The organism is Ruegeria sp. BC5 (assembly GCF_056539205.1).
In genome coordinates this window covers 1-55,976 of record NZ_JBQFUN010000005.1, presented here as the reverse complement: position 1 = coordinate 55,976, position 55,976 = coordinate 1, and the positions used below count along the sequence as shown (strand labels likewise).

Below are 55,976 nucleotides of genomic sequence, written 5' to 3'. Positions count from 1 at the left end.
CCGCGCGCAGGCGGATACGCCGGTCAACGTCTTGCCCATGGCCGCCCTGACCAAAGGACGCGACGGGCGTGAGATGACCGAGATCGGTTTTCTGCAAGATGCGGGCGCGGTGGCGTTCACCGATTGCGATCACGTTGTCACCAACACCAAGGTATTCTCGCGCGCTCTGACCTATGCGCGGTCTTGCGACGCGCTGGTTATCGCGCACCCACAGGAACCTGTCCTGAGCGCCGGGGCCGCCGCGACCAGCGGCAAGTTTGCAACCTTGCGCGGATTGCCCGCCGTCACGCCCATGGCCGAACGCATGGGGCTGGACCGTGATATTGCCCTGCTGGAAATGACTGGCGCTGCCTATCACGCCGATCAGATCACCACCGCCCGCGCTCTGCCCGCGCTAGAGCGCGCCAAGCGCAACGGGCTGGACATCACCGCGGGCACTTCGATCCACCATCTGACGCTGAACGAGCTGGACGTGGCCGACTATCGGACTTTCTTCAAGGTCAAGCCGCCGCTGCGGTCCGAAGATGACCGTCAGGCGGTTATCGAGGCCGTGCGCAGCGGCTTGATCGACATCATCAGCTCGATGCACACACCGCAGGACGAGGAAAGCAAACGCCTGCCGTTTGAAGAGGCCGCCTCGGGCGCCGTTGCGTTGGAAACGCTGCTGCCCGCAGCCCTGCGCCTGTATCATTCGGAACAGTTGGACCTGCCGACGCTGTTCCGGGCCATGGCGCTGAACCCGGCAAAACGGCTGGGGCTGGACAGCGGTCGCCTGTCCGAGGGCGCGTCCGCCGATCTGGTGCTGTTTGACCCGGATGTGCCCTTTGTGCTGGACCGGTTCTCGCTGAAATCAAAATCGCAAAACACACCGTTTGACGACCAGCGGATGCAAGGTAAGGTCACCGCAACCTACGTGGCTGGACAAGAAGTTTACCGGAGACCCTGATGCCGCCATTTGACAGTTCGATGACCCAGCTGATCCTCTGGGCTGTGCTTGGTTATCTGATGGGGTCTGTTCCTTTTGGCATGATCGTCGCCAAGGTCATGGGGCTGGGCAACCTGCGCAATATCGGGTCAGGCAATATCGGGGCAACCAATGTGCTGCGCACCGGCAACAAGGCAGCCGCGGCGCTGACGCTGATCTTTGACGCCGCCAAGGGCGCGGTGGCCGTTCTGTTGGCGCGGGCACTGGCTGGGGAAGACGCCGCCCAGATCGCGGCGCTGGCCGCCTTTTTGGGCCACTGCTTTCCTGTCTGGCTGGGCTTTAACGGCGGCAAGGGCGTGGCCACCTTTCTGGGCCTGTGGCTGGCGCTGGATTGGCGCGTAGGTGTGGCCTGCTGCCTGACATGGCTGGTGGCTGCAGCGATCTGGCGGATTTCATCACTGGGCGCGCTGGTGGCTGCGGCCATGTCGGTTGTCTGGGTGATTGTGCTGACGGACAGTTCAGCCTTTGCGCTGAGCATCATCCTAACCCTGCTGGTCTACTGGCGCCACAGCGCCAATCTGGCGCGGATCAAGGCGGGAACCGAGCCGAAAATCGGCAAATCGTGATTGCGCCAACCGGTTTTCTGAACGCCTTTTTCGCGTTGCCCGAGGGTACGTTTACCGGTTATGCCAATGGGCGGCGCTATGTGGTCAGCCGTTCGGTTTTTGGCGCTGGAAGGTCTCTCAAACTGGTGGCCCATCAGCTTGGCGGCCCGGACTATATCAGCATGAACTTGTATTTGACGCGACAAAGTGGTGCCCTGCTGCGCCCCTGTGAAATGCCTGCCGATAAGGTCGTTTCATTCGTCACCGCTCTGATCCCGGATACGTAATCTGCATCACCAAAACTTGTGTTACCGGACCTTCACAATTGATTGTCTTGAACGTGATCAGGGCGCTGCCCAATTGAGGTTCTGTGACGGCCAATTACCGGCGTCGCAAAAACAAAATCCGGTTTGCCCGGGCAAAATTCAGGTGCTCTAGAGCGAGCCTATTCACGAAAGGTGAAACCATGAACAAGTTCAAATCCATTCTGGGCGGCGTTGCGCTGTCCGTTGCAATCGCAAGCTCGGCGCTGGCCGCTGGTGTTGAGATCAACGCAAGCTCGACCGGTCTGGCAATGCAGGGCTATGACCCGGTTGCATATTTCACCGTAGGCGAGCCGACCAAAGGCGATTACCGCATCTCGACCCTGCACAACGACGCGCTGTACCGTTTTGCTTCGGAAGAAAACAAAGCTGCCTTTGAAGAAAACCCAGAAGCGTACCTGCCCGCATATGGCGGTTACTGCGCATTCGGCACCGCGATGGGCTTCAAGTTCGACGGCGACCCGAACTACTGGAAAATCGTTGACAACAAACTGTACCTGAACCTGTCGAAAGACATTCAGGAGCGCTGGGAAGGCGACGTTCCGGGCTTTATCGAAAAAGCCGGTGTGAACTGGGAAAACATTGCTGACAAAGATCCGGCTGAGCTGCAGCAATAATTTGCTGACATCTGACAGTCTTTCGGCGGCGAGGTCACTCGCCGCCGTTTTTGTTTGTTCCCGCTGGCGACAGGCCCTGTGACATTTGCCCAGGACTTGATGAGTTTTACAATTCCAGCACCGTGCTGCCAGTGGTCTGTCGTGCCTCAAGCGCACGATGCGCATCGTCCACCTGATCCAACGGAAAGCGCTGGTCGATATGGATCTTGACCTCACCGCCCTCAACCTTGCCGAACAGACGTCGGGCCATCGCCTGACAGACCGCGTGATCGGCAATATGGGTAAACAAAGTCGGGCGGGTGATCTTGAGCGAGCCCTTCTTCGCCAGCATCCCAATATCTATCAGCGGCACAGACCCTGACGCATTGCCGAAGGAAATCATCATCCCCAACGGCTTGAGACAGTCCAGCGATCCGGTGAACGTATCCGCCCCGATGGAATCCATCACCACATCCACCCCCTTGCCACCGGTGATTTCGGCTACGCGCTCGACAAAGTTTTCGGTGCGGTAATTGATGCAATGCGCAGCGCCGTTGAATTGGGCAAGGCTGCATTTTTCGTCGGTCCCGGCGGTTCCGATCAGAGTAATCCCCTCGGATTTGGCCCATTGGCATGCGATCAGCCCTACGCCACCAGCGGCCGCGTGAAACAAAACAGTATCGCCACGTTTCAACGGCGTCGTTCGGTGAAACAAATATTCGACCGTCAATCCCTTTAGCATCATCGCCGCCGCCGCATCATACGGAATCCCGTCAGGTAGTGGACAAACCTGCGCTGCGGGCATCACCCGGGCTTCGGAATAGGCGCCTGCCGGTGCCGCCGCATAAGCTGCACGTTGGCCAGGCTCAAGATGGGTCACACCTTCGCCTACGGCTTCGATCACGCCTGCGGCCTCCATACCCAAGGCGTGCGGCAGGTCCATCGGGTACAGCCCGATCCGCTGGTAGATGTCGATAAAATTCAATCCGCAGGCATGATGGCGGATGCGCACCTCCCCAGGGCCCGGGTCCCCGACGGGGCAGTCTTCGATCCTCAGAACTTCGGGGCCGCCGTGTTCGTGAATGACGACGGTTCTTGCCGTTTGCTGCATGCTGACCTCCTGTTGCCTGCGACCAAGCTAACACGCCTGAAAATCAGGGCAATCGGCACATTTCCGCGTCACGCAACCGTAACGTGAAAAAATGTGCTATACTGCTATCTGGGCGTTGCCGGCTGGTCCGGCCTCAGGCAATCGATGCCGGATCCACCCTGCTGCGCGATACGCAAAGGGAGGGGAAATCAATGGCTAAAACGATTGGAAATCCGATTAGCTGGGCCGCCCAGAATATCGGTGCGACCGGTGATCACATAGCTGAAAGCGTCAACCATATCGGCAGCGCGGATACGCGGCATCTGCCGGTGGTGCAAAATTTAACAATGCAAGACCTGCGGGCTTGTCTACAGGCTGGGTACAATGACTTTCTGGAAACCAGAGCAGATGCCATATTCATCGTGCTGATCTACCCGATCGCAGGATTGTTGATGTTCGGGTTCGGGCTGAACCGCAACATGGTGCCGCTGCTGGCGCCGCTGATCATGGGGTTTGCTCTGATCGGCCCAATAGCCGCAGTGGGTCTGTACGAGATCAGCCGCAAACGCGAACAAGGGGGAGAAGTGCATTGGCTGGATGCGTTCGGTGTGTTCCGATCGCCATCTTTCGGTGCCATTTTGATGTTGGGTTTCTATCTTGTCATGCTGTTGCTTGTCTGGCTGATGGTAGCGCAGAGCATCTACGTCCACACGCTGGGCCCTGATCTGCCCACATCCTTAGGCGCCTTTGTCACGCAGGTGTTCACCACCGGTGCGGGCTGGACAATGATCATCTTTGGCAACGCGGTAGGATTCCTGTTTGCTCTGGTCGCACTAGCCATCAGCGTGGTCAGCTTTCCGTTATTGCTGGACCGCAAAGTGGGTCTACCAGTGGCGGTTGTGACCTCGGTCCGGGTGCTGCGGCAAAACCCCGGAGTGATCCTGACATGGGGCTTCATTGTCGCCGCCTTGCTGGTGATTGGCGCAATCCCGATGCTGCTGGGGTTGATTGTGGTGATGCCCGTGCTGGGCCACGCCACATGGCACCTGTACCGCCGGGCCGTCGCCTAAAGCGCGCGGCCTGAACCGCGCGCTGGTCAGCAGCTTATCCGGCGACGTTCAAAACGATCTTGCCGATGTGATTTGAACTTTCCATACGCGCATGTGCAGCGGCGGCATCGGCCAGCGCGAACTCGCTGTCCATCACGGGCGCCACCCTTCCGGCGTCCAGCAATGGCCAGACCGCCTCGCGCAGATCCTGCGCAATCTTTGCCTTGGCCAGATCACTTTGTGGGCGTAGGGTGCTGCCGGTCAGGGTCAACCGTTTGACCATCATCAGGGCGAAGTTCAGTTCGACCTTCGGGCCCTGCAAAAAGGCGATCTGCACCAAGCGCCCGTCTTCAGCCAGGGTCTTGACGTTGCGCGGGATATAATCGCCCCCAACCATGTCGAGGATCAGGTTCGCCCCACCTTCGGCGCGCAGGACACCCACGAAATCCTCATCGCGGTAATTGATCGCCTTTTCGGCCCCCAGTTTGACGCAAGCCTCGCATTTATCGGCCGACCCGGCGGTTGCAAAGACCCGTGCGCCAAGCGCATTGGCCAGTTGGATGGCCGTCGTGCCAATACCGCTGGAGCCGCCATGGACCAAAAAACGCTCACCCGCTTTCAACCCACCGCGCATGAAGACGTTGGACCAGACGGTAAAGAAGGTCTCGGGCAGGCAGGCGGCCTCTTTCATTTCCATACCTGTGGGAACCGGTAGGCAATGTGCAGCGGGCGTGGCGACATATTCGGCATAGCCACCGCCGGGCAACAACGCACAGACCTTGTCACCAACCGACAGGCCATCGACACCCGCACCGATCGCCACGACCTCGCCCGACGCCTCCAGGCCTGGCAAATCGCTGGCACCCGGCGGGGGATCATAAGCCCCAGCGCGCTGCAACGCGTCCGGGCGGTTTACCCCGGCATATGCCACTTTGAGGATCACCTGACCGGCTTGGGGTTCCGGTACGGGACGGTCGGTCAGTTGCAAAACCTCCGGTCCGCCGGGTTTGGTGATCTCAACGGCGCGCATTGTCTCGGTCATGGGCAAATCTCCTTTGCCCAATGCCTAGCAGGCAATTTCTAGAAGGCCCAGATGCTTACTTGCGCGGATTCAGCATCCCGGGCAGGTCGACCCGCATTTTCACGGGCGGTTTCACCTGACTGGCAAACCAGTTCGGCACCGCCAGAAACGGTTTGAACAGCGGATTACCATTCACCTGCGCCTTGAGCTTTTCGAATTGCATGACATTGTCGATGCGACGGTCCAGAAACTCCCACGTTTTCTGGTGGTCCGGCGAATCATCCCCCAACCAGAACAACAGGGTCGAAGAATAGACCCCAGACAAGGTCGCGCGCTTGGTGTACCAGTTCACGTCGTCCGAGGTATCGCCCAGCGTGTCCCAGATCAGATCGCAGGTCTGCCACAGCGCCTTGGCCCCATCCGCCGCATGGGTCGGCAGCGAAAACAGCGTCATGCCCCGGCGCACCAATTCCTTGTCAGGCACAGCCTCAAGCCGGAACCGAACGGCAGCGGCCACGCGCTCGCGGAATTTCAGCTCGCTCAGGTCGGTGGATTTCAGACGCTCTACCATGACCGCATCCCCGCGCGCATGAAAAGCCAGCGCCAGATCAACCGCGCCTCGGGGGCAGATCGCGCGCGCCAAACCGTCATCCAGATCGCAATCAATGATCGCGGCGCGAAAGCTAGTTTCAGACCAACCGTCAAAGGGCACGTGGGTCAGCATCGCATCCAAAAGCTGTTGTTTTGCATCTTCATAGGTAACGGTCATGGCGGTTCTCCGGTTCTCGGGGCCAGTACTAGACAAGATAGACCGGCTTTGCTATACGGCCAACTCCTGCAATTTCCTTGCAACTCTATCTAGAAAGGTGGTGACAACCACATGCAGGTTAGTGTTCGCGACAATAACGTCGATCAGGCGCTTCGTGCCCTGAAGAAAAAGCTGCAGCGCGAAGGCGTGTTCCGTGAAATGAAGCTGAAGCAACATTTCGAGAAACCGTCCGAGAAAAAAGCGCGCGAGAAGGCTGAAGCGATCCGTCGTGCCCGTAAACTGGCACGTAAGAAAGCACAGCGCGAAGGTTTGCTCTAAGCACCTCGCTCGTCCAGCTTTGGATGACACTATTTGACGACCCCCGAGGCATCGCCCGGGGGTTTGTCGTTTCTATCACCGGTTGCATTCCGCCGAGTCCGCCTCAGCCTTAGGCGACAAGCTGCTAAATCGGGCCAAGCAACATTTTGCCCGGCATTTTGCAGCGCAGCGAATCCCGTATCGGTAGCACGCCCCTGCTGAAATTCGCCTGAAATCTAAACCGCTCTGTCCGTCCGTTCGACGCCCCCTGTAACTGGCCTCGTCTACTCAGACGACCATTCAAAACGGAGGCTACTATGTCGACTGCAAGTACATTCGAGCAAGAAATGCTGGCGTTAATCAATGATGAGCGCACATCCCGCGGGCTATCCCCGCTGCAACTGGAAACCCGCCTGAACGCATCGGCTGAAGATCACAGCACCTGGATGCTGAACGCCGATATATTCAGCCACACCGGTTCGGGCGGTTCTAGCGCGACCGAGCGCATGGAAGATGCCGGGTTCGACTTTACCGGCAGCTGGCGGTCAGGTGAAAACATCGCCTGGCAATCGGAACGCGGTGCCGCAGGCATCAGCGACGATGTCGAGCAACTGCACCAGAGCCTGATGAACAGCCCCGGCCACCGCGCCAACATCCTGAACCCTGACTACGAATTTATCGGAATTGGGATTGAAGAAGGCGACTACAATGGGTGGGATGCCGTCATGGTGACCCAGAACTTTGCCACTACCGACGCTGCAGTGGTGCTGGACAACGGTGCGGCACCAACGCCGCCCACGGACGACGTGGCAATGCCGGACGACCCTGTCACAGAAGACCCGGTCGAAGAAACGCCTGACACCGACGTCACCGAAACCGAGGACCCGGTCGAAGAAACACCGGACACCGATGTCACCGAGACCGACGACCCGGTTGAGGAAACGCCTGACACCGACGTCACCGAGACCGACGACCCAGTCGAAGAAACGCCTGACACCGACGTCACCGAGACCGACGACCCAGTCGAAGAAACGCCTGACACCGATGTCACCGAGACCGAAGACCCGGTTGAGGAAACGCCTGACACCGATGTCACCGAGACCGAGGACCCAGTCGAAGAAACGCCTGACACCGACGTCACCGAGACCGACGACCCGGTTGAGGAAACGCCAGACACCGATGTCACCGAGACCGACGAACCGGGCGAAGAAACACCGGACACTGACGTCACCGAGACCGAAGACCCGGAAACACCTGAACCGGATGTCACCGATACGACTGCAGGCGTTTGCTTCGACGTGGAAGAATTCCTGGCGGCAATCGAGGATTTCGTGAACGACCTGTTGGCGCTGGTCGACGATTTCAGAATGAATGACGACCCGATGGTGACCGATGCGGACACCACCGAGGACGATTTCATGCTGACCCTGGATATGTGCGACGACACTCCGGCGGCGAATGACGATGCCCCGGTCATGGAGACGGACGCATCGGATGACTTCTTTATCCTGATACCGGCCGACAGTGGATGCATGATGGACTTTGTCTAAGGTCCGATGCAGCGTGTGATGCACTGAAACGGTGCCTCACACCGCTTTCACAGCGCACTTGCGCAGTTTTTCGCACAAACAACGCGAATCAGGCGGTGGCAAATCGCCGAACGGGTCGGGGTGTCCAGATTGTGTCTGTATCCCGTCAAATTCTCGCCATTAATGTCTCGCCAAAATAACTCAATTCAATTGGAGGCAGAATCATGTCAACGGCCAGCAATCTAGAACGGCAGATGCTTGCATTGATCAATGACGAACGCACAAGTCGGGGGCTGCAACCCCTCAAGCTTGAGCTTCAGCTGAACGACTCGGCCGAAGATCACAGCGAATGGATGCTGCAGACAGATATCTTCAGCCACACCGGTCAGGGCGGCTCGAGCGCGACCCAGCGGATGAGAGATGCCGGTTTCGATTTCACCGGCAGTTGGAGATCGGGTGAAAACATCGCCTGGCAATCCGAACGCGGGCCCAATGGTGCCAGCGATGATGTGGTACAGCTTCACCAAAGCCTGATGAACAGCCCCGGTCACCGGGCCAACATACTGAACCCCGATTTCGAATATATCGGGATCGGGATTGAAGAAGGCAATTTCAACGGTTGGGATGCCGTGATCGTGACCCAGAACTTCGCCACGACCTCGGCACCGGTGCAGTTGGACACCGGCGGGTCGGGTGGCGGCTCTGGCGGCGGCACACCTACCCTACCCGGCCAACAGGCCGTGGACGCAGGCACTGTGGGCGACGCCTCAGACAATTGGTTCATTCTGAAAGCCGGTCAGGCCGGCGCGCTGAACGGCGGCGAAGGAGATGACATTCTTGACGGCGGCTTCGGCCGCGATACGCTGACCGGCGGCACCGGCGATGACACGCTGAGCGGTCATGGCGGCAATGACGTCCTTCTGGGTGGCCAAGGCGTCGATTTGTTGATGGGTGCGACCGGCAATGACTGGCTGCAATCGGGCATGGGTGCCGACAGGTTGCAGGGCGGCTCTGGCAACGACGTGCTTAGGGGTGGCCGTGGCCGCGACACCCTGATCGGAGGCGACGACGACGATACTCTGATCGGTGCCCGCGGCATTGACACAATGACCGGCGGCAACGGGGCGGACACATTCGTATTCACCATCGGGCCGGACACCGTCACGGATTTCACCTCTGAAGACTTCATCGACCTCAGCCTGAATAGTGCGATCACCGGGTATAACGACCTGATGAACAACCACATTTCGCAATCCGGCAATGATGTGATCATCGACGACAACGCTGGGAATACTCTGACTCTGCAAAATACTCAGATCGCAGACCTGGCAAACGAACATTTCGTGTTCTGAGACCCCAGGTTTTCCAAATTAATGACGCCCCCGGTTTTGGGGGCGTTTTCTTTTGATCAATAGATTTTGGGAACGTGCAGCTCATCCGGCAGGACGCGCCGTTCATATTCCGGGTTGTATCTTCGATCCGGTAATTCGACCTTTTCCTGTGGAACATCCGTATAGGGAATCTTGGTCAGAAGATGCTCGATACAGTTCAGGCGCTCGCGTTTCTTGTCATTGCCTTCGACGATATACCAGGGCGCCTCGGGAATGTTGGTGCGGAACAACATGTCTTCTTTGGCCTTGGTATAGGCCTCCCAGCGGATGCGGGATTCCAGATCCATCGGCGACAGTTTCCACTGTTTCATCGGGTCGTGAATGCGCATGAGGAACCGCAACTGCTGTTCTTCATCAGTGATTGAGAACCAGTATTTCAGCAAAATGATCCCCGACCGCACCAGCATCCGTTCGAATTCGGGAACGTCCTGAAAGAACTGTTCGACCTGATCCTCGGACGCAAACCCCATCACCCGTTCCACCCCAGCGCGGTTGTACCAGGATCGGTCGAACAACACGATTTCGCCGGCCGCGGGCAGATGCGGTACATAGCGCTGGAAATACCATTGGCTTTGCTCCCGGCGGCTGGGCGCTGGCAAGGCGACCACGCGGGCGACCCGCGGGTTCAGCCGCTGGGTGATCCGCTTGATCACGCCGCCCTTGCCGGCGCTGTCACGCCCTTCGAACAGGATGCACACTTTGGCTCCGGTATGCTGTACCCAGTCCTGAACCTTAATCAATTCGGCCTGCAAGCGCAGCAGATTGCGGAAATAGACTTTGCGATCCAGCATGTCGGGATGCTGGTCCTTATAGATCTTGCGGACTTCCATCGAGAGCATGGGTTCGCTGAACTCGATCTCGAAATCTTCGTCCAGCGTGTCTTCCAACTCGGCTTCCAGCCAATCTTTTGGGGCATCGTTATGTTCGTAAGCCAAGGTCTTATCCTTATCGTCTATCGGGTCCGGACCATACAACGCGCGTGTAACCGCCTGATGTCATCAGAATAATTGATAAAGCCCTTCCCCAAGCGAAACCGCTTATGGCAGCAAGGTCAAGGCGATGCGAAAAGAGGTTTGGTCCTTTTCTAAATCTGAACCTACACGCCCAGGGATACAAGCGGCAGATTTGCCGCATTACCAACAGGTTGGCATAAATCCGCCCCAAACCTACTTGCCAGAGGGTTCATTCCGTCGGCACAAGTGCCCTTCAACCCCCCTGAGGTGAATGTGGCGCATTTCATTTCCCTACTGCCTGCGATCTGGCCCTGGTTCATATTGATTGCCGCACAAATAGGCATGGTATCAGGTCGACAAGGGCTGGGTCTGGCCCTGTTGGCAGCGTTCCTAGGTTCAGCAACAGTGCTTGGCCTGCTAACCCCGCTGGCCTTGGCAATCACGGCAGCGGGCTTGCTGGGTGCTGTAGGGTTGCGCCGTCTGACCGGTGTGCCCGCCGTTTTCGGGCATCTGGTGTTGATCCTGTGGTGTCTGGCTCTGGGGGCGCATCTGATCCCCGGGTTTCACAATCTATTGGTTCTGAATCAGGTACAGGCAGGCCCGGGCAGCGCTGCGTTCACAATGTATCTCAATCTGGACAAACCAATGGTCTTGTTTGCCGTTCTGCTGGCTTGGCCAGGCATGATCCATGGCGCGCGGCTGGTCAGAACCGGGCCTTTGTTGATCGGGTTGGCGGCACTGCCCGCCCTGTTTGCGTTGGGTCTTTCCCTGGGTGCGGTGCGGCCCGAGATAGTCCTGCCCGCATGGTGGCTGATTTTTGCGTTTTCAAACCTATTCCTGACCTGCCTGACTGAAGAGGCTTTTTTCCGTGGCTATCTGCAATCGGTCCTGACGTCGAAAATCGGCGTGGCGCTCGGGATCGCAGCTGCCAGCCTGCTGTTCGGTCTGGCCCATGCGGGCGGTGGCCCGGCACTGGTCGTCTTCGCCTCGATCCTCGGGGCCGCCTGCGGATTGGGGTATTACGCAACCGGGCGGCTTTGGGTGCCGGTTCTGATGCATTTTGGCTTTAACGCCTTGCACCTGGCCCTGTTCACCTATCCCGGCCCGGGCTGAACGTCACACCGGCAGAGCAGTGGTCTTGAACACCGTGCGCAGCGCGAAGGAACTTTGCATCTGCGCCACCCCCGGCAGCCGTGACAAATACTGGCGGTGAATACGGGCAAAATCCTCGGTGTTCTCGGCGACAACCTTCAAAATATAGTCCGCCGTGCCGGCCATGAGATGGCATTCAAGCACATCAGGAATGCGCGCCACGGATTTTTCGAACGCATTCAGAAGCTCTTCGGCTTGCCCTTGCAGCGTGATCTCGACAAACACCGTCGTGGGCACATTCATCTTGCGTGCATCCAGCAGCGCCACGTATTTGCGGATATAGCCTTCAGCCTCTAGCCGGTGACAGGCCGAAGGCGACAGATTCACCTGCTCGGACAGTTCCGCATTTGACATACGGCCATCCCGCTGAAGGGCTGCCAGAATCTTTTTATCCGTCGCATCCAAGCTCATTTGCGCAAATCCTTTGCGAGTTTCCGACTATATAACGAAGATTCTCCTGAAAAAAAGCAATTTTGCAGGCAGAGTTTCACAGAAATTGCGCTCTGGATCGCCCATTATTTAGGCAGTTTATGAATGGAGGAGCGAAAAATGAAGATCGGTTGCCCCAAGGAAATCAAACCACAGGAATTCCGCGTCGGAATGACGCCCAACGCGGCACAAGAAGCCGTCGCGCGCGGCCACGAAGTTGTAATCGAAACCGGTGCCGGGATCGGTTCGGGCTTTGACAACGAGTCCTACATCGCTGCGGGCGCCCAGATCCTGGACACCGCAGAAGAGGTGTTCGCCACTGCCGACATGATCGTCAAGGTCAAGGAACCTCAGGCGGTCGAGCGCAAGATGCTGCGTGAAGGTCAGTTGCTGTTCACTTACCTGCACCTGGCACCCGATCCAGATCAGACCCACGACCTGCTGGCATCGGGCTGCACCGCGATTGCATACGAAACCGTCACCGCACCTGGCGGTGGTTTGCCGCTGCTGGCCCCGATGTCCGAAGTTGCCGGTCGTCTGGCGCCGCAGGTTGGCTCGTGGACCCTGCAAAAGGCAAATGGCGGTCGTGGCGTTCTGATGGGCGGCGTTCCCGGCGTTGGACCGGCCAAGGTCGTTGTGATCGGTGGCGGCGTTGTTGGCACGCATGCCGCGAAGATTGCGGCTGGCATGGGCGCAGATGTTACCATCCTGGACCGCTCGCTTCCGCGTCTGCGTTACCTCGATGACGTGTATGGCGGAACCTTCAAGAACCAGTACTCGACCGCTGGTGCCACCGCCGAACTGATCCAGGATGCCGACATGGTTATCGGTGCCGTTCTGATCCCCGGCGCGGCTGCTCCTAAACTGGTGACACGCGAACAGCTTTCGACCATGAAGCCCGGCGCGGTTCTGGTTGACGTTGCGATCGACCAGGGTGGCTGCTTTGAAACCTCCAAAGCAACAACCCATGCTGACCCGATCTACGAAGTCGACGGCATCATGCACTATTGCGTTGCCAACATGCCGGGTGCCGTTGCGCGCACCTCGACCATCGCATTGGGCAACGCGACCATGCCGTTCATGCTGTCGCTGGCCGACAAAGGCTGGAAAAAGGCTTGCCAGGATGACCCGCACCTGTTGGCTGGTCTGAACGTGCATGCCGGAAAACTGACCTATGACGCGGTTGGTGTTGCACTGGGTCTGGACGTTGTATCGCCCAAGGACATCGTCAACGCCTAAGGCTGATATACAGAAATCGAAAGGCGCCCTCGGATGAGGGCGCCTTTTTTTGCTGCCGCGCTAAGGACAACGACCCGCGCGCGGTACAAAAAACGCCGCGCGATCAGCGCGGCGCCGGGCCCAACCGGAGGAGGGCATTTCAAGGCCCGATCACCGGACGGGAGCGTTCACCCCTCTTTGTGAATCTCAACCGAATGCGGATACGGGATCGACACGCCTTTTGCGTCGAACGCCTCTTTCACCGCTTTGGTGATTTCGAACTTCACGTCCCAATAATCCGCCGCTGCGCACCACAGGCGGGCCGTCAGATCGACCGAGCTGTCGCCCAGGTTTGTCACGCGCACCCAAGGTTCGGGATCGCTGTGAATACGCTCGTCCGCTTTGGCGACATCCAGAATGATCTTCATCGCTTCGTCCGCGTTGTCGCCATAGTCGATACCAAACACCAGATCGACACGCCTTGTGTCATGCGCCGAATAGTTGGTGATGATCGACCCCCAGGATTGCCCGTTGGGGACAATGATCTGCACATTGTCCGGCGTCACCAGTTCGGTGGTGAACAGGTTCAGGTCTTTCACTGTCCCGGCCGTGCCGCCAATATCCACATATTGACCCAGCTTGTAGGGGCGGAACACCACCAGCATGACGCCGGCCGCCAGATCGCTGAGCGTCCCTTGTAGCGCCAGACCAATGGCCAGCGACGCGGCACCCAGAATGGCAACGATACTTGTGGCTTCGATCCCGAAGATCCCCAGAACGGCCACCAGAACCATCGCGAGGATGACCCATTTCACCAGGCTGGCTGAGAAGTTGCCCAACGTCGGATCAATCTGCGGAGTCGAGTTGATCCGGCGGCGCACCAGGCCGCCCACGGCCCCAGCCACGATCCAGCCAAGGATCAGAACGATCAGCGCCTTGACCGCGTTCATGATCAGCGGCGCAAACGCGCCCACCTGTGTTACGACCTCATCCACGGCCATCTCCTTTCAACAACAAGAAACCCGCGGCTTTCGCGCGGGAATTGCCAAAGTCTGAGGCAAAAACACACTTTGGTCTAGGTGCTAGTTCCACCGGATTTCCCCGTTGTTCGCCAGCAAACACGCGCTGACCGGTCGCGCACAGCTTCGGGGGCTTACAAGATGGCCCCTCGCGCCCTACGTTCTGGGGGTATCCACTCAGGAGCCCCCCAATGCTGGACACCAAACCACACCCGATCATGAATCGCTGGCCCGCACAGTTCCCGGACCGGATTCAGCTGTATTCCTTCCCTACGCCCAATGGAGTCAAAGCCTCGATCATGCTGGAAGAAACCGGCCTGCCGTATGAGGCACACAAGGTCACCCTGTCGGACGCGGATGTCAAAAGCCCCGAGTTCCTGTCGCTGAACCCCAACAACAAGATCCCCGCAATCATCGACCCGGACGGCCCGGACGGAAAGCCCATTGGTTTGTTCGAAAGCGGTGCCATCCTGCTGTATCTGGCCGAAAAATCGGGCAAGTTTATTGGTCAGACCCAGGCAGACAAGCACCAGATCACTCAATGGCTGATGTTCCAGATGGGCGGCATTGGTCCAATGTTCGGCCAGCTTGGCTTTTTCCACAAATTCGCTGGCAGCGAGATCGAAGACCCCCGCCCTCGCGAGCGATATGTGAACGAGGCCAAACGGCTGCTGAACGTGTTGAACCAGCAGCTTGAAGGGCAGGACTGGGTCGCCGGAGATTATTCGATTGCCGACATAGCCATCGCGCCCTGGCTGCGCGGACTAGATTTCTATGGTGCCAGAGAACTGGTCGGATGGGACGACCACACAAATGTAACAGCTTATTTGGACCGTTTTCTGGAACGCCCTGCCGTTCAGAAAGGTCTTGTAACGCCACCGCGGGACTGACCTCACAGTCCCTCGGACGTGATCGGGCTTGCGGCCACATTAAGCCGCAAGCCCAATTTTAATGGGTCAATTCAGCCCGGCAGCGTGCCAGTCAGCACATAGCGCAGAACCTCAACCACTTGCGAGGGTTGTTCGGCCACGGCTAGGGCTGCGGCGTCCACCTCTTTCAGCGCATGCTGATGATCGGGGCCGTGTAGGACGATCAGCGACTTGCCCAGCGCTGCCGCATAACCTGCATCAAAGGCAGCGTTCCACTGTTTGTATTTCTCACCAAACCGGACGACCACCACATCTGCATCCGCGATCCCTTTGCGCGTCCGGATCGCGTTGACCATCGCGCCCTTGTGGTCGTGCCAGTATTTGTTCGGCTCTTCACCCAAAATAGCCACACCGCAATCGTCGCTGGCATCATGGTCGGTCACGGGGCTGATGAATGTGATGTCCAGCCCCTGTGCGCCGTCGATAATTTGCTCACGCCAATCGGTGTGAATTTCCCCTGATAGGTATACGTTCAAGCCCATGTCGACCTCCGGTATTGATTTGGAACCTACTTAAGGCGCATTTGCGGGAAGCCCAATCAAGAAAAACCAGAAACACTTATCCCAAACACGCCCTAATTCCCGTAGGTGAAACGAAAAACGCGCCCGGAAGCGCGTTTTTTTTGAAGTCTTATGGCAAGGCCCCTATCCGCGCAACACACCGCCTGTGGCCTTGGTGACCTTGGCGATGATCTTCTCGGCCACCGCTTCGATGTCTTTTTCCTTCAGCGTCGCGTCGGTTGGTTGCAGGCGCACGGTGATGGCCAGCGATTTTTTACCCTCGCCCAGACTGCCACCGATGAATTCATCAAAGACACGCACATCCTCGATCAGCGCCTTGTCAGCACCGGCTGCGGCGTTGACCAGCGTCAGCGCCTCGACCCCCTCGTCAACGACAAAGGCAAAGTCGCGTTCAACCGCTTGCAGGTCACGCAGTTCCAGCGCAGCACGGGTGGCGCCGGATTTACGGGGCAGAGGCACCTCGTCCGGCCAGATCGTAAAGGCCATCGCCGGGCCTTTGATATCCAGCGCTTGCAACACACGAGGGTGCAACTCGCCAAAGACGCCCAGCACCTTTTTCGGGCCCAGACAGATTTTGCCGTGACGCCCCGGATGCCACCAGGCATCGCCGTCACGCAGGATCTGCACCTTGGCGGGTGCGCCAATGGCGGCCAGCACCGCCTCGGCATCCGCTTTGGCATCGAATACGTCGACCGGGCGCGAGGCCCCATGGACGTCCTTGGGACCATTACGACCAACCAGCAGACCGGTGATCTGCGTTTTTTGATCTCCCGGTTCGCCATCATGGAACACCGGACCGACCTCGAACAACGCCACATCCGCGTAGCCACGCGCCTGATTGCGGGCGGCGGCCTGCAGCAGACCGGGCAGCAGATCGGGGCGCATGTGGCTCATCTCGGTCGAGATCGGGTTTTCCAACTGCGTCGCTTCGTCCCCACCACCAAACAAGGCCGCCGAGGCCTGATCGATGAAAGTGTAGGAAACACACTCATTGTACCCCAGCGCTGCACAGGTGCGGCGCGCCATCGATTGACGGCGTTGTGTCGGGGTCATCACCGGTTTCGGGATGCCATCGGTGATACGCGGCAGCGGTTTGCCCTGCAGCTTGGTCAGGGATGCAATCCGCGCGACCTCTTCCACCAGATCGGCCTCACCCATGATATCTGGGCGCCAGCTGGGGACATGCGCCATCTCGCCCTCAAGGCGGAAACCCAGACGAGTCAGGGTCTGGCGTTGTTCGCTTTCGGGGATTTCCATTCCGACCAGAGACTGCACCCGCTCGGCATCCAGTTTAAAGGCGCGCGAATGATCCGGCGCTTTGCCCGCTTCCACGACCTTGGACACTTCGCCACCGCAGATATCCAAAATCATCTGCGTTGCCTGCTCCAACCCTTCCAGCGTGTATTCCGGGTCTACCCCACGTTCGAACCGATAGCGCGCATCCGAATTGATTTTCAAAGCCCGCCCCGTCAGGGCGATCTGCACGTGATCCCAGAACGCGCTTTCCAGGAAGACATTCACTGTTTCTTCGGTACAGCCGGTTTCCTCACCGCCCATGATACCGGCAATGGATTCCGGGCCTTTGTCGTCGGAAATCACCATCATGCCAGGCTGCAGAGTGTATTCTTTCTCGTCCAGCGCAACCAGCTTCTCACCACCCTTGGCGCGATGTACCCGCAGATTGCCATGCACCTTGTCCGCATCGAAGACGTGCAGCGGGCGATTGTGGTCAAAGGTCATATAGTTGGTGATGTCTACCAAAGCCGAAATCGGACGCAGACCGATGGCCTTCAACTGATCCTGCAGCCATTGCGGGCTGGGTCCGTTCTTAACGCCCTTGATCAGACGTCCGGTGAAATGGGGCGCGCCGTCCAGCGTATCCTCATCAATCGTCACCTTGATTGGGCTTTCGAAATCACCCGGCACCGGAGTGTAGTCACGCTGTTTCAACTTACCAATGCCACGCGCGGCCAGATCGCGGGCAATCCCTTCGACGCCCAGCGCATCGGGGCGGTTCGGGGTGATCGCGATCTCGATCATCGGATCAACCTTCGACGGCTCATTCTCAGCCAGCCAGTCGATGAATTTGTCACCGACCTTGCCCGAAGGCAGCTCGATGATGCCGTCATGCTCATCCGACAGCTCCAACTCACGCTCGGATGCCATCATGCCATAGCTTTCGACGCCGCGGATCTTGCCGACGTTGATGGTCAGGTCCAGACCGGGGATATACATGCCTGGTTTGCAAACCACGACGGTGATCCCTTCACGCGCGTTGGGGGCACCGCAGATGATCTGCAATTCACCCTCATCGGTGTCCACCTTACAGACGCGCAGCTTGTCGGCGTCGGGGTGTTTCTCGGCGTGTTTCACATAGCCCAGCGTAAAGTCCTTCAGCCGGTCCGCCGGGTTCACGATCTCTTCGACCTCAAGGCCCAGATCAGTCAGCGCCTCAGCAATCTCATCCACCGAAGCGTTGGTGTCGAGGTGGTCTTTCAACCAGGAAAGAGTGAATTTCATCGGTCGGTTTCCGCCAGTAAATCTCGGGTCAGACCGCGTTTACCGGATAATGCGCAGAGGGGAAAGAGGGCGCGTAGAACCGCCGCGCCTACTCCGCGGTCACTGTGTTGGCAACGCTGTCCGATCCAGCAAACACCACCAAAATCCGCGCGATCCCGTCGCCGGTATTCTCACCCGCATGGGGCGACCGGAACGCCTCAACCAGCGCATCACCTTCCTTATAGGTCCGGCTGCCCGCGTCGCCGTAATCGACGGTGATCTCACCTTCGAGAATATAGGCCGCCAGCGGAGCGTCATGACGGTGCAGGCCGGTTTTCTGACCGGGCTGCATGGTGACGATGGCCATGGTGATCTGCGGGGTGCCGTCGGGATATTCCAGCGCCTCGCCGATGACCGAAGTTTCGGTCTGCAGCAGCACGTCAACCGGCGGATAGATGTCACGCGCAAAGGCGGGTGCGGCGGCAAGGATCAGGGCGAAGGGCAAGAGCAGTTTCATGCGGCAAGGAATCCCGTGTCAGATCGTTTCGCCTAACTGGAAGGGGGACGCACGGCGATGTCAAACGGTTCAGGGATAACTCGGGGCGCGGCCCAACAATTCATCCAACTGCCGTCCGATCCAGCCGTGGGGGATGAAATGCCCGCCCGGATGCGTGTCCAACACCACCTGCCCCTGCGCGCAATCGGTCCACTCCATGCGGCTGAGCGTCAGGATCGGCACTACGCTCCAATCTCCACGCGGGGTCGCGTCGTGGCAGCCGTATTTCTGCCGCCACAGCGTCACCGGATAGGTGGTGTCGCCATCCGAGCCATAGGGGAAATCCATCACCGTATCGCTAAGGCCATGCACATGACGCACCTCGCGCGGGGCCTGCGGGCACTCCTCAGTCTGGCGGATGCTGCCCGCAACGGCTAATAGCGCCGCCGTGTCATTGCCCGACTGGCAGACATAGCGCCACGCCATCGCACCACCAAAGGAATAACCCGAGACATAGATGCGCTCCGGGTCAATGGGATAGCGTTTGGCCACGTCCTCAAGCACCCCATCGGCAAAGGGCACGTCGCCGGTGTCCGATGTCCAGAAATCCCAGCTTTTGCCCAATCCGTTCGGCGCCACCAGAAGCACGCCGCGCAGCTTCGTGGCCCCGGCTATGCGTTCATGGTTCACCACCACGGTCCCCTGCCGCGCCCAGCCATGGAAATGCAGCAAAACGGGCAGAGGCGTTTCGCCATCCCACCCATCCGGCTCCAACACATGATACGAACGGTCGCCGACCTGACAGGCGGTATCGCCGTGACAGGTATCCACGGCAGCGGCTTGGGTGGCGGTCAGCAGGAAGAGGCAGAGCAGTCGGTAAATCATCCGTCGAACCCTAGCGAGCCTGCGCCCGCTGTCACGTCACAACCCCGTGGGAGATTGTGACAAGCCGCGCTGTTGCCAGACCGCGGGATGGCGATCAACCGGTTGTAGTGGATATTTTTTCTTGGCCAAGCCCGTGCATCGTTCAAATTGAGTGCCTGCGGGGACAAATCGCCAGCCTGTGCGGGCGGTCTGGCGATAGCGCGGCGGCCTATCGACCTTTGCTTCGCGCTTCTGTCTGTTTGACCGCTACCTGTACTTTCTTGATCTGCTCAAGTTCTTCACGCTCTTGTCGAAATTGGATTCCATACCGGATGTATCCCACCAACAGGCCAGGGTAGACAAAAACAATAAGCGCAAAGCCTAGTATCCCTAAGACGACCCCGAACGCTAACATGGCGGGTACCACGGTGGGCACAAAAGACAACAATACAGGACCAATAAACAACGCAACAATCCACCGTACCGGAGCGCTCGCTATTCGGTCACTCCACCAATCGAAGTAGCCTGCTAGATATACCCCAAGCAGATACACTTAGCGGCTCAAGCCACCATGCAGGTTTGGCATATCCAGCGCCGCAAACCCGTAGTGGCGCAGCCAGCGCAAGTCGGAATCAAAGAACGCCCGCAAATCCGGAATACCGTATTTCAGCATCGCCAGACGGTCGATGCCGATACCAAAGGCAAAGCCCTGATAGACCTCGGGATCGATGCCACCGGCAGCGATGACCTTGGGGTGGACCATGCCCGAGCCCAGAATCTCCATCCAGTCGTCGCCCTCGCCGATCTTCAGCTGCCCGTTATCCCAGGAACAGCGGATATCGACCTCGGCCGACGGTTCGGTGAAGGGGAAGTGCGAGGCGCGGAAGCGCAGTTCGACGTCGTCGACCTCGAAAAACGCCTTCACGAACTCTTCCAGAACCCATTTCAGGTTCGCCATCGAGATGTCTTTGTCGATGGCCAGCCCCTCGACCTGATGGAACATCGGCGTGTGGGTCTGGTCATAGTCGGCGCGATACACACCGCCCGGACAGATGACGCGGATCGGCGCGCCTTGTTTCTCCATCGAGCGGATCTGCACCGGAGAGGTATGGGTCCGCAGCACATGCGGCGGGCGGTTATCGCCCTCGGCGCGGTGCATGTAGAAAGTGTCCATCTCGGCCCGCGCGGGGTGGTGGCCGGGGATGTTCAGGGCGTCAAAATTGTACCAGTCGTCTTCGATCCGCGGCCCCTCGGCCACCGAGAATCCCAGTTCGGCAAAGATCGCGGTCAGTTCCTCGGTCGCCTGGCTGATCGGGTGAATCGAACCCTGACGGCGCGCGCGGGTCGGCAGAGTCACATCCAGCCATTCGGTGCGCAGACGCTCATCCAGCGCGGCGTCGGCCAGCGCGGATTTCTTGGCGGACAGGGCCGAGTTGATCTCGTCCTTCAGGGCATTCAGCGCGGGGCCTGCGACCTGCCGCTCCTCGGGCGTCATTTTACCCAGCTCGCGCATCTTCAGCGCGACCTCGCCCTTTTTGCCCACGGCGGCGACGCGGATCGCCTCAAGCGCGTTTTCATCGCCCGCTTCGGCGATCTGTCCCAGATATTTTGCCTTAAGATCGTCCATCACGCTTTCCGAACTGGCCCCTGAATTTGGTCCAGAACCTGCTATCGGCCAATCCCGGTGAATGCAAGCCGCACCGCGCGGATCAATAGCTGTATTCCGGGAACACCCGCGTCAGATCGCCATTCCAGTCGCCATTGTAGTGATCCAGCAACTCATCCGCCGGAACCTTGCCGGTTTCGATGCTGTCCTTCAGCGCGTTGAGGAAATGCGTCTCATCCGGGACCAGGCCACCTGCACCGGGGAAGGCACGGGATTTCAGACCGGCCTCGGAAATCGAGACCACCTCGCGCGCCAGATCGTGCATGTTGATGTTGCCAACCTGGGCCTGCAGCCCGTCTTTTGCGGCCTCGACCCGCAGAGCCTCGCGCGTTTCTGCGTCCCAGCCTTTGACCAGATCCCAGGCTGCATCCAATGCACCCTGATCGTAGGTCAGGCCAACCCAGAACGCAGGCAGCGCACACAGGCGTCGCCAGGGGCCCCCATCAGCGCCGCGCATCTCCATGAACTTCTTGATCCGCGCCTCGGGGAAGGCCGTGGTTAAGTGATCGGCCCAATCCGACAGGGTCGGCGTTTCACCCGGCAGCGCGGGCAGTTTGCCCTGCAGGAAGTCGCGGAAGGACTGTCCCAACGCGTCGATATACTGACCGTCGCGATAGACGAAATACATCGGCACATCCAACGCGTATTGGACCCAGCGTTCGAACCCGAACCCGTCCTCGAACACAAAGGGCAGCATCCCGGTACGCGCATCGTCGAGATGCTGCCAGATATAGCCGCGCCAGCTTTTCTGGCCGTTGGGTTTACCATCGAAGAACGGAGAGTTGGCGAACAGCGCCGTTGCCACCGGTTGCAAGGCCAGCGCGACCCGCAGTTTCTGCACCATGTCGGCCTCGGACCCAAAGTCGATATTGACCTGCACCGTGCAGGTCCGGCGCATCATCGACCGACCCATGGTGCCGACTTTCTCCATGTAGTCATTCATCAGCTTGTAGCGGCCCTTGGGCATCAGGGGCATATCGTCATGCGACCACGTTGGCGCGGCACCAAGACCGATGAAGCCGACGCCGATCTTGTCAGCAATATCCTTCACGTCGCGCAGATGCGCGTTCACCTCGTCACAGGTCTCATGGATGGTTTCCAAAGGCGCACCCGACAGTTCCAACTGTCCACCGGGTTCGAGCGAGACATTGGCGCCGTCTTTTTGCAGGCCGATCAGCTTGCCGTTTTCTTCCAGCGGCTCCCAATCGTGCAGGTCGCGCAGACCTTTCAGAACGGCCAGAATCGAGCGCTCGCCCTCATAGGGCAGCGGCTTCAGCGTGTCTTTGCAATAGCCGAACTTTTCATGCTCGGTCCCGATGCGCCAATCCTGTTTGGGCTTGCAGCCCGATTCCAGATATTCGGCCAGTTGCTCATGGCGTTCGATCGGTCCGCCGCCGGACTGGGGGATGGACATGAACCGTTCTCCGATCCTGATGTGTCTGTCGTTTGGTCTTTCGTGGTCGGAAACCGCGCCAGTGTCAATGCAGCCTGAGATGCGCCGGACGCGAGGGTGTACGTTCCCAGATCACCACCTGATGTGCCGTGCCACTGTTCAGTTCTGCCAGCATTTGTTCGGTTTTCAGCCCTGGCAGCGCCGAGAAGACATCGAACAGCGCCTCGGCCCCTTCGGCATTCACAGGAATGTGAAGCACCGGCTGACCCGGTTGTTCCAGCACCCAATGCGCAGGCGACGACGTCGGGTCCAGCGCCAGACGCTCAATTTCACGCGCGGCGACCATGCCGCCGTCCAACGGGCCCAGATAGGTGATCTGGCCTTCGTCAATGGTTACTACGCCCGGTCCACCGGCCCCGGTGCGGAAGCGGGCACGCTGAATGCCGATGACCGCAAGCGCGACTGAGACCAGAACCAGCACCCAGCCGAGCCATCCCAGCAACCCACCGGGGCCGCTAATCCAGCTGAGCCCCACCAGCAGGACAGCCCCCGCCACCAGCACTTCGCGCCAGCGCCACAGGGTCAGTTTGGCTTCGGGTCGGATGAAACTCATGCCGTGTCCTCGGGGTTTGTGAACAGGATCAGTGAATACTGCCCCGCCGGTTGAAATCCGATTCCGATATAGGCACGCGCGGCGGAATCGGAAGCCGCGAACAGAACTGCACGGGTCACTCCGGCTCGGCACGCCTCAAGCAGATGCAGCGCAACCGCTAAGCGGGCGTAGCCATGGCCGCGCAGGTTGGGCGGTGTATAGACGCCGCCGATTTGTACAATCTCGGGCAGGCGGGCGTTGAATCCGGTCATGGCAACCGGCTGTCCGTCGATCAGCAGAACCCGGTGAGAATCGCGGGCTGTATACGCCAGATAATCCTCGCCCGCCTGTTTCTGCGCGCGTTCTGGATCGAAATCCATTGCCTCGATCAGGTAACGTTCACGCCACCCTTCAGTGACCGCCTTGTCGACTTCACCCAAGGGCACAAGCTCAGCGCCCTCGGCATCGGGCAGCACAAGCTGTTTCAAATCCAGCGAGAAACCCGGCTCATCACTGTTCAGCGTCGCGGGGCGACCTTCCCACCCGGCTAGCCGCATGATCTTTCGGGCCTGTCCCGCTTCGGCGGCCAGACCGAACAGCTTGCGGCCGCGGATCAGAGCGATCGCGTCCGCAAGCTCTGGATCGGAACAGTCGGGACATTGCGGCAGGACCATGCCTTCGTTGGTGATGCCAAACACAGCCCGCGGTTCGTCGCCCAAAACCCACATGTTCATGGCGCGCGGGTGAGACCCACACAAACCATGATCCCGCAGATTGGCCAACGGGAACATCGAGGTCTGAATATGCTGCGAAAGAAATGCGTCGATCTTTGGCGCATCAGCGGCTTGCGCTAATTGCCATGTCACGACCAATCCCCCAGCGCCTGCTGCCACATGGTCAGCGCCGCAACGGCCGCCGTATCGGCGCGCAGGATACGAGGGCCCAGGCTGACCACATGGGCAAAGGGCAGGCCAACAAGACGCACGCGTTCACGATCCGAAAAACCGCCCTCGGGGCCGATCAGTATGGCCCAAGGCTGTCCTTTTTTGTTTGCTGCCAATCGCAGCGCCGAGCCGACCTCGGCCTCGTTACAAAACATCAGCAGACGGCCATCGGGCCATGCATCCAGAACACGGTCAAGCCGTTGTAGATCAGCGACCTCAGGCACGAAGGTGCCTCCACATTGCTCGGCGGCCTCAACCGCGTGGGCTTGCAGGCGGTCCTGTCGGATACGTTCGGAATTGGTGAACTCGGTCTGCACGGGCAGGATCCGAGCCGCACCCATTTCCGCCGCCTTTTCAACGATGAAATCAGTGCGCGCCTTTTTGATCGGCGCGAACAGGAACCACAGATCGGGCGGCATTTGCAGCGGCTTGGTCTGTTCCACACAGGTCAGAACGCCACCGCGCTTTCCCGCTTCGGCAACATCGGCCAACCACTCTCCGTCCCGGCCATTGAACAGGGCCACGTGGCCGCCCACAGCCAGGCGCATGACACCGAACAGGTAATGGGCCTGCTCGCGCGTCAAATCAACGGATTGCCCCTGACCCAGAGGGTGCTCTACATACAGTCTGATCTTTGCACTCATGAGGCCTTACATATGCAAGGCAACGCCCCAACACCAGACGGTCAGGTCGCCGATGCCGTATCCGGCAACTGGGTCGACACCCACGCGCCTGAATTCACCCGCCCCTATCTGCGCCTCAGCCGCGCGGACCGGCCCATCGGTACGTGGTTGCTGCTAATTCCGTGCTGGTGGGGTCTGGCGCTGGCGATCCTTAGCGACGGCAATCCCAGGTGGGAGGATCTGTGGATCGCCATCGGCTGCGCCCTTGGCGCATTCCTGATGCGCGGAGCAGGCTGTACGTGGAACGACATCACCGATCGCGAGTTCGACGGGCAGGTGGAGCGCACACGGTCACGCCCGATTCCATCCGGTCAGGTCAGTGTGCGGCAGGCGGTGATCTGGATGGGCCTACAATGCCTGATGGCGCTGGGGATTCTGCTGACATTCAATCAGGCCGCCATCGCCATGGGCGTGCTGTCGCTACTGCCGGTGACGATCTATCCATTTGCCAAACGGTTCACATGGTGGCCGCAGGTGTTTCTGGGGCTTGCCTTCAACTGGGGCATCCTGTTGGCCTGGGCCGCGCATACGGGCACGGTCAGTGCGCCTGCAATCATATTGTACTTGGCTGGTATCGCCTGGACGCTGTTCTATGACACGATCTATGCCCATCAGGACGCAGAAGATGATGAGCTGATTGGCATCAAATCCACCGCCCGTCTGTTTGGCACCGATACAGGGCGCTGGCTGAAGTACTTTCTGGTGGCAACGGTTTTCCTGATGGGTCTGGCCATTATCGACGGGGCGCTGGCACAAGCCTCAATCATGTCTTTGGCCGTGGCCTTGGCCGGGCCATGGGCGATGGGCTGGCACATGGCTTGGCAATTGCGCGGGCTGGATCTTGAGGATAACGCGAAGCTGCTGCAATTGTTCCGCGCCAATCGGGACACCGGCCTTATTCCGCTGATCTTCCTCTGCGTCGCACTGTTGCTCTGATTGCACCTTGGCGCGGGGCTAGGTAAGAGTTCGCACATTCGCCTGAGGAGTCGTTAACCCGCACATGCGTTTGCCCTATATCTTTGCCGTAGCCTTTATCTTCCTCGTGTCGGCTGGCCTTTGCCTGTTGGCGGCCAGCTTTGCAGTGACCAAGGTCGAAGAGTCCTCTGAATTTGCCGTGCGCCGTGCGCTGGACCTGAAGGGGCACGATTGGGCCGAGGTGTATTCCGACGGGTTGCGCGTTGTGCTAACGGGCACTGCCACGGATGAGGCCACCCGCTTTAACGCCCTGACCGCAGCCGGGACCGAGGTCGATACCTCGCGTGTGATCGACGAGATGAATGTGGCGCCGACCTCGCAACTGGCCGCCCCCCGGTTTTCCGCTGAGATTTTGCGCAACGACAGCGGGATTTCTGTGATCGGCCTGATCCCAGCCAGTCAGGACCGCGAGGCACTGGTGGAGCGGCTGCGTGATCTGAGCGATGGCAGCCAAGTGTCAGACCTGATGGAAACCGCCGATTACCCCAAGCCAAAAGGCTGGGACACCGCGATCACCTATGCCGTCGAGTCGCTGACCAGCCTACCCCGCGCCAAGATCTCGGCCAGCCCGGGTCTGGTCAAGATCACCGCAATTGCCGACAGCCAGCAGGAAAAGGAACGGCTGGAACAAAGCCTTACCCGTGCCGCGCCGCCCAGCCTGCGGATCGGCCTGGCGATCTCGGCCCCGCGCCCGGTGATCACGCCTTTTACGTTGCGGTTTTTGATCGACGAAAATGGCGGCCAGTTCGACGCCTGTTCGGCGCAAGACGAAAAAGCCCGCGATGCCATTATTGCCGCAGCGAAAGAGGCCGGTCTGAGCGCCACCTACTCCTGCACCATCGGATTGGGCGTACCCTCGCCACGTTGGTCTGACGCCGCCACGCTGAGCATTCAGGCGCTGGCGGATCTGGGTGGCGGATCGGTTACGATGTCGGATGCGGATATCACGCTGGCAGCGGCGCAGGGCACCGATGCCGGGACCTTTGATCGCGTGGTGGGCGAGCTTGAAAATGCGCTGCCTCCGGTCTTTGCCCTGCACGCGATCCTACCGCCCCCGGAAACCGATACCGTGTCCGGCCCCCCCGAATTCACCGCCACACGCAGCCCCGAGGGGTTGGTGCAGATACGCGGACGGCTGGGCGACGACACCCAGCGCGACATGGTCGACAGCTATGCCCGCGCTGCCTTTGGGTCGGAACAGGTCCACACCGCAACCCGCATTGCGCCCGAAGGGCTGCCGACGGGCTGGCCCGTGCGCATTCTGACCGGGCTTGAGGCGCTAGCCCAACTGCATAACGGTGCTTTGACGGTGACGCCGGATGATCTTGAGTTGTCCGGTGTCAGCCATGACCCCGACACAAAGGCGCAGATCGCGGGTCTGTTGTCCGAGAAGCTGGGCGACGCACAGGAATTCACCCTGTCGATCACCCATCAGGAACCCCCCGAACCCGCCGACAAACTGCCTGATCCCGAAGTTTGCGAGGAACGCATCGCCGAGGTTCAGGCGGGCACCAAGATCGCCTTTGAACCTGGCTCGGCCACTGTTGCCACCGACTCGCGCGATACCGTGAACCAGATTGCTGACATCTTGCGCGAATGCGGCCCCATCAGGCTTGAGATTCAGGGCCACACCGACAGTCAGGGCCGGGAAGAGATGAACCAACAACTTAGCCAATCGAGGGCGCAATCGATCCTGAACGAGCTGCGCGCGCGCCGGGTGCCCACCGCCAGTTTCACTGCCATGGGATACGGGGAAACGCAGCCCATTGCCGATAACGACACCGAAGAAGGCCGCGAAGAAAACCGCCGGATCGAGTTCCGCCTTATCCGGCCCGAACCGATTGAGAACCCGGAAACCGGGCTGGACGCGATCGAGGCGGAAATGATCGAGGGCGAACAGACGGACAATACCGCCTCAGACGCGGATGCAGGGGACCAGTAAGTTGAACAGAATCGAATTCATCATCGCCACCGCCATTATCCTGTTCTCGGCCTTTTGCATGGGCTGGTTCGCCAACTGGCTGGCCCATCGCCTGTCACGCGTGCGCCAAAGTGACGTGGCCGATCTGGACCGCATGAGCCAAGAGCTGCACGAGGCCGAAGAAACCCGCGATCAGGCGATCACCTACCTGCAACAGCGCGAGGCCGAACTGACCAATCAACTGACCCAGGCCGAGGCTGAACTTGCCGCCGCCATGGACGGTCTGCGGGCCGCCCGACAAGAGGCCGAAGAACTGCGTGGACGTATCAACAACGCAGATTGAGGAACCGGATTTTTCGCTCTGATTCCGGTTACATTGCTGTAGGGTCGTCCCAAACGTGAGGGCGATCCATGTCAAATCAAACAGTCAAATTCGAACAGTTCAGAGACCTGCACTTTGGGTCCAAGGCTTTTGTCATGCCCAACCCCTGGGACGCGGGCTCGGCCCGGTTGCTGTCCAATTTGGGCTTTGAAGCCTTAGCAACAACCAGTGCCGGCTATGCGTTCACAAAAGGCAAACGCGACTCTTTTGCTGACCTAAGCAGGGATGAGTTGCTGGACAATGCCTCAGACATCGTCAAAGCGGTTCCCCTGCCCGTTTCTGCTGACCTTGAGGCGGGCTTTGGGCATGAGCCTGGGGCCTGCGCCCAGACCATTCGCATGGCGGCGGAAATCGGTCTGGTTGGCGGATCGATCGAAGACGCGACAGGCAATCCAGATGCCCCGATCTATGATCTGCACCAATCGGTTGACCGCATTCAGGCTGCTGCAGAAGTCGCGGCAGGCTTGCCTTTCCTGTTGACCGCAAGGGCAGAGAATTACCTTTGGGGCCGCGCGGACCTGGGTGACACGATCAAACGCTTGCAGCTGTTTTCCGAAGCAGGCGCTGCCGTGTTGTACGCCCCCGGTCTGCCGGATTTGGACGCAATCAGAACCGTGTGCCGCGAAGTCGACAAACCGGTGAATGTGGTGATGGGACTCAGCGGACCTGTCTATTCCGTATCCGAACTTTCCGACGCAGGCGTTCGACGGATCAGCGTCGGCGGGTCATTTGCGCGCGCTGCGTTTGGCGCATTGAAGCGGGCGGCTGACGAAGTGAAATCAAAAGGCACCTTCAGCTATTCGGCGGATGCGATCCCCGGCGAAGAACTTAACAGGCTTTTGAGTTGAGATTGGACGGTCACATTCTGTGCACGGCTGGCAATGTCACCAGCGGGTCAGCGCGTCTTCGTCTTCGTCCTTGGCGTCGACCCATTGCGCGCCGGAATTGGTGATTTCCTTCTTCCAGAAGGGCGCGCGGGACTTCAGGTAATCCATCAGGTACTCCGCCGCCTCAAACGCATCCTTACGGTGCCGCGCGGCCGTGGCGACCATCATGATCCGGTCCCCCGGTGCCAGCCGTCCGTGGCGGTGGATCACCAGCACATCGCCTAAAGACCAGCGCTGCTGCGCTTCTTCGGCAATCTTGGTCAAGGCCCGTTCGGTCATGCCGGGGTAATGCTCTATCTCCATCACATCCAGATCGCCCGAGGCCAGATCGCGCACAACACCGGTGAAGGTCACAATCGCCCCGTTGGCGTCGTCACCGGCGGCAAAGGCATTGGCCTCAGCCCCCAGATCGAACTCTTCTTCCTGAACCGCGACGCGCATTTTAGCCGCCTGTCATAGGTGGGAAAAACGCCACCTCGCGCACACCGGTCAGCGAGGCGTCAAAATCCGACAGTTCCTGATCCAGCGCCACCCGCAGCGCGGAAAGGTCGGCAAAAGCTGCGGCATAGCGGTCCTCGCGCGCGCTGAGTTCGGCAACCAGATCGGAAACCGTTGCGGCGTCGGTCTCGACCCGCTCTTTCGGCAGACCGATTCGTTCGCGGACCCAGGCGAAATACAGCACGTCCATCGCTTAGCTCTCCTTCAGATGGGGCATGGCTTTACGTAGGTAGTCATAGCCGGTGATCAATGTCAGCGTCGCAGCAATCCACAACAGCCACAGCCCAACGCGGCCTGACCAGAACATCCCCTCCAGATGCCAGCGCAGGTGGTTCACGTCCTCAATCTGCCCGGTCAGAGCCTGATCAATCAATTCCGGGTTCATCCCGAAAGAGCCCATCACGAAATTATGCTCAAAGATACCCTGCGAAAACAGCACCGCAATCGCCACCATCTGTGCCGTGGTTTTCCATTTCGCCAGCTTCGTCACCTTCAGCGTTCCGGCCGTGTCGCCCAGATATTCGCGCAGGCCTGACACGAACACTTCGCGGAACAAGATCACGGTGGCGGGCAGCACCAGCCACGGCGTCCAATGTTCGGCTGAATAGCCCACAAGGATCATCAGCGCGATCACCACCATCGCCTTGTCGGCAATCGGGTCCAGCATGGCCCCGATCTTGGTTTCTTGTTTCCACGCGCGGGCCAGATAGCCGTCGAACCAGTCGGTGATCGCCGCTGTTAAAAACAGGATCAGCGCGAACCAGTCCGCATAGGGTCGGGTAAAATACAGAAACATCACGGCCAGACCGGGGGCTGCAATAAGGCGTAGCACGGTCAGGATATTGGGCAGGTTCCACTTCATGGTTTGGACATTACATCGCTGGTTGCAGACATAAAAGACGGCACCGCAAAAAACGGTCCCGATCACAGGCAGTTGCGGCACGGTTGGTCAAAGGGTCGCAAGCTGGAACTCTCAGCCAGATACCCCCTTGGCGCGCGATCCCTTTACGGTCAGATTGGCGCGGTTTCCACGTGGCAGAGCAATGACAACACATATTCAAACCGATCCCCGATCAAACCTGATCGGCAGCGCCTGGATGATCTCGGCCATGGCGCTGTTCGCGTTAGAGGACGCGCTGCTCAAGGGGGCCTCGGCCACGTTACCTATATGGCAGATTCTGTTGTTGTTCGGCGCGGGCGGAACAGTGGTCTTTGCGATTGTCGCGATCGTACGCGGAACACGATTGTTTCACCCCGATGTGCTGTCGCGACCGATGAAAGTGCGCGTGCTGTTCGATATCTTCGGGCGGCTGTTCTATGTGCTGGCGATCACTCTGACGCCGTTGTCGGCGGCCACGGTAATCTTGCAGGCCACGCCTCTGGTCGTGGTGGCAGGTGCGGCGCTGTTCTTTGGCGAAACGGTCGGCTGGCGACGGTGGAGCGCCATCCTGATTGGCCTGATCGGTGTGGTGGTGATCATCCAACCAACCGGAGACAGTTTCACGGCCCTGTCCATTCTGGCCGTGCTGGGGATGCTGGGTTTTGCCGGGCGCGATCTGGCCAGCCGGGCCGCACCGGCCACACTGGGAACCGAGGTGCTGGGGTTTTACGGCTTTCTCTGCATCATCGTCGCCGGGCTGGCCTATCGGTTCTGGGAAGGCGCACCAATGGCACCTGTGGACCTGCACACCAGCCTGCATGTCGGCGGAGCCGTCCTGATGGGAACAGCCGCCTACGCATCGCTGATGAAAGCCATGCGGACGGGCGAAGTTTCTGCCGTCACGCCGTTCCGCTATTCCCGCCTGCTGTTCGGTGTCGGCCTGGGCGTAGTTATGTTTGGCGAAAGGCTGGATCAGACCATGTGGATCGGTAGCGGGCTGATCGTGGCCTCGGGGCTTTATATCCTGTGGCGCGGACGGCAAGTTTAGCCCTTGTCGTGGAAGAAGTCATAAACCTTCTGCGCCAACCCGGCTGAGATACCGTCCACCGCCTTGAGATCGGCCAAGTTGGCCCGGCTGACCGCCTTGGCACTGCCGAAATGGGCCAGCAAAGCGCGTTTGCGCGCCGCGCCCACGCCGGGGATCTCGTCCAACGGGGTCGCCCCCACGGCTTTGGCGCGCTTTGCCCGGTGGGTGCCAATGGCGAACCTGTGTGCCTCGTCCCGCAAGCGCTGAATGAAGTAAAGCACCGGATCGTTGCGTTTCAGGGCAAAGGGGCGTTGGCCGATGCGATGGAATTCTTCCTTGCCGTGATCCCGATCGACACCTTTGGCGACACCCACCATCGGGATATCCTCGACGCCGTGGGTTTGCATAATCTCATGCACAGCACTGACTTGCCCCGCACCGCCGTCGATCAGCAACAAATCGGGCCACAGCCCCTTTTCGCGATCCGGGTCCTCTTTTTGCAGGCGGGTGAAGCGGCGATTCAGAACCTCTTTCATCATGCCAAAATCGTCACCGGGGGTCAGATCATCGCCGCGAATATTGAACTTGCGATAGGCGTTTTTCATGAACCCTTCGGGGCCAGCCACAATCATGCCGCCCACAGCATTGGTTCCCTGTATGTGGCTGTTGTCGTAAACCTCGATACGGTCGGGTGGAGTGTCCAGATCGAACGCCTCGGCCACACCACGCAATAGCTTGGCCTGTGTGGCGCTCTCCGACATTCGCCGCGCCAGCGATTCACGTGCGTTGCGCAGGGCACCGGCGACCAGTTCCTGCTTTTCGCCGCGCTGAGGCACCAGAATCTCCACCTTGCGCCCGGCCTTCTCGGTCAGCGCCTCTTGCATCAGATCGGCGTTTTCGATGGCATCCGACAGGATCAATTGCCGGGGCGGTTCCTTGTTGTCGTAGAACTGACCAAGGAACGCCTCCATCACCTCGGCCGGGGACACGTCCGGCCCTACACGAGGATAGAAATCCTTGTTGCCCCAGTTCTGGTTGGCCCGGATGAAAAACACCTGAACGCAGGCTTGACCACTGTCCATATACAGGCCGATCACATCCGCCTCGGCCACGCCGCGCGGGTTGATGCCTTGAGACGTCTGCACCTGCGTCAGCGCCCGGATACGGTCACGCAGGCTGGCGGCACGCTCGAACTCCATCGCCTCGGAGGCGGCCATCATCTGTTCGGCCAGTTCCTCCTGCACCTTGGTCGACCGGCCCGACAGAAAACGTTCCGCATCCTTGACGCTTTCGCGGTAATCCTCCTCGGAGATCAACCCGACACAAGGCCCTGAACATCGCTTGATCTGATACAACAGGCAGGGTCGTGTGCGGCTATCGAACATGGAATCCGAGCAGTTGCGCAGCAGGAAGGCCTTTTGCAGCTGGTTCAGTGTCCGGTTCACCGCCCCTGCATTTGCAAAGGGTCCGAAATAGGCGCCCTTTTCTTTCTTTGCCCCACGATGTTTCTTGATCTGCGGAAAGGAGTGGTCTTTGGCCACCAGAATATTCGGGAAACTTTTGTCGTCCCGCAGCAGCACGTTGTACTTGGGCTTGAGCTGCTTGATCAGGTTCTGTTCCAGCAGCAGTGCCTCGGTTTCGGTCCGCGTGGTCAGGAACATCATCGAGGCGGTTGCCGCGATCATCCGTTCGATCCGTCCAGAATGGCCGGGGCGCGCATAATTCGACACCCGCGCCTTCAGGTTTCGCGCCTTTCCGACATACAAAACCCGGCTGTCACCATCCAGCATCCGATACACACCGGGTGAGCTGTCCAGCGTTTTTACATAGCGCTGAATGATGGCATAGCCGGTGGGCTGAGCGTTCGATGTTGGGTCGTCTTGGATGGTCATGGGCCTGAGATATGATTCTCTGACCATGGCTGCAATCTTGTGCCTTTCAGATCAAGAGAAAACAAATCCACGGTTTCTGTGGATAACTGTGGAGATAAGTTTCCGGGCATCGCGAATTTCCCTTGTTTCATTAAGGATTCCTTGATCTGCACAAAAATTAGGCAGCATTTTAACTTGTTGTTTTTAAACGAAACTATTTCCTACACATGACAAGTGTATGAAAAAAAAGACATTTTTGTAACGTGCAGGTAACAGGAACGCGAGCGGTGCAAAACTTACGGCAGAATTACTTATTCTACGCCCAGAACATCCGGTGTCTGCCAGCCCAGATGTTGCCCGCCATCCACGCATAGCAGCTGTCCAGTCACCGCATGCGCGTCCAAAAAATAGCCCAGCGCGGCGGTGATATCCGACGGGTTCGCGCCCCGCTCGAGAACTGTGTTGGCGCGCTGTGCCTTGAAGTGGTCTTCGCTCTGGCGATGGCCCTGCATGGTGGGGCCCGGCCCGATGGCGTTGACGCGGATCGCAGGAGTCAGCGCCTGCGCGGCGGTACGGGTCAGCGCCCACAGGCCCATCTTTGCAATGGTGTAGGACATGAACTCGGGGGTCAGCTTGCGCACGCGCATGTCGACCATGTTGACGATCAATCCGGTGGCCCGGGGCTCTCCGGCGTCGTCCGTGTCGGGCGTCAGCCCTTGCTCGGCCATCGCCTGCGTCAACACAAAAGGCGCGCGCAGGTTGCTGTCCATGTGACGGTCCCAGCTTTGCCGCGTGGCCGTGTGAATGTTGTCATATTCAAAGATCGAGGCATTGTTGACCAAACAGGTGATCGGTCCGCCCAGCGCCTTGGCCGCGCGGGGCAGCAGGGCGCTGACTTGTGCCTCATCCAGCAAATCGGCCTGCAGGGCGACCGCCTTGCGCCCCAGCGCCTGAACCTCAGCCACAGTTTCCAGCGCGGGTTGTTCAGAGGTGGCATAGTGTACCACCACATCATATCCCCGGCGCGCCAGGTACAGCGCCATGGCCCGGCCAAGGCGAATTCCGGCACCGGTCACTAAGGCTCGGGTCATGAATGATCCCTCTTCGTCACGTTACGCCAACAAAACGATGACATAGACCGCGTAGAGCAGAGTCAACACAATGCCCCAGGCGCGCGTGATGTCCCGCTTGAAAAACACGAACGGGATCAGCAACAGCGACGCGCCCAACATGACCCACAAGTCAAATTCAAGGAATTCCGGGTCGACGGGAATAGGGCCAACCAACGTGGCAATCCCGACAATGGCCAGCAGGTTGAACATGTTTGACCCGATCACATTGCCCAGCGCCACATCCGCCTGACGCCGCAGCGCCGCCATCACCGTGGTGGCCAATTCCGGCAGGGATGTTCCCACGGCAACCAGTGTGAGGCCGATCACCGTTTCGCTGACCCCATAGGTGCGCGCAATGACGGTCGCGTTGTCGACAAGAAGATGCGCGCCCATGGGCAGACCGATCAGGCCCAACACCAGGTAGACCGAAACCTTCCAATAGGCCATGTTGGGATCAGCCTCTTCCAGACCTTCCAACTCATCATCGTCGGCACAAGCCTCACCACAGGCCTTGCGATGCGCATAGGCCTCGCGGAACGCATTCCACAGAACAAGAGCCAGCGCAGCCAGCAGAATGGCCCCGCTGAACATGTTGAACACGCCACAGAATGCCAGCCCGATGAACAGAACCGAAGCGAGCAGCATGAAAACATAGTTCTTGCGACTGTCGCATTCGCTGGTGTGCAACGTGGCCAGCAAAGCAGGCAGGCCCAGAACCAGCAAGATATTCGCCGTGTTCGACCCGACCACGTTGCCCAGCGCAATCCCCGGCGCGTTCTCCTTGATCGCGCTGATCGCAATCAAAAGTTCGGGCGCTGATGTGCCAAAGGCTACGATGGTCAGGCTAACGATCAATGCAGGCACGCCCATGCGCAGGCTCAGGTTTACCGCACCGCGTACCAGCGCATCACCCGCCAGCAACAAGATCAGCAATCCAAGGCCGGATAACAGCCATGCCGTCATGTCCGGCCTCCTTTTTCGCAGGCGCAGGGGCCTTTGCCGATCCTGAACCGCCCGCAGCGCGGACATCTTGACGATTGCAGCCTCTTTTGCCCTGGAAAGCGCAGCTTTCCGAACATCGCCAGCACACCCATGGCGATCAGAAACAGGGTGACAATCTTGATAATCACGTCACAAACCGAAACGCGCGTAGGCTGCACGCTCCTCAAGGCCGGCAACGGCATCCTGTGCCAGCGAAGCCCCAAAGCGCGACCAAAGAGGTTTGCGCAGCCCATAGCGGCGGAACTTGACCTTTTCGCCAAAGCGTTCCTGCAACTTGGGCTTCAGATGCGCGATGCCATCAATCAGCCCCAGTTCCTGCGCGCGCCGGGCCAGCCAGACCTCGCCTGTGAACAGGTCCTGACTTTCATCCAGCTTGCCGCCGCGCCGGGTTTTGACATGAGTGATGAAATTTTCGTGAATGTCAGCCAACAGCACTTCCAGCCGAGCGACGTCTTCTTTTTTCTCGGGTGCAAACGGGTCCAGCATAGACTTCGATTTGCCGGCAGTATGCACGCGGCGCTCGATACCCTGTTTTCGCAAAAGGACATGCGCGCCGAAACCCGAAGAGATCACCCCAATCGACCCCAGAACCGAACTGTCATCGGCGTAAATCTCATCCGCAGCCGCCGCCAGCCAATATCCGCCCGAGGCTGCCACGTCTTCGACAAAAGCAATGACAGGAACGTTCAATTCCTCAGATAACCGTCGAATACGCGCGCCGATCAGAGAGCTTTGCACCGGCGATCCACCGGGCGAGTTGACCTCAAGCGCGACGGCGGCAGGTTTGCCCTTGCGAAAGGCTTTCTCAAGTACGGGTGCCAGCGCAGTGTCGGACATCGATCCACGACCGGCCATTCCGATTGCACCGGACAGGCGCACAACGGCCACGCAGGGTTGCTTTTTAATAAACGGCAGGCTGAGTTTCATGGGTGCCGATGTAGAGTGCCCCCAACCGGTAAACAAGGGACCGATTTACCGATAGACGTGACGTGAACACATTTCCTGAGGTCAGAGGGCAAAAATGCAACGCCTCTCTGTGGCTTAGCTACGAATGCGCCAACCGGTTTTAAAGATCCACCAGATGATGCCAAGGCACAGGCCGGTAAAGGCCAGAATGGCCAACAGGCTAAGCCCGATCGGAACATCCGCCAGCCCATAAAACGACCAGCGAAACCCCGAAATCAGATAGACCACCGGGTTGAACAAGGTGACCGTCTGCCAAAGCGGCGGCAGCATCGAAATGGAATAGAACGTGCCACCCAGAAAAATCAGCGGCGTCACGACAAGCTGCGGCACCAGCGACATCTGCTCGAAATTACTGGCCCAGATACCGATGATGAACCCCAACAGAGAAAAGCTGAGGCAGGTCAGGATCAGAAATGCAGCCATCGCAACCGGGTGTTCGATGCGCAAATCCACAAAGAAAGAGGCCGTAACCAGGATGACCAACCCAACGAAAAGTGCCTTGGTCGCGGCTGCCCCGACATAGCCGATCACAATCTCGATAAAATTCACCGGCGCCGAGAGAAGTTCATATATCGTGCCCAGAAACTTGGGGAAATAGATGCCGAAAGACGCATTGGATATTGCCAGCATCACCACCGACAGCATGATCAGCCCCGGCACGATGAAGGCACCGTAGGACACGCCTTCGATCTCTTGAATACGGCTGCCGATGGCGGTGCCAAAGACCACGAAATACAGCGAGGTTGATAGGACCGGCGACAGAAAGCTTTGCGCCAGGGTGCGGAAGAACCGGGCCATTTCGAACCGGTAGATGGCGGCAATGGCGGACCAGTTCATGCGGGCTCTCCGGACACCAGATTGACAAAGATTTCCTCAAGGCTCGACTGCCGCGTCTGCACATCACGCAACACCAGCCCCGCCTGCGCCACATCATTCAACAACGTGGTGATCCCGGTACGATCAGCATGCGTGTCATAGGTATAGATCAGCGCATCACCGTTACCATTCATCGTCAGGTTATGCACCGCCAGACTGTCGGGAATGGTCTGGATCGGCTCAGTCAGCATCACCTCGATCTGCTTCTTGCCCATCTGCGCCATCAGCGTGTGTTTGTCCTGCACAAGTAACAGCTCGCCTTTGTCGATGACGCCGATACGGTCAGCAATGGCCTCGGCCTCTTCGATGTAATGCGTGGTCAGGATGATGGTGACGCCGGCCTGTTTCAGTTCGGCCACGATCTCCCACATATCCTTGCGCAGTTCGACATCAACGCCGGCGGTGGGTTCATCCAGAAACAGCACGCGCGGCTCATGCGACAGTGCCTTGGCGATCAGCACGCGACGCTTCATACCGCCGGACAGTTCTTTGATCGCGTTCTTGCGTTTGTCCCACAGGGACAGCTTGCGCAAAATTTCTTCGATCCGCGCATCATTGCGGCCTAACCCGAACAGACCACGCGACAGGCGGACCGTGTTCCAGACCTTCTCGAACGGCTCCAACGCGATCTCTTGCGGCACCAACCCGATCATCCGGCGTGCGGCACGAAAATCGGTCAGGATATCGTGGCCGCCTACCGCAACCGAACCCGAGGTCGGTGTGGTGATGCCGCAAATGGTCGAAATCAGCGTCGTCTTACCCGCCCCGTTCGGGCCCAGCAGCGCCAGGATCTCCCCCTGCTCAATATCCAGCGAGACGCCCTTCAGCGCCTCAAACCCTCCGGCGTAGGATTTGCGCAGATCCTTGATCGAAAGAATGGTTGTCATGCAGGTTCCTCGTTCTGGCGGCGACCCTACCTCGCCCGCCCGACACAGAACAGGTCAATTCCGCACACCGCCCTGCGCTTTTTTGCGGTTGGGAAAGGCGCCATTGCACGTAACTCCGGCCTTGCAATTCACCGGACAAGTCGAAACCCTGCGCCAAAACGGAGGGGCGCAATGCTGAACGGTATTCGGATTATCGAGATCGAGGGGCTGGGCCCTGCCCCCTTTGCCGCCATGCTGCTGGCGGATATGGGCGCGGACGTCATCACCATCCACCGCAAGGTACGGGCGGCAACACCTGGCATGCCGGAATGCTCGGTTCTGGATCGCGGAAAACGGTCGATTGATCTGAACCTGAAGGACGAGAGCGATCTGGAAGTTACCAAACGGCTGATCGCCTCGGCTGATGCGCTGATCGAAGGGTTTCGCCCCGGAGTTATGGAGAAACTCGGCCTTGGTCCCGAACCCTGTCACGAAATGAACCCCAAGCTGGTCTACGGCCGGATGACAGGCTGGGGTCAGGACAGCCCCTTGTCGGACACGGCCGGACATGACCTGAACTATATCGCCTTGTCCGGCGCGCTCTGGTACGGATCACCCCCCGATCAACCGCCGCAGACCCCCGCCACACTGGTCGGTGATATCGGCGGAGGAGCGATGTATCTGGTCGCTGGCCTTCTGGCCGGGCTTCTGAACGCGCAGAGCACGGGCCAAGGCACCATCGTCGACGCCGCCATTTATGATGGCTCGGCACATATGATGAACCTGCTTATGAGTCTGAACCAATCCGGCAACCTGTCTGACGCACGCGGTCAAAGCCTGCTGGACGGCCCCCATTGGAGCCGCACCTACGCCTGTGCCGACGGCGGGTTCGTGACGGTCCAATGCCTCGAACCCAAATTCTATGCGCTTTTCCTGCAAAAGATGGGCCTGTCCGACGACAAGATTTTCGAGCCCCAGTTCGACCCGTCACTCTGGCCCGCGCAAACCTGCAGTCTTGCCGCCATATTCGCCGCAAAGCCACGCGACCACTGGGCAAATCTGTTCGCAGGAACAGATGCCTGTGTCGCCCCGGTTCTCAGCCCGACCGAAGCACAGGCCCATGAGATGAATACCACCCGCAACACATGGCTGCGTATCGACGGTGACCTTCAGGCCGCCGCCGCCCCGAGATTTTCCAACCATGCGTGGGCCCCGAAACCAAGCCCAGCCCGTGGCGAACACAGTGTGGAAATTCGGGCGGAGCTCGAAACTCTTCGCCGATCCGCCTCTTCATCTGGCTAAAAATACCTCGGGGGATGAATTGGCCACAGTCCAAGAAGGGGGCTGGCCCCTTCCCGGTTACCGCCCGCGAACTGTATCGATCATCAGCTGCACATTCGCAGGGTCAGCATCCGGCGTGATCCCGTGACCCAGATTGAAAATATGTGGTCCTTTTGAGAACGCTTCGACAATCCGGCGCGTCTCATCCACCAAAGCCTGCCCTCCGGACACCATATGGGACGAGGCCAGATTGCCCTGAACACAGCCATCCACCTGCACATGCTTGGCCCCCCATTCAGGCGAAACCGAATTGTCCAACGCGACACAGTCTACACCCGTTGCCTTGGCAAATCCGATATAGCCATCCCCGGCCTCTCGCGGGAAACCAATCACCGGGATATCGGGATGGCGTTCCTTGATGGCCTGCGTGATCACCCGACAAGGCTCAAGCGCATATTTCCGAAACGCATCCCCTTTCAGTGACCCGGCCCAGCTGTCAAAGATCTTGACCACTTCAGCCCCGGCCTCGATCTGCGCCGAGAGGTATTCGATGGTCGCCAGCGTAATACGCTCCAACAATGCCTCGAACAGGACGGTGTTTTCCTCGCGCAGCGCATGCGCGGGCCCCTGATCCGGGGTGCCGCGCCCGGCAATCATATATGTCGCAACGGTCCAGGGCGCGCCCGCGAAACCAATCAGAGTGGTCTCGGACGGCAATTCGCGCGACAGGATGCGCACCGTCTCATAAACCGGCGACAGGGTGTCATGGATATCCTCGACCGGTTTCAGCGCATCGAATTCCGAAGCTTGCGTGATGGTCGACAGACGCGGGCCTTCTCCGGTGACAAACCACAAATCCGCGCCCAGCGCTTGCGGTACCAGCAGGATATCGGCAAACAGGATCGCTGCGTCGAACCCATAGCGGCGGATCGGCTGCAACGTCACCTCGGCCGCCAGTTCAGGGTTATAGCATAGCGACAGAAAATCCCCAGCCTGCGCGCGGGTTGCGCGATACTCGGGCAGATACCGCCCGGCCTGACGCATCATCCAGATCGGCGGTACATCCTGCACCTCACCCGCCAGTGCCCGCAGCAGTTTCTTTGTCTCGGCCATCTTTGCCCCCAATCGTCTGGTTTGTCGCAACGGGTCGGCCCTCAGTGGCAATTTGTCAAGGTGTGCCCCCATTGTCAGGGCAATGTGACGCGACTAAAGCTTGGCGCATGACACTGACCATGCCTTCCCCCGACTCACCGCTGAAGATTGGCACCCGTGGTTCGCCTCTGGCGCTGGCGCAAGCATACGAAACCCGGCAACGGCTGGGCACTGCATTTGACTTGCCGGACGAGGCGTTCGAGATTGTGGTGATCAAGACCACCGGCGACAACCGCGCCATGATCGACGCGGATCGCCCGCTGAAAGAGATCGGCAACAAGGGCCTGTTCACCAAAGAAATTGAAGAGGCGATGCTGCGCGGCGATATCGACATCGCGGTGCATTCCACCAAGGACATGCCGGTGGAGCAGCCCGAGGGCCTCGTGCTGGACACATTCCTGCCGCGCGAAGATGTGCGCGACGCGTTTATTTCGCCCAGCCTGACCTCGATCCACGATCTGCCGCAGGGCGCGGTAGTAGGCACCTCCTCCCTGCGCCGTCGGGCGCAGCTATTGAACCGGCGACCTGACCTGAACGTTGTGGAATTCCGCGGCAATGTGCAGACCCGCCTGAAAAAACTGGCCGACGGCGTGGCGGACTGCACCTTTCTGGCCATGGCAGGCATCCGCCGCTTGAACATGGCCGAGGTTCCCGCCACGGCCATTGCCCCCGAGGACATGCTGCCCGCAATTGCACAGGGCACCATCGGTATCGAGCGTCGTAGCGACGATTCCCGTGCAGCGGGTATGCTCGAAGCGATCCACCATACCGAGACGGGTCAGCGCCTGGCCGCTGAACGCGCCCTGCTGGCGGCCCTGGACGGGTCCTGCGAAACCCCCATCGCGGGTCTTGCCGAAGTGCAAGGCGGACAACTGCGCCTGCGCGGCGAAGTGCTGCGCCCCGATGGGTCCGAGGCGATTGCCGAAGACCAAACGGGCACGATTTCCGACGGCCCCGAGATGGGCCGCGTCATGGCACAAACACTGTTGAAACAAGCAGGCCCGGGCTTCTTCGATTGGAGAAGTTGAGAAAAATTTGAGTAATGTGAATTACTTCACTGTAGATTGCATTCCGATCTGGCATCAAGGTTTCATACCGATGTGGTGAAGGGGCGATCTCGATAAAGTCGAAAGTTTTTTCAGTATATTCGCTTAAGTGGTATTCGAGGGGGCGAGACTGCACCAAATCACTAATCGGTTAGGGCCGCTGTCATATTTTGACAGCGGCCCATTTCATTTCAGATCAATCGTTCAGGCTGCACTGATCGCCTGTACAGCTTTTTCAACAGCCGCCCGGGTCTGTTCCAGATCGGCTTCGGTCACGGCCAATGACGGATACAGCTTGCCCGGAGATTTGAAGATCCCATTTGCGCGCAACGTATCGTTGTAGAGGGTAATTCGTTGTGGATCGTCATGTCTGGCGCTGCGGTAGTCGCGACAAGCCCTATCGGTGAAATAGATATCGAACAGCGTTTCATCTCCGACGACCTGATGCGGAATACCCGCCTTGGTCAGCGCGTCGACCTGCATCTGCTGCAATGCCAACCCAGTTGCGCGCAGCTGGTCATAAACACCGTCGCGCCGCAAAACCTCGAGGGTTTTCAAACCTGCAACCGAAGCCACCGGATTGCCAGACAAGGTGCCCAACTGCATCAGCCAGCCTTCTTCGCCGACCTGCGCCTTGTTGAAATGCTTCATAATTTCGGCGCTGGCACCCAGCGCGGCCAGAGGGAAGCCACCGCCTGTAGCTTTGCCCAAAGTGCAGATATCGGGCGTCACGCCGTATTTTTCTTGCGCGCCGCCATAGGCCAGGCGGAACCCGGTGACGATCTCGTCAAAGATCAGAAGAACATGGTGCTTGTCGCACAGATCGCGCAAGCCCTGCAGGTAACCGGGTTCAGGCGGCACGATCCGTTGCAACGGCTCAACCATGATCGCAGCGACGTCATTGTGTTCGTCCAACAGGGCGGCCACCGCCTCAAGGTCATTAAAAGGGGCAACCAACACCTGTTCGGCCACGCTGTCAGGGATACCGGCACTGTCTGGCACGGCTTGCGGAAAGTTGACCTGCCGACTGGGCGCAAGACTCATCTGCGCCTCGGCGCTCATGCCGTGATAGCCGCCTTCGAATTTCAGAATCTTGCTGCGCCCCGTATAGGCGCGGGCCAGACGGATCGCATACATGTCCGCCTCTCCGCCCGAGGCGACAAACCGCACCTGTTCGCAACAAGGCACCGCATCGATGATCGCCTCGGCCAGTTCAATGCCTTTGGCGTTGTTGGCAAAGAAGGTCATGCCTTTGGGCAATTGCTCCAGTACGGCCTCCATCACCTCGGGGTGGCCATGACCCAACAGCATGGGGCCCGACCCGATCAGATAGTCGATATATTCATTGCCGTCCTCATCCCAGACACGGCTGCCTTCGCCGCGGGCAATGATGATGCCAGGATCAAAATTGCCAAACCCTCCGGCGGGTAGAACTGCATTGGCGCGGTCGATCCATTCGGATTGTGTGCCTATCTTCAGCATCTCAAACGATCTCCAATATCGGGGAACCAAGAACTTCCGGGTCAGGTGAAACACCTAATCCTGAACCTTCGGGCGGAGCAATCCGGCCGTTTTCACGATTTGGTGCATCCTGGCAAAGTCGAGGGGCCACATAGGTCGACAGGTCACAGGTATTCAGCAATGATCCGTGCGGCGTCGACGCCGCAAAGTGCAACGATGCGGCCGTAACAATATCCGACCCCCAGGTGCATTCGGCGCAAATTTCTGCCCCCAGATGAACGGTCAGATCCCGCGCGCGGCGCATGGCCGACAAGCCGCCAAATTTGGACAATTTCAACGCCACTGCATCCATGCACCCCAGTTCATGCGCCCGCATGAGCGAGGCCAGATCAAATGCGTTTTCGTCAATCTTCATCGGCAAGCCGGTGGCCTGTCGCACAGCGGCGCAGTCTTCCAGCGTTTTACAAGGCTGCTCCAGCATCACGTCCAAATGCGCAACGGCCCGCCCCGTGCGTGTGGCTTGCAACCGCGACGCGCCACAGTTCCAGTCGCCATAGACGAGAGGGCCCGGTCCCACGGCCTCACGCACTTTGATCAGACGTGCCGCATCGGCCTGCCAGTCGCCCTCAACCCCCAGCTTGACCTGAAACTGGCGAATGCCGGTTTGATAAGCGGTTTTGGCGATCCGCGCCATGTCGTCTGGCGCGATACAGGTGATCGAATGATAGAGCGGCATGTCCTTCCGCGTCCGCCCGCCCAGCAAAGCATAGATCGGTTGGCCCGTGGCCTGACCAAACAGGTCCCACAGGGCAATGTCGACAATGGACTTGGCATAAAGATGCCCTTGCAAGAACCCATCCAGTTTACGCATCGGAGCGTCGACGCCAAACGGGGAAACCCCTATGATCTGCGGTCCCATTTCCGCCACTGCCCCCGGCACGCCATCAGCAAAGGCTGGCAGGTAATGGGGGATCGGGCAGACCTCGCCCCAACCTTTCAGGCCGGTGTCCGTTTCCAGACACAGAACATGGGTTTTAACTGTGGCACAGGTCTTACCTTCGGCCATGTGGTAGGTCTCGTGACTGGTCAGATCGACGGACCAGAGCGTTATCTTGGTGATCCTCATTGATAAACTCCAACCGGATCGCCAAGCGCCTCTTCGTCGGGATGAACACCAAGCCCCGGTGTTTCCGGAAGGTGCAGGTGACCTTCGATGTTACGCGGCCCGCGCCCGGCGGCGATATCAACCGTGATCATATCCTGACAAGCCCAGACCGCGTGGCAATTGTCGTCCGGGATGGTAGAGGCAAGATGCAGTGCCTCGGTATCGGCCAGAACCGAGCCGCCAGTGGCCATCACGAACATGTCGATCCCGTGCGCCAGAGCGATATCTCGCATCCTAGCTGCTTTGGTCAGACCGCCGACGCGATTCAGTTTGATCCCGAACACCTCGGCCAGCCCGTCACGGGCAATCCGCGCAGCGTCCTGCAAGGTGACCAGGCTTTCATCTACCGACACGGGTGAGGCATGACGGCCCGAGATCGCGGCAATATCATCCAGCGTCTCACCGGGCTGTTCAAAAATGACGTTCAGATCCTCGCAGGCGCTCATTACTTGCAGGGCCTGTTGCCGGGTCCAGCCTCGGTTGACGTCATATAGGACGATCTCACCCGGTCGCCGAATGCTCTCTACGTCGCGCACACGAGTAATGTCACGTTCGACGTCACCGCCGATCTTTACCGAATGGGCAACGTAGCCGCGGTTGCGATACCGCTCCATGACCTCGTGGGTTTCTTCCACAGTCTTGGCCCCGACCGAGGATGCAATAGGACGCGGCGTCCGCGACCCCCCACCCATCAGATCAGCAATCGGCAGGCCGGCCGCCTGACCTGCGATGTCCCAGCACGCCATGTCGATCGGGCTTTTGGCATAGAGATGTCCGGGCAGCGCGGTATCCATAGCCCGTTCCACATCCAGCACTCGTCGCGGATCAAGGCCCAGAATGAACGGCGCCATGGTTTGAATGCCCGCGCGAATGCCCGGCCCATGCGCAGGCACATAGGTGTGACCCCAAGGAGTGCCCTCGCCCCAGCCGATCAGCCCGGCATCAGTTTCCACCTTAACCAGCGTCGCATCCAGCACGTCGAATTTCAGCCGCCCACCAGACAGCCAATAGGGATGCTCTAACGGCAAATCGACGTGATAGACCGAAAGGCGGGTGATCTTCATTTCAACTCCACCTCGACAAAGGACATGGGGGTATCCCCAGCGTTGATGACGTTATGTTCCACCCCTTCGTCGCGGCGATAGGCGGTTCCAGCGGGAACTGTCACTTCGTTGGCCGTTCCATCGGGCAACTCCAACCGCATCTGGCAATCGGTGACAGCCATGATGACGTAATCCATCGCGTGACGGTGCCAGCCAGTTTCAGCGTCGGGGGCAAAGTCAAAGCGCGTCACCCGCACACGCGCGTCATCAATCATTTGGGTTGCAACAGCTTGCGGTCTCATAATCTAAACTCCTCAACAGGCGCACCGAGGCTTTCGAAATCGGGCATTACACCCATTCCTGGTACATCCGAGGCGTAGAGCTTGCCATTCCGCGACATTGGTCCGCCGATTCCGGTAGAACGCGTGTTGTAGTTCATCAGGTCGGTTGTGTTTTGCAGGTAGTCAGACGGGGTCGAGGCAGCAAAATGGGCGACAGCCGATGTCGCAATTTCCCCACCCCATGTGTCTTCGCTGACCACCGGAATGCGGTTTTCGACCAGATAGTCCCGCACCCGCCGCGCCTTGCTTAGCCCACCAAGGTTCGAGATTTTGAGACAGCAGATCTCGGCCCCGCGATCCGCGACGATGCGCTGCGCCATGTGCATACCAGTCAGGCATTCATCCAGCTTCATCGGTTGCTCGGCCACGCGGCGTACCTGCTGGCATTCTTCATAGGTGCGGCAGGGCTGTTCCAGAATGTAATCCAGATCGCGCGTTGCGCGCGCCACCCGGATCGCTTTGTCAACGCGCCAGCCCTGATTGGCATCGGCCATCGCCTTTTCACCAGGTTGAAGCAAAGGCAGTGTCGTCCGGATACGGTCAATATCCGTGACCCAGTCGCTGCCGACCTTAATCTGAAACTGCCGGTACCCCTGCTCGCGGTACCGGTTCATTTCGGCGACCGTCTCATCAACCGCTTTCTGAGGCGCGACGCGATACATCGGCGCGCCGTCGGTCAGCTTACCGCCCAGCAGCATCCAAACCGGTTGATCACAATCCTGCCCCAGAATGTCCCAGCACGCGGCATCAAACGGAGCCTTTGCGTACCCATGTCCCTGAATCAAATGATCCATATGCTGTTCGATGCGCCCCACCTGTCGCGGGTCCTCGCCCAACAGCGACGGAGCAACCAACCGGGCCAGCGCGGCGACGCCTTCGGAATGCGCAACCATATAGTTCTCACCACAAGGTGTGAATTCTCCGCACCCCTGCAGACCCGCATCTGTGTCGATGACGACGACTGACGCAGTTGCGGTTTCAATCGCGTTGCCCGCCCCCCAAACGTAAGCACCGCCCACATAAGGCAGACCGGTCTGGAACACGCGCACACGGGTGATTTTCATGCGGCATCCATTCGTGGCAAATCGCCCATTCCCTCGCCGCGCCAAAGAACGAAGGTCAGGATCGGCTCATCTATTGTGGTCATCGCATGGCTTTGCCAACTGAGGTGATGGCGTGTCTGGTTGGGACCGATATAGGTTTCGTTCCCTTCGATGCGAAAACTCGCCCCGCCCCCTACGATCAAATACAGCTCTTCTGCTTGATGACTGTGCCAATCGTAATTCAAACCTGCCCCCCAATAGGCGACGTAGCCGCGCAATTGGGTCGAGTGAAAATGCCCGGTTGGCCCGAACAATTCATAATAGCCGAAGCGGTTTAGGAAATCGGCCCCCACCTCTTCTTCGGTATAAGTGAGCTTCCATTGCGCCAGATGTGCGGTTGCCCTGATCGCATCGGACAGGGATTGCGTGGCGTCGCCGGTCGGGAATTCAGTTTGCTGAACCAACTCTACTGCCGGGATTTGGTTTGGCTCCAAACCTGTCGCTACAAGATCGTCAGGCCAGGCACCAAATCCCGAAAGATCAGGGTGGGATTGATGCAGCTGCCGGGCGGCCTCTAGAACGTCGTCCATTGTCACGGGATCACCACGATGTTGCCTGTGTGTTGTTTGGCGATAAAGGCCGCCTGTGCCTCACGCAATTCTTCCAATGGATAGGTAGCCGCCAACGCAGGCTTGATCTCTCCGGCCTCGATGTATTTCACGAGGTTTTGCATGACTTGAGGGTCGATCACGGTCGAACCTGTGAAGGTCAAATCCCGCAGGTAGAATGTTCGCAGATCAAACTCGACCATCGGCCCCGCGATCGCACCCGAGCACGTATAGCGCCCGCCGCGTTCCAGACTGTCGATCAGGTTCGGCCAATAGGGGCCACCGACCACATCGGCAACTACGGTGATCTTTTCTGCGCCCAAAGCCGCGCGAAGGTTTTCCGGCGCACGGGGCAAAATCCCGTCGGGGCCTAATTTGGCGACGTCTGCGTGCTTGGTCTCGGACGCCATTGCGATCACACGCGCGCCGCGCCGATTGGCCAATTGCACCAGTGCCCCACCAACGCCACCCGAGGCGCCCGGCACCAACACGGTGTCCTTGTCGGTCACGTTGGCGCGGGTCAGCATGCCTTCGGCGGTCGAATACGAGCATGAAAACGTCGCCAGCTCCGCATCCGTGAGGTCTGATTTGATCGGCACCGCATTCACCGCAAGCGTCGTGGCGTATTCGGCAAATCCGCCGTCCCGCTCGGACCCATAGTATCCGGTCTTGTCCTTGTTGCCTGGATCGTTCGGATCGCGCAGCCAGCCATCGGTGATCACGCGTTCACCAATGCGGGCGCTGTCGACACCATCGCCGACGGCCACGATCTGACCGCAGATATCGGCGCCCTGAATGCGCGGGAACGTGATTGGCGCGCCGCCCCATGTCGGGTCATCTTCGCCCACTTCTTCAAACGCGCCACCCGTTGTCGCATCCGTCACCGTTTTGGAATACCAACCCGAGCGTGTGTTCACGTCGGTATTGTTCAAACCACAGGCCGCAACTTTGATCAGCACCTCGCCCACGGCGGGTTCCGGGCGCGGCCAGTCCTCATGCAACACCATTTGTTCAAGGCCACCATGGCCCATCGTGACCATAGCTTTCATTGTATCGGGCAGGCTCATTGTGCAGTCTCCAGCATGGCGTCGGTACGGGGCAGCAGGCTGTCGGGGTCATAGGCAGGTTCACCCAACACGCGGGCCGCGCGGGGTTTGCCGTGGATCACGACCTGCAACGCGGTGCCGGGGGTTGCGGCCTCGGGCTTGATATAGACAAAGGCCAGAATCTTACTGACCGTATGGCCATAAGCCACCGAAGCCGTCGAGCCCACGACGCGGCCATCCAACATGACCGCTTCGCCGCCATGGCCGTCGATCTCTCCGTCGGGTTCAATCTCAAGATAGGCGCAGATCCAGGGCAGGTCAGAATTCAGGGTTTTGTCTTTGCCCAGATACTCCTTGTCTGTGCGCGCAAAGCGCAGCACATCAGCCTCGGCCAGAGTGACCTCGTTGGTCAACTCACCCGCACCTTTGAAGCCCTTCTCCATCCGCATCACGTTCATGGCAAAGCTGCCATAGTCGGTGATTCCATGCGACTGACCCGCAGCCCAAAGCGCATTATAGACGTCAAGACAGGCGCCGTTAGGCATATGTAATTCCCATCCCAGTTCACCTGCGTAAGACATGCGGAAGGCCCAGACCTTGTGGCCTGCGACGGTGATCTCCTGTGCCGACAGCCAGCGGAACCCAGAATTGGTCAGATCGGCATCAGTGCAGCGGGACAGTACGTCGCGTGACCGGGGACCGTTCAGCGACAGGGCCGACCAGTCGGCGGACAGCGCGGTGATCTGCACATCCTCATCAGCGCATTGGTGTGCCAGATGGTCCAGTAGGCGCTGTTCAAAGAAAGCTGCACAGACCAGATAGTAGCGGTCCTCTGCCATGCGGACAATCGTCGTCTCCAATTCGATCCGCCCGCGTCGGTTCAGCATATGCGTCAGTGTGATCGAGCCCACCTTTTGCGGCATCCGGTTGGCGGTCAACCGGTCCAGCAGGGCATAGGCGTCCGGGCCAGAGACCTCGACCTTGGTGAAAGCGGTGACATCCATGATACCGACGCGTTCGCGGACCGCTTTGACCTCAGCTGCGACCATGTCGTCTGCCGGTGTGCGGCGGAAGGAATAGTGATCGCGCTGTTCGACCCCGTCCCGTGCGAACCAGCGGGGGCGCTCAAAACCATACACCTCCTCATGCACCGCGCCTTTGGAGTTCAGCAGTTCATACAGCGGCGACGGCTTGATCGGGCGACCTTCCAGGCGATTGAAATGCGGGAAAGGGATTTCATGGCGCAGGCAGTAGTCTTCCTCAGCCTTGATCACCTGCCAGTCCTTGTTGGCATACGCCCCAAACCGGCGCGGGTCGAATTCGCGCATCGAAATATCCGCCGCCCCATGCACCATCCAGCGCGCCAGCTCACGGGTCAGACCTGGCCCCCAGCCGATGCCGATCTGCGTTCCGCAACAACACCAATAGTTCCGAACACCCGGCGCAGGGCCGATCAACGGGTTGCCATCGGGGGGATGCGAAATCGCGCCATGTACGTCGCGTTGAATGCCCAGTTCAGCAAATATCGGCATCCGGTTCAGGCTTTCTTCAAGCCACGGCATCACCCGGTCGTAGTCCGCATCGAACAACCAGTTTTCGTATTCCCAGGGGCAATGATCATGCCAGACCGAGTTCGGGTTCTCTTTTTCGTAAATCCCGATCAGCCCGCGCTGCTGCTCCATCCGGATATAGCCCGAGACTTTGCGATCGTCGCGGATCACCGGCAGTTCGGTGTCCAGGTTCTGGAACTCCGGCACCGGCTCGGTCACGAAGTAATGGTGGGTCATCGAAGTCATGGGCAGTTGTAGCCCCGACCATTCGCCCATCTGACGGGCATAGGTGCCGCCAGCGTTCACCACATGCTCACAAGTTATGGTGCCCTGTTCGGTCTCTATCACCCACTCCCCATTCCCAGCCTGCGTAATGTTGGTGGCGCGGCAGTTGCGGAAGATGCGCACACCCTTTAGACGCGCGCCAGTTGCCATCGCCATGGTGACGTTGGTCGGGTCCACATGGCCATCGTCGGGCGTATGCAGCGCGCCCAACACGCCGTCGAGATTGTAGAACGGGTGCAGCTCCGCCACCTGTTCGGGGCCGACTAATTCGATATTGAACCCAAGCGAGCGACCAACTGACAGGGTGTGACGCAACCAGTCAATCTCATCCTCGGTATAAGCCAGCCGGAAGGATCCACACCCATGCCACGTCACAGGCTGGCCGGTTTCAGCTTCCAACGCACCGGAATAGAGACCGATGTTGTAGTCGACGCATTTGCCCAGACCAAAGCTTGAGGTCGAATGCGTGATCTGCCCGGCCGCATGCCAAGTGCTGCCGCTGGTCAGTTCAGCCTTTTCCAGCAGGACAGTATCCTCGCCCCACCCTTCATGCGCCAGATGGTAGGCCAGACCGACCCCCATGACACCTCCGCCCACGATCACCACGCGGGCATGTGACGGCAGATTCTTCTCGGACATGATTTTTCCTCTTCCCGAGTCGCGTTTCTGCTCGACAGGCTAATTCCACAAATGTACCATCGTCAATCATGAATGACACAAATGTATCATCAATCGTTCTCGACCGCCTCACCGAAGAGTGGGACGCCCTGACGCCCGAGGCACAGAAAGCCGCGCGTTACGTGCTGGAAAACCCCACGGATGTAGGGGTTTCGACCGTGCGCGAGATTGCCGAGGCTGCCAATGTGAAACCCAACACCTTCGTGCGGATGGCTCGGCAGGTGGGCTTCGAAGGCTACGAGGATTTTCGCGCCCCATTTCGCGACGCGATTCGCCAAGGCACCGTGTCGTTTCCCGATCGCGCGCGCTGGTTGCAGACCATTGGCAAGTCGGGTGAGCTGGGCGGCCTTTATGCCGATATGATCGGCGCCGCGATCCGCAACATCGAAGACACCTTTGCCGGAATCGACGCCGACCGACTGAAAGCCGCTGCCGAGGATATCTGGAATTGCCGCCAGATCTTCACGCTGGGCGTTGGCGTCAATAACGCGAACGCGCGCAACTTTACCTATCTGGCCTCTACGGGCATGAAGCAATTTCACGCCATCCCTCGCCCCGGCTCGACCCCGGTGGACGATCTGGCCTGGGCCGACGAACAGGATGTGCTGATCGCCATCACCTGCCACCCCTACCGGACCGAAGTGATCGACGCAATTAAACTGGCGCGGCAGCAGGGCCTGACTGTCATCGGCCTGTCCGACAGCCCCGCCAGCCCAGTAATCCTGAACGCGCAGCATGGCTTTGTCGTCGCTGCTGACACGCCGCAATTCTTCCCGTCCTCCGTATCTACCATCGCTTTGTTGGAAACGCTGCTGTCCTTCGTGATCGCGGTTTCCAGCGATGAGATCGTCGAACGGGTGGAACGGTTTCACCAACGCAGGCACCAGCTTGGCCTTTACGCAGAGGAGCCCGAATGAACGCCCCGCTGACACGTTCGCTTGATGCGCGATACTACACCGACCCTGCGATTTTCACGCAAGAGATGCAGGGCCTTCTGGCCCGAACATGGCAATTCGCCGGACACGTGGCGCAAGTCCGCGAAACAGGGGACTACTTTGCCTTCACGATTGCCGGGCAGAACCTGTTCTGCATTCGGGGTCGCGACGGAGAAATCCGCACCTTTTACAACGTTTGTCAGCATCGAGCGCACGAGATGGTCACCGGCGCCGGAAACACCCGCGTCGTCGTCTGCCCCTACCACGCGTGGACATATGAATTGTCCGGCCAGCTGCGCGCAGGGCCCAACATCAAATCCGTCCCCGGCTTTGACCGTAGCACCATCTGCCTGACCTCTGTCCGGACCGAAGTGTTCAACGGCTTCATCTTCGTCAATCTCGACGATGACGCCGCGCCAATGGACGAATGGTACCCCGGCGTGCGCGAAGAAATCCGCGCCTTTGTGCCTCATATCGACGATCTGGAACCGCTGGAATGGGTTGAGATTCCGGAAAACTGCAACTGGAAGGTCAGTATAGAGAATTATTCGGAATGTTATCATTGCCCGACTAACCACCCGACCTTTGCCGAAGGCGTGGTCAAACCCGAGACCTATGACATTCAACCCGATCCAAGCGGCGGCTACGTGCTGCGCCACACGACGGAATGCCAGAGCCTCGACAAGATGACCTATCCCATCGACATGTCAGTGCCTCATGCAGGTGATTATCAGTCGTGGTTCCTGTGGCCGATGTTTTCATTCCAATGCTACCCGGGCAATGTGCTGAATACTTACCACTGGCGCGCGGTCGATGCCGATCACTGCACCGTCTGGCGCGGCTGGTATACCGAAGGCGGGTCGGAAAGTGCGGTGATCCGTCAATTGGCCGTGCAGGATCGTGAAACCACGGTCGAAGAAGATATCCATCTGGTCGAAAGCGTTCACCGGGGCCTGAAATCCCGTGGCTATCGCCCAGGTCCACTGGTGCTGGACCCCAGATGCGGTGTGATGTCGGAACACTCGATTGCCCGGTTACAACAATGGATGCGTGAGGCGGTGGACTGATGATCAAGGTGATCCACCCATGCTGATGCCCGAAGACTGGCGACCGGAGCACAAGCTATTTCCGCATCAGGTGGGCTTTACCTCTCCACCGTTCGACTTCGATGCGGCTCCATCCGATTTCCTGCGCATCAGCCCGGGCACCGTAGGGGTACATGGCTGGATGCTGCATGTCCCCGACTATGTGCATGGGCTGGATCAGCGAAAACAGAATTTCGGGATGCTTGAGGATTTTGCCCACTGCATGTCCCGAAACGGCGTCGATGTGTGCGGTCAGGTCGGGTCGAACTGGGTGCATGCCTGCGGGCTGGGCGTTGAAGGCGTACGACAGCATTGCGCGGATCTGTCCGACAAATACGGCACGCAGTTTCATATGGCAGGATACGCCATGATCGAAGCGCTGCGCGAGATGAATGTGGAAAAGGTGGCGTTGAACGCTGCCTATCATTGGCCGGAATGGTGGCAAGGCACAGTCGGGTTCCTTCAAGAAGCCGGGTTCGATGTTTTGTATGCCGGCAATTTCCACGATCAGGGATGGTTTACCAGCCAAGAAGATGTGAACAGCTATCGCTGGGTCTTTGAAGGCGATCTGGCGCTCAAAAGCTTCGAATACGTTGCCGAGCAAGCCCCGAATGCCGATGCGATCCTTATCAACGGCATGTGCAACTTCCGCACGGGTCCGAACGGTCTGCCACAACGCCCCCTGCATTTGGTAGACGATCTGGAGGCCGCCTTGGGTAAACCTGTAGTCGGCCACGACATCGCGCTCTATTGGCGCATCTTCAGATCCCTTGACTTGCGGCCCGCGACACCATTGGGTCGGCTTCTGAAAAGCCTGTAGATCAAAGAGGGCTGAAACCCATGCACAGAATACTCGCGCTCTGGGCGGTGCCCCGATCCACTTCAACGGCCTTTGAATGGATGATGCGCCAGCGCGGCGATCTGAATTGCCTGCACGAACCCTTCGGCGAGGCGTGGTATCAGGGAGAAGACCCACTTTGGCACCGGTTCAAACCGGGGGATGTCACAACGCCCGGCCTGACGCTTGGGAAAGTGTGGCAGGACATCAAGGCCCGCGCCGAAAATGCGCCGGTCTTCATCAAGGACTTTCCACACTACATCAACCATATGTGGGATGCCGAATTCCTGTCCCACTTCAATCATGCCTTCCTGATCCGCGACCCGGCCAAAACGATCACCTCGATGTTCAAGCGCTGGCCAGACTTCGCGGAAGGAGAGGTTGGCTTCCCCGAACAGCGCGCCTTATTCGACTTGCTAACCGCCCTGAACGGCACCCCTCCGCCTGTGATTGACAGCGATGATCTGCTGGAAGACCCCCGAGCAATGACAGAGAAATTCTGTGACGCAGTGGGCATTCCTTTTATCGAAGACGCCTTGACCTGGGAAGCCGGTGGCGATCCTTCGGCACATAGCTGGTGGGATGGCGGGTCGTTTCACGCCAATCTCGCGAACTCGACCGGGTTGGCACCGCAACCTCGCAAATATGTGTCAATCGAAGAGGCGCCTGATCGGGTCAAACAGGTGCATCGCCGGATGAAACCGCATTATGATCACCTCTACAAACATCGTCTGACGCGCTAAAGAACCGGAGACCCCAAATGGCAGACATTTTCGACGAAGACCTGTTCCTCAAAGGGTTGGAACAACGCAAAGGCACGCTCGGGGCCGAATATGTAGAAAAGAACCTGGCGTCCGCGGATGACTTTACGCGCCCGTTTCAGGAGGCCATGACAGCCTGGTGCTGGGGCTTTGGCTGGGGCGACAGCGTGATCGACGCCAAGACCCGATCGATGATGAACCTGTCGATGATCGGCGCGCTGGGGAAGATGCACGAATGGGAAATCCACTGCAAAGGCGCGATTAACAATGGCGTCTCGAAGGAGGAAATCAGGGCCATCATCCACGTGATCGGCATCTATTGCGGAGTACCCCAGGCGCTGGAATGCTTCCGTGTGGCGCGAAAGGTGCTTGAAGCCAAATAAATGCTCAAACTAGTCAGATTTTAGCAGGCATGACTGGTTCAGTATCAGGCTTCGGGCCCTAAGTTTATAAGTATATCGACAATCTCGCCGCGCCTCGTCCCGATTAAGGCGTGTCGGGCAGAGCGAGGGGCAGGCTGCAAGAATTTTTTGACACGCGTTGTCGTCTCATACGATTAGAACGCCAAGAGCCATGTGTTAGATATGCATGGCAACCTCATCGCCGCAACAAACAAGGCAAGCAGAGCCCTCGCAACCTTCTTTAATACTTGAACAGCCTACATCAGGGTTGATCATTGCGACTGCACCCCCCTTGCCGGATCGACTGATTGGGCGCACAATATGAGCTCATACACAAAATTGCGCCCTGGGTGCGCACCGTGACACGCTTCGCGTCCGGGACGCCTTCTATGAATTGGAGGGCACCATGACTATTGCATCTCGTCTGAAACACCATTTGGACTCCCAGGGGCTTCCGTTTGATACTGTCCCGCATCCCTATGCCGCTACTGCAAGCGAATGTGCAGAAGCGGCACATGTTCCCAGCGACCACCTTGCCAAATCCGTCTTAATTCACATGGAAGAGGGGCCCATACTTGCAGTGCTGCCCAGCAACCATCAGGTCGACCTCACTGCTCTGCAATCGATGATGGATCGGCGCCTTGGTTTAGCTCCTGAATCCGAAATGCGCGAATTGTTTGATGATTGCGCCCTTGGCGCGATACCTCCTGTAGGCGATGCCTATGATCTGCCGACTGTTGTGGACAACAGTCTCACTGGCCTCGACAGGGTTTGGTTCGAAGCTGGAGACCACCAAACTTTGATTGAAATGCGCGGGAAGGATTTCGACACGATGATGAAAGACGTTAAGCACGGCGCTTTCTGCTGCATGCATTAAGCTCTGGCGTGTTTTTTCCTGATTTACCCCGCTCCGGCGGGGTTTTTCTGAGCTACGGGAGCAGGACTTTTAGCTCTCACCCTATTGTTTTGTGGTTCTGACGGGTTGAGGGTGTTAAGCGATTGATCTTGGGGATCAATTGTAGTGTGACCGGGCTGTTCTGA

General features: G+C 59.0%; 57 protein-coding genes (1 of these 57 running past the window's edge). 24 read left to right on the top strand and 33 right to left on the bottom strand.

Annotated elements, in window-relative coordinates:
- The 4 genes from pyrC to ACR0LY_RS13110 all read left to right on the top strand — a co-directional run.
- Positions 1-946: the 3' portion of a dihydroorotase gene (pyrC, locus tag ACR0LY_RS13125; protein ID WP_170350707.1), read on the top strand. Its footprint begins 335 nt before the window's first position; the window shows 946 of its 1,281 coding nt (coding positions 336-1,281); its start codon lies beyond the left edge, outside the window; the stop codon is at positions 944-946.
- Complete coding sequence (gene plsY / locus ACR0LY_RS13120) at positions 946-1,551, top strand: glycerol-3-phosphate 1-O-acyltransferase PlsY (protein WP_170350708.1); 606 nt, start codon at positions 946-948, stop codon at positions 1,549-1,551. The genes pyrC and plsY overlap by 1 nt, the downstream gene beginning before the upstream one ends.
- A complete protein-coding gene (locus tag ACR0LY_RS13115; protein ID WP_170350709.1) occupies positions 1,548-1,817 on the top strand; it encodes a hypothetical protein in 270 nt (89 codons plus the stop codon). Before plsY ends, ACR0LY_RS13115 begins: the two co-directional genes overlap by 4 nt.
- 179 nt (positions 1,818-1,996) lie before the next feature.
- Positions 1,997-2,470 (top strand): YHS domain-containing (seleno)protein, encoded by a 474-nt coding sequence (locus ACR0LY_RS13110; RefSeq protein WP_170350710.1) that lies wholly within the window; start codon positions 1,997-1,999, stop codon positions 2,468-2,470.
- A 106-nt stretch (positions 2,471-2,576) separates the two neighbouring features.
- Here the strand turns inward: ACR0LY_RS13110 and ACR0LY_RS13105 are convergent, their stop codons facing one another.
- On the bottom strand, positions 2,577-3,560 hold the full coding sequence (locus ACR0LY_RS13105; protein WP_170350711.1) for a quinone oxidoreductase family protein: 984 nt from the start codon (positions 3,558-3,560) through the stop codon (positions 2,577-2,579).
- A 191-nt stretch (positions 3,561-3,751) separates the two neighbouring features.
- On the opposite strand from ACR0LY_RS13105, the gene ACR0LY_RS13100 reads away from it, so the two are divergent.
- Entirely contained in the window at positions 3,752-4,609 is an 858-nt protein-coding gene (locus tag ACR0LY_RS13100) for a DUF2189 domain-containing protein (RefSeq protein WP_170350712.1), read from the top strand.
- A 34-nt stretch (positions 4,610-4,643) separates the two neighbouring features.
- Here the strand turns inward: ACR0LY_RS13100 and ACR0LY_RS13095 are convergent, their stop codons facing one another.
- Both ACR0LY_RS13095 and ACR0LY_RS13090 read right to left on the bottom strand, forming a co-directional pair.
- Positions 4,644-5,630, bottom strand: a complete 987-nt coding sequence (locus tag ACR0LY_RS13095; protein WP_170350714.1) for an NAD(P)H-quinone oxidoreductase — start codon at positions 5,628-5,630, stop codon at positions 4,644-4,646.
- Between the two features lie 55 nt (positions 5,631-5,685).
- A complete protein-coding gene (locus ACR0LY_RS13090) occupies positions 5,686-6,378 on the bottom strand; it encodes a COQ9 family protein (RefSeq protein WP_170350715.1) in 693 nt (230 codons plus the stop codon).
- Positions 6,379-6,489: 111 nt separating this feature from the next.
- Here ACR0LY_RS13090 and rpsU point away from each other — a divergent pair, with 111 nt between their 5' ends.
- From rpsU to ACR0LY_RS13075, 3 genes are all read left to right on the top strand, one after another.
- Positions 6,490-6,696, top strand: a complete 207-nt coding sequence (gene rpsU, locus ACR0LY_RS13085; RefSeq protein ID WP_005614280.1) for a 30S ribosomal protein S21 — start codon at positions 6,490-6,492, stop codon at positions 6,694-6,696.
- Positions 6,697-6,992: 296 nt separating this feature from the next.
- Positions 6,993-8,225 carry a CAP domain-containing protein gene (locus tag ACR0LY_RS13080; protein ID WP_170350716.1) on the top strand — a complete coding sequence of 411 codons (1,233 nt, stop codon included), beginning with the start codon at positions 6,993-6,995 and terminating at the stop codon, positions 8,223-8,225.
- Positions 8,226-8,428: 203 nt separating this feature from the next.
- The gene (locus ACR0LY_RS13075) at positions 8,429-9,556 is read left to right on the top strand and encodes a CAP domain-containing protein (RefSeq protein ID WP_170350717.1); all 1,128 of its coding nucleotides are present in this window, start codon (positions 8,429-8,431) and stop codon (positions 9,554-9,556) included.
- 56 nt (positions 9,557-9,612) lie between these two features.
- On the opposite strand, the gene ppk2 is transcribed toward ACR0LY_RS13075, so the two are convergent.
- On the bottom strand, positions 9,613-10,530 hold the full coding sequence (ppk2, locus tag ACR0LY_RS13070; protein WP_170350719.1) for a polyphosphate kinase 2: 918 nt from the start codon (positions 10,528-10,530) through the stop codon (positions 9,613-9,615).
- A gap of 264 nt (positions 10,531-10,794) precedes the next feature.
- Here ppk2 and ACR0LY_RS13065 point away from each other — a divergent pair, with 264 nt between their 5' ends.
- Positions 10,795-11,661, top strand: coding sequence for a CPBP family intramembrane glutamic endopeptidase (locus ACR0LY_RS13065; RefSeq protein ID WP_480641007.1), 867 nt, complete (start codon positions 10,795-10,797; stop codon positions 11,659-11,661).
- Positions 11,662-11,664: 3 nt separating this feature from the next.
- Here ACR0LY_RS13065 and ACR0LY_RS13060 read toward each other — a convergent pair whose 3' ends face one another.
- Positions 11,665-12,111, bottom strand: coding sequence for an Lrp/AsnC family transcriptional regulator (locus ACR0LY_RS13060; protein WP_480641006.1), 447 nt, complete (start codon positions 12,109-12,111; stop codon positions 11,665-11,667).
- A 138-nt stretch (positions 12,112-12,249) separates the two neighbouring features.
- On the opposite strand from ACR0LY_RS13060, the gene ald reads away from it, so the two are divergent.
- On the top strand, positions 12,250-13,368 hold the full coding sequence (gene ald, locus ACR0LY_RS13055) for an alanine dehydrogenase (RefSeq protein WP_170350723.1): 1,119 nt from the start codon (positions 12,250-12,252) through the stop codon (positions 13,366-13,368).
- A gap of 167 nt (positions 13,369-13,535) precedes the next feature.
- Here ald and ACR0LY_RS13050 read toward each other — a convergent pair whose 3' ends face one another.
- Positions 13,536-14,348 (bottom strand): mechanosensitive ion channel family protein, encoded by an 813-nt coding sequence (locus ACR0LY_RS13050; protein ID WP_174818896.1) that lies wholly within the window; start codon positions 14,346-14,348, stop codon positions 13,536-13,538.
- 209 nt (positions 14,349-14,557) lie between these two features.
- On the opposite strand from ACR0LY_RS13050, the gene ACR0LY_RS13045 reads away from it, so the two are divergent.
- A complete protein-coding gene (locus ACR0LY_RS13045) occupies positions 14,558-15,256 on the top strand; it encodes a glutathione S-transferase family protein (RefSeq protein ID WP_170350725.1) in 699 nt (232 codons plus the stop codon).
- Positions 15,257-15,327: 71 nt separating this feature from the next.
- Here the strand turns inward: ACR0LY_RS13045 and ACR0LY_RS13040 are convergent, their stop codons facing one another.
- The 9 genes from ACR0LY_RS13040 to ACR0LY_RS13000 form a co-directional block, all read right to left on the bottom strand.
- Complete coding sequence (locus ACR0LY_RS13040) at positions 15,328-15,777, bottom strand: YtoQ family protein (protein ID WP_170350726.1); 450 nt, start codon at positions 15,775-15,777, stop codon at positions 15,328-15,330.
- A 162-nt stretch (positions 15,778-15,939) separates the two neighbouring features.
- Complete coding sequence (pheT, locus tag ACR0LY_RS13035) at positions 15,940-18,336, bottom strand: phenylalanine--tRNA ligase subunit beta (protein WP_170350727.1); 2,397 nt, start codon at positions 18,334-18,336, stop codon at positions 15,940-15,942.
- Positions 18,337-18,424: 88 nt separating this feature from the next.
- Positions 18,425-18,832 (bottom strand): cupin domain-containing protein, encoded by a 408-nt coding sequence (locus ACR0LY_RS13030; RefSeq protein WP_170350728.1) that lies wholly within the window; start codon positions 18,830-18,832, stop codon positions 18,425-18,427.
- A 69-nt stretch (positions 18,833-18,901) separates the two neighbouring features.
- Positions 18,902-19,696 carry a CE1 family esterase gene (locus ACR0LY_RS13025; protein ID WP_170350729.1) on the bottom strand — a complete coding sequence of 265 codons (795 nt, stop codon included), beginning with the start codon at positions 19,694-19,696 and terminating at the stop codon, positions 18,902-18,904.
- A 532-nt stretch (positions 19,697-20,228) separates the two neighbouring features.
- Positions 20,229-21,302 (bottom strand): phenylalanine--tRNA ligase subunit alpha, encoded by a 1,074-nt coding sequence (gene pheS, locus ACR0LY_RS13020; RefSeq protein WP_170327268.1) that lies wholly within the window; start codon positions 21,300-21,302, stop codon positions 20,229-20,231.
- A gap of 82 nt (positions 21,303-21,384) precedes the next feature.
- A complete protein-coding gene (locus tag ACR0LY_RS13015) occupies positions 21,385-22,755 on the bottom strand; it encodes a glutamate--cysteine ligase (protein ID WP_170350730.1) in 1,371 nt (456 codons plus the stop codon).
- 64 nt (positions 22,756-22,819) lie between these two features.
- Positions 22,820-23,347 (bottom strand): hypothetical protein, encoded by a 528-nt coding sequence (locus tag ACR0LY_RS13010; RefSeq protein WP_170350731.1) that lies wholly within the window; start codon positions 23,345-23,347, stop codon positions 22,820-22,822.
- The gene (locus ACR0LY_RS13005) at positions 23,344-24,192 is read right to left on the bottom strand and encodes a GNAT family N-acetyltransferase (protein WP_170350732.1); all 849 of its coding nucleotides are present in this window, start codon (positions 24,190-24,192) and stop codon (positions 23,344-23,346) included. The genes ACR0LY_RS13010 and ACR0LY_RS13005 overlap by 4 nt, the downstream gene beginning before the upstream one ends.
- A complete protein-coding gene (locus ACR0LY_RS13000) occupies positions 24,189-24,914 on the bottom strand; it encodes a 16S rRNA (uracil(1498)-N(3))-methyltransferase (protein ID WP_170350733.1) in 726 nt (241 codons plus the stop codon). The genes ACR0LY_RS13005 and ACR0LY_RS13000 overlap by 4 nt, the downstream gene beginning before the upstream one ends.
- Positions 24,915-24,926: 12 nt before the next feature.
- Between ACR0LY_RS13000 and ubiA the strand changes: the two genes are divergently transcribed.
- The 4 genes from ubiA to ACR0LY_RS12980 all read left to right on the top strand — a co-directional run bounded on the left by ubiA (position 24,927) and on the right by ACR0LY_RS12980 (position 29,079).
- Positions 24,927-25,889, top strand: coding sequence for a 4-hydroxybenzoate octaprenyltransferase (gene ubiA, locus ACR0LY_RS12995; protein ID WP_170350734.1), 963 nt, complete (start codon positions 24,927-24,929; stop codon positions 25,887-25,889).
- 64 nt (positions 25,890-25,953) lie between these two features.
- Entirely contained in the window at positions 25,954-27,870 is a 1,917-nt protein-coding gene (locus tag ACR0LY_RS12990) for an OmpA family protein (RefSeq protein ID WP_170350735.1), read from the top strand.
- Position 27,871: 1 nt separating this feature from the next.
- Positions 27,872-28,192 carry a hypothetical protein gene (locus ACR0LY_RS12985; RefSeq protein WP_058281823.1) on the top strand — a complete coding sequence of 107 codons (321 nt, stop codon included), beginning with the start codon at positions 27,872-27,874 and terminating at the stop codon, positions 28,190-28,192.
- A gap of 68 nt (positions 28,193-28,260) precedes the next feature.
- Entirely contained in the window at positions 28,261-29,079 is an 819-nt protein-coding gene (locus ACR0LY_RS12980; RefSeq protein WP_170350736.1) for an isocitrate lyase/PEP mutase family protein, read from the top strand.
- A 36-nt stretch (positions 29,080-29,115) separates the two neighbouring features.
- Here ACR0LY_RS12980 and ACR0LY_RS12975 read toward each other — a convergent pair whose 3' ends face one another.
- Genes ACR0LY_RS12975 through pgsA form a run of 3 tightly spaced genes read right to left on the bottom strand, consistent with a single transcriptional unit; the run spans position 29,116 to position 30,478 of the window.
- Positions 29,116-29,559, bottom strand: a complete 444-nt coding sequence (locus ACR0LY_RS12975; RefSeq protein ID WP_170350737.1) for a molybdenum cofactor biosynthesis protein MoaE — start codon at positions 29,557-29,559, stop codon at positions 29,116-29,118.
- Position 29,560: 1 nt separating this feature from the next.
- Entirely contained in the window at positions 29,561-29,806 is a 246-nt protein-coding gene (gene moaD, locus ACR0LY_RS12970) for a molybdopterin converting factor subunit 1 (protein WP_170350738.1), read from the bottom strand.
- A 3-nt stretch (positions 29,807-29,809) separates the two neighbouring features.
- On the bottom strand, positions 29,810-30,478 hold the full coding sequence (gene pgsA / locus ACR0LY_RS12965) for a CDP-diacylglycerol--glycerol-3-phosphate 3-phosphatidyltransferase (RefSeq protein ID WP_170350739.1): 669 nt from the start codon (positions 30,476-30,478) through the stop codon (positions 29,810-29,812).
- A gap of 181 nt (positions 30,479-30,659) precedes the next feature.
- On the opposite strand from pgsA, the gene ACR0LY_RS12960 reads away from it, so the two are divergent.
- Entirely contained in the window at positions 30,660-31,544 is an 885-nt protein-coding gene (locus ACR0LY_RS12960; RefSeq protein WP_170350740.1) for a DMT family transporter, read from the top strand.
- On the opposite strand, the gene uvrC is transcribed toward ACR0LY_RS12960, so the two are convergent.
- From uvrC to ACR0LY_RS12930, 6 genes are all read right to left on the bottom strand, one after another.
- Entirely contained in the window at positions 31,541-33,415 is a 1,875-nt protein-coding gene (gene uvrC / locus ACR0LY_RS12955; protein WP_170350772.1) for an excinuclease ABC subunit UvrC, read from the bottom strand. The genes ACR0LY_RS12960 and uvrC overlap by 4 nt on opposite strands.
- Before the next feature lie 290 nt (positions 33,416-33,705).
- The gene (locus ACR0LY_RS12950; RefSeq protein ID WP_170350741.1) at positions 33,706-34,485 is read right to left on the bottom strand and encodes an SDR family oxidoreductase; all 780 of its coding nucleotides are present in this window, start codon (positions 34,483-34,485) and stop codon (positions 33,706-33,708) included.
- A gap of 21 nt (positions 34,486-34,506) precedes the next feature.
- On the bottom strand, positions 34,507-35,469 hold the full coding sequence (locus ACR0LY_RS12945; protein ID WP_170350742.1) for a calcium/sodium antiporter: 963 nt from the start codon (positions 35,467-35,469) through the stop codon (positions 34,507-34,509).
- Between the two features lie 168 nt (positions 35,470-35,637).
- Positions 35,638-36,435, bottom strand: coding sequence for a S49 family peptidase (locus tag ACR0LY_RS12940; RefSeq protein ID WP_170350743.1), 798 nt, complete (start codon positions 36,433-36,435; stop codon positions 35,638-35,640).
- Positions 36,436-36,549: 114 nt separating this feature from the next.
- Positions 36,550-37,311 (bottom strand): ABC transporter permease, encoded by a 762-nt coding sequence (locus tag ACR0LY_RS12935; RefSeq protein WP_170350744.1) that lies wholly within the window; start codon positions 37,309-37,311, stop codon positions 36,550-36,552.
- Entirely contained in the window at positions 37,308-38,237 is a 930-nt protein-coding gene (locus ACR0LY_RS12930) for an ABC transporter ATP-binding protein (protein ID WP_170350745.1), read from the bottom strand. The genes ACR0LY_RS12935 and ACR0LY_RS12930 overlap by 4 nt, the downstream gene beginning before the upstream one ends.
- A gap of 171 nt (positions 38,238-38,408) precedes the next feature.
- Between ACR0LY_RS12930 and ACR0LY_RS12925 the strand changes: the two genes are divergently transcribed.
- Positions 38,409-39,518, top strand: coding sequence for a CaiB/BaiF CoA transferase family protein (locus ACR0LY_RS12925; protein WP_170350746.1), 1,110 nt, complete (start codon positions 38,409-38,411; stop codon positions 39,516-39,518).
- Between the two features lie 57 nt (positions 39,519-39,575).
- Here ACR0LY_RS12925 and hemE read toward each other — a convergent pair whose 3' ends face one another.
- Complete coding sequence (gene hemE / locus ACR0LY_RS12920; protein WP_170350747.1) at positions 39,576-40,610, bottom strand: uroporphyrinogen decarboxylase; 1,035 nt, start codon at positions 40,608-40,610, stop codon at positions 39,576-39,578.
- 107 nt (positions 40,611-40,717) lie between these two features.
- On the opposite strand from hemE, the gene hemC reads away from it, so the two are divergent.
- On the top strand, positions 40,718-41,677 hold the full coding sequence (gene hemC, locus ACR0LY_RS12915; protein ID WP_170350748.1) for a hydroxymethylbilane synthase: 960 nt from the start codon (positions 40,718-40,720) through the stop codon (positions 41,675-41,677).
- 222 nt (positions 41,678-41,899) lie between these two features.
- On the opposite strand, the gene ACR0LY_RS12910 is transcribed toward hemC, so the two are convergent.
- From ACR0LY_RS12910 to ACR0LY_RS12875, 8 genes are read right to left on the bottom strand one after another with little or no spacing between them, the layout of a single operon-like run.
- Positions 41,900-43,177, bottom strand: a complete 1,278-nt coding sequence (locus ACR0LY_RS12910; RefSeq protein WP_170350749.1) for an aspartate aminotransferase family protein — start codon at positions 43,175-43,177, stop codon at positions 41,900-41,902.
- Position 43,178: 1 nt separating this feature from the next.
- Positions 43,179-44,282, bottom strand: coding sequence for a mandelate racemase/muconate lactonizing enzyme family protein (locus ACR0LY_RS12905; RefSeq protein WP_170350750.1), 1,104 nt, complete (start codon positions 44,280-44,282; stop codon positions 43,179-43,181).
- Entirely contained in the window at positions 44,279-45,385 is a 1,107-nt protein-coding gene (locus ACR0LY_RS12900; protein WP_170350751.1) for a mandelate racemase/muconate lactonizing enzyme family protein, read from the bottom strand. The genes ACR0LY_RS12905 and ACR0LY_RS12900 overlap by 4 nt, the downstream gene beginning before the upstream one ends.
- Entirely contained in the window at positions 45,382-45,666 is a 285-nt protein-coding gene (locus tag ACR0LY_RS12895; protein ID WP_254440242.1) for a cupin domain-containing protein, read from the bottom strand. Before ACR0LY_RS12895 ends, ACR0LY_RS12900 begins: the two co-directional genes overlap by 4 nt.
- Positions 45,663-46,769 carry a mandelate racemase/muconate lactonizing enzyme family protein gene (locus ACR0LY_RS12890; RefSeq protein ID WP_170350752.1) on the bottom strand — a complete coding sequence of 369 codons (1,107 nt, stop codon included), beginning with the start codon at positions 46,767-46,769 and terminating at the stop codon, positions 45,663-45,665. Before ACR0LY_RS12890 ends, ACR0LY_RS12895 begins: the two co-directional genes overlap by 4 nt.
- Entirely contained in the window at positions 46,766-47,338 is a 573-nt protein-coding gene (locus ACR0LY_RS12885) for a dimethylsulfonioproprionate lyase family protein (protein ID WP_174820529.1), read from the bottom strand. Before ACR0LY_RS12885 ends, ACR0LY_RS12890 begins: the two co-directional genes overlap by 4 nt.
- A gap of 2 nt (positions 47,339-47,340) precedes the next feature.
- Positions 47,341-48,423: an alcohol dehydrogenase family protein gene (locus tag ACR0LY_RS12880; protein ID WP_254440243.1), complete on the bottom strand. Its 1,083-nt coding sequence runs from the start codon at positions 48,421-48,423 to the stop codon at positions 47,341-47,343.
- The gene (locus ACR0LY_RS12875; RefSeq protein ID WP_170350754.1) at positions 48,420-50,876 is read right to left on the bottom strand and encodes an FAD-dependent oxidoreductase; all 2,457 of its coding nucleotides are present in this window, start codon (positions 50,874-50,876) and stop codon (positions 48,420-48,422) included. The genes ACR0LY_RS12880 and ACR0LY_RS12875 overlap by 4 nt, the downstream gene beginning before the upstream one ends.
- Before the next feature lie 68 nt (positions 50,877-50,944).
- On the opposite strand from ACR0LY_RS12875, the gene ACR0LY_RS12870 reads away from it, so the two are divergent.
- The 6 genes from ACR0LY_RS12870 to ACR0LY_RS12845 all read left to right on the top strand — a co-directional run bounded on the left by ACR0LY_RS12870 (position 50,945) and on the right by ACR0LY_RS12845 (position 55,812).
- Entirely contained in the window at positions 50,945-51,832 is an 888-nt protein-coding gene (locus ACR0LY_RS12870; RefSeq protein ID WP_170350755.1) for a MurR/RpiR family transcriptional regulator, read from the top strand.
- Entirely contained in the window at positions 51,829-52,917 is a 1,089-nt protein-coding gene (locus tag ACR0LY_RS12865) for an aromatic ring-hydroxylating oxygenase subunit alpha (RefSeq protein WP_170350756.1), read from the top strand. The genes ACR0LY_RS12870 and ACR0LY_RS12865 overlap by 4 nt, the downstream gene beginning before the upstream one ends.
- Positions 52,918-52,936: 19 nt before the next feature.
- Entirely contained in the window at positions 52,937-53,755 is an 819-nt protein-coding gene (locus ACR0LY_RS12860; protein ID WP_170350757.1) for an aspartate racemase/maleate isomerase family protein, read from the top strand.
- Positions 53,756-53,775: 20 nt separating this feature from the next.
- Complete coding sequence (locus ACR0LY_RS12855) at positions 53,776-54,516, top strand: sulfotransferase-like domain-containing protein (protein ID WP_170350758.1); 741 nt, start codon at positions 53,776-53,778, stop codon at positions 54,514-54,516.
- 17 nt (positions 54,517-54,533) lie between these two features.
- A complete protein-coding gene (locus ACR0LY_RS12850) occupies positions 54,534-54,917 on the top strand; it encodes a carboxymuconolactone decarboxylase family protein (protein ID WP_170350759.1) in 384 nt (127 codons plus the stop codon).
- A 424-nt stretch (positions 54,918-55,341) separates the two neighbouring features.
- Positions 55,342-55,812 (top strand): aminoacyl-tRNA deacylase, encoded by a 471-nt coding sequence (locus ACR0LY_RS12845; protein ID WP_170350760.1) that lies wholly within the window; start codon positions 55,342-55,344, stop codon positions 55,810-55,812.
- Positions 55,813-55,976: the final 164 nt, after the last annotated feature.

Bases quoted from the DNA above. Each gene is read 5' to 3' on its own strand.
- plsY (WP_170350708.1), top strand. From the start codon at position 946: ATGCCGCCATTTGACAGTTCGATGACCCAGCTGATCCTCTGGGCTGTG.
- ACR0LY_RS12910 (WP_170350749.1), bottom strand. From the start codon at position 43,177: ATGCTGAAGATAGGCACACAATCCGAATGGATCGACCGCGCCAATGCA.
- ACR0LY_RS12900 (WP_170350751.1), bottom strand. From the start codon at position 45,385: ATGAAGATCACCCGCCTTTCGGTCTATCACGTCGATTTGCCGTTAGAG.
- ACR0LY_RS12885 (WP_174820529.1), bottom strand. From the start codon at position 47,338: ATGGACGACGTTCTAGAGGCCGCCCGGCAGCTGCATCAATCCCACCCT.
- pgsA (WP_170350739.1), bottom strand. From the start codon at position 30,478: ATGAAGTGGAACCTGCCCAATATCCTGACCGTGCTACGCCTTATTGCA.
- ACR0LY_RS13045 (WP_170350725.1), top strand. From the start codon at position 14,558: ATGCTGGACACCAAACCACACCCGATCATGAATCGCTGGCCCGCACAG.
- ACR0LY_RS12880 (WP_254440243.1), bottom strand. From the start codon at position 48,423: ATGAGCCTGCCCGATACAATGAAAGCTATGGTCACGATGGGCCATGGT.
- ACR0LY_RS12975 (WP_170350737.1), bottom strand. From the start codon at position 29,559: ATGCGCGTCGCGGTTCAGGAAGAAGAGTTCGATCTGGGGGCTGAGGCC.
- ACR0LY_RS12935 (WP_170350744.1), bottom strand. From the start codon at position 37,311: ATGAACTGGTCCGCCATTGCCGCCATCTACCGGTTCGAAATGGCCCGG.
- ACR0LY_RS12845 (WP_170350760.1), top strand. From the start codon at position 55,342: ATGACTATTGCATCTCGTCTGAAACACCATTTGGACTCCCAGGGGCTT.
- ACR0LY_RS13090 (WP_170350715.1), bottom strand. From the start codon at position 6,378: ATGACCGTTACCTATGAAGATGCAAAACAACAGCTTTTGGATGCGATG.
- ACR0LY_RS12990 (WP_170350735.1), top strand. From the start codon at position 25,954: ATGCGTTTGCCCTATATCTTTGCCGTAGCCTTTATCTTCCTCGTGTCG.
- ACR0LY_RS13080 (WP_170350716.1), top strand. From the start codon at position 6,993: ATGTCGACTGCAAGTACATTCGAGCAAGAAATGCTGGCGTTAATCAAT.
- ACR0LY_RS12850 (WP_170350759.1), top strand. From the start codon at position 54,534: ATGGCAGACATTTTCGACGAAGACCTGTTCCTCAAAGGGTTGGAACAA.
- ACR0LY_RS13110 (WP_170350710.1), top strand. From the start codon at position 1,997: ATGAACAAGTTCAAATCCATTCTGGGCGGCGTTGCGCTGTCCGTTGCA.
- ACR0LY_RS12940 (WP_170350743.1), bottom strand. From the start codon at position 36,435: ATGAAACTCAGCCTGCCGTTTATTAAAAAGCAACCCTGCGTGGCCGTT.
- ACR0LY_RS13025 (WP_170350729.1), bottom strand. From the start codon at position 19,696: ATGATTTACCGACTGCTCTGCCTCTTCCTGCTGACCGCCACCCAAGCC.
- ACR0LY_RS12865 (WP_170350756.1), top strand. From the start codon at position 51,829: ATGAACGCCCCGCTGACACGTTCGCTTGATGCGCGATACTACACCGAC.
- ACR0LY_RS12925 (WP_170350746.1), top strand. From the start codon at position 38,409: ATGCTGAACGGTATTCGGATTATCGAGATCGAGGGGCTGGGCCCTGCC.
- ACR0LY_RS13100 (WP_170350712.1), top strand. From the start codon at position 3,752: ATGGCTAAAACGATTGGAAATCCGATTAGCTGGGCCGCCCAGAATATC.
- ACR0LY_RS13010 (WP_170350731.1), bottom strand. From the start codon at position 23,347: ATGAGTTTCATCCGACCCGAAGCCAAACTGACCCTGTGGCGCTGGCGC.
- ACR0LY_RS13105 (WP_170350711.1), bottom strand. From the start codon at position 3,560: ATGCAGCAAACGGCAAGAACCGTCGTCATTCACGAACACGGCGGCCCC.
- ubiA (WP_170350734.1), top strand. From the start codon at position 24,927: ATGCAAGGCAACGCCCCAACACCAGACGGTCAGGTCGCCGATGCCGTA.
- hemE (WP_170350747.1), bottom strand. From the start codon at position 40,610: ATGGCCGAGACAAAGAAACTGCTGCGGGCACTGGCGGGTGAGGTGCAG.
- ACR0LY_RS12860 (WP_170350757.1), top strand. From the start codon at position 52,937: ATGCTGATGCCCGAAGACTGGCGACCGGAGCACAAGCTATTTCCGCAT.
- rpsU (WP_005614280.1), top strand. From the start codon at position 6,490: ATGCAGGTTAGTGTTCGCGACAATAACGTCGATCAGGCGCTTCGTGCC.
- ACR0LY_RS12895 (WP_254440242.1), bottom strand. From the start codon at position 45,666: ATGAGACCGCAAGCTGTTGCAACCCAAATGATTGATGACGCGCGTGTG.
- ACR0LY_RS13050 (WP_174818896.1), bottom strand. From the start codon at position 14,348: ATGGCCGTGGATGAGGTCGTAACACAGGTGGGCGCGTTTGCGCCGCTG.
- ACR0LY_RS13000 (WP_170350733.1), bottom strand. From the start codon at position 24,914: ATGAGTGCAAAGATCAGACTGTATGTAGAGCACCCTCTGGGTCAGGGG.
- ACR0LY_RS13060 (WP_480641006.1), bottom strand. From the start codon at position 12,111: ATGAGCTTGGATGCGACGGATAAAAAGATTCTGGCAGCCCTTCAGCGG.
- ACR0LY_RS13030 (WP_170350728.1), bottom strand. From the start codon at position 18,832: ATGAAACTGCTCTTGCCCTTCGCCCTGATCCTTGCCGCCGCACCCGCC.
- ACR0LY_RS12855 (WP_170350758.1), top strand. From the start codon at position 53,776: ATGCACAGAATACTCGCGCTCTGGGCGGTGCCCCGATCCACTTCAACG.
- ACR0LY_RS13075 (WP_170350717.1), top strand. From the start codon at position 8,429: ATGTCAACGGCCAGCAATCTAGAACGGCAGATGCTTGCATTGATCAAT.
- ACR0LY_RS12890 (WP_170350752.1), bottom strand. From the start codon at position 46,769: ATGAAAATCACCCGTGTGCGCGTGTTCCAGACCGGTCTGCCTTATGTG.
- hemC (WP_170350748.1), top strand. From the start codon at position 40,718: ATGACACTGACCATGCCTTCCCCCGACTCACCGCTGAAGATTGGCACC.
- ACR0LY_RS12945 (WP_170350742.1), bottom strand. From the start codon at position 35,469: ATGACGGCATGGCTGTTATCCGGCCTTGGATTGCTGATCTTGTTGCTG.
- ACR0LY_RS12875 (WP_170350754.1), bottom strand. From the start codon at position 50,876: ATGTCCGAGAAGAATCTGCCGTCACATGCCCGCGTGGTGATCGTGGGC.
- ACR0LY_RS13040 (WP_170350726.1), bottom strand. From the start codon at position 15,777: ATGGGCTTGAACGTATACCTATCAGGGGAAATTCACACCGATTGGCGT.
- ACR0LY_RS12905 (WP_170350750.1), bottom strand. From the start codon at position 44,282: ATGAGGATCACCAAGATAACGCTCTGGTCCGTCGATCTGACCAGTCAC.
- moaD (WP_170350738.1), bottom strand. From the start codon at position 29,806: ATGGACGTGCTGTATTTCGCCTGGGTCCGCGAACGAATCGGTCTGCCG.
- pheT (WP_170350727.1), bottom strand. From the start codon at position 18,336: ATGAAATTCACTCTTTCCTGGTTGAAAGACCACCTCGACACCAACGCT.
- ACR0LY_RS13015 (WP_170350730.1), bottom strand. From the start codon at position 22,755: ATGTCCATCCCCCAGTCCGGCGGCGGACCGATCGAACGCCATGAGCAA.
- ACR0LY_RS12980 (WP_170350736.1), top strand. From the start codon at position 28,261: ATGTCAAATCAAACAGTCAAATTCGAACAGTTCAGAGACCTGCACTTT.
- ACR0LY_RS13095 (WP_170350714.1), bottom strand. From the start codon at position 5,630: ATGACCGAGACAATGCGCGCCGTTGAGATCACCAAACCCGGCGGACCG.
- ald (WP_170350723.1), top strand. From the start codon at position 12,250: ATGAAGATCGGTTGCCCCAAGGAAATCAAACCACAGGAATTCCGCGTC.
- ACR0LY_RS12950 (WP_170350741.1), bottom strand. From the start codon at position 34,485: ATGACCCGAGCCTTAGTGACCGGTGCCGGAATTCGCCTTGGCCGGGCC.
- ACR0LY_RS12870 (WP_170350755.1), top strand. From the start codon at position 50,945: ATGAATGACACAAATGTATCATCAATCGTTCTCGACCGCCTCACCGAA.
- pheS (WP_170327268.1), bottom strand. From the start codon at position 21,302: ATGGACGATCTTAAGGCAAAATATCTGGGACAGATCGCCGAAGCGGGC.
- ACR0LY_RS12930 (WP_170350745.1), bottom strand. From the start codon at position 38,237: ATGACAACCATTCTTTCGATCAAGGATCTGCGCAAATCCTACGCCGGA.
- uvrC (WP_170350772.1), bottom strand. From the start codon at position 33,415: ATGACCATCCAAGACGACCCAACATCGAACGCTCAGCCCACCGGCTAT.
- ACR0LY_RS12960 (WP_170350740.1), top strand. From the start codon at position 30,660: ATGACAACACATATTCAAACCGATCCCCGATCAAACCTGATCGGCAGC.